The 57516-nt window shown below is 37.1% G+C and carries 57 protein-coding genes and 2 pseudogenes (2 of these 59 running past the window's edge); 28 read left to right on the plus strand and 31 right to left on the minus strand.

All coding sequences use genetic code 11. The features are described from left to right. The 5 genes from M9C82_00250 to M9C82_00270 form a co-directional block, all read left to right on the plus strand. On the plus strand, positions 1 to 734 hold the 3' portion of the coding sequence (locus M9C82_00250) for a CoA ester lyase (GenBank protein ID URQ73601.1). It extends 91 nt beyond the left edge of the window; only the last 734 of its 825 coding nucleotides appear in the window; the start codon falls outside the window, past its left edge; the stop codon is at positions 732 to 734. A gap of 2 nt (positions 735 to 736) precedes the next feature. Then, positions 737 to 1252: a MaoC family dehydratase gene (locus M9C82_00255; protein ID URQ73602.1), complete on the plus strand. Its 516-nt coding sequence runs from the start codon at positions 737 to 739 to the stop codon at positions 1250 to 1252. A 3-nt stretch (positions 1253 to 1255) separates the two neighbouring features. Then, on the plus strand, positions 1256 to 2446 hold the full coding sequence (locus M9C82_00260) for a CoA transferase (protein URQ73603.1): 1191 nt from the start codon (positions 1256 to 1258) through the stop codon (positions 2444 to 2446). Between the two features lie 91 nt (positions 2447 to 2537). Beyond that, positions 2538 to 3611: a class I SAM-dependent methyltransferase gene (locus tag M9C82_00265; GenBank protein ID URQ73604.1), complete on the plus strand. Its 1074-nt coding sequence runs from the start codon at positions 2538 to 2540 to the stop codon at positions 3609 to 3611. A gap of 97 nt (positions 3612 to 3708) precedes the next feature. Beyond that, a complete protein-coding gene (locus tag M9C82_00270; GenBank protein URQ73605.1) occupies positions 3709 to 4320 on the plus strand; it encodes a pseudoazurin in 612 nt (203 codons plus the stop codon). On the opposite strand, the gene M9C82_00275 is transcribed toward M9C82_00270, so the two are convergent. The 10 genes from M9C82_00275 to metK all read right to left on the minus strand — a co-directional run bounded on the left by M9C82_00275 (position 4315) and on the right by metK (position 13804). After that, complete coding sequence (locus tag M9C82_00275) at positions 4315 to 5013, minus strand: HAD family hydrolase (protein URQ73606.1); 699 nt, start codon at positions 5011 to 5013, stop codon at positions 4315 to 4317. The two genes, M9C82_00270 and M9C82_00275, sit on opposite strands and share 6 nt — an antisense overlap. A gap of 3 nt (positions 5014 to 5016) precedes the next feature. After that, positions 5017 to 5901: a tyrosine recombinase XerC gene (gene xerC, locus M9C82_00280; protein ID URQ73607.1), complete on the minus strand. Its 885-nt coding sequence runs from the start codon at positions 5899 to 5901 to the stop codon at positions 5017 to 5019. Next, positions 5894 to 6580 (minus strand): DUF484 family protein, encoded by a 687-nt coding sequence (locus M9C82_00285; GenBank protein ID URQ73608.1) that lies wholly within the window; start codon positions 6578 to 6580, stop codon positions 5894 to 5896. Before M9C82_00285 ends, xerC begins: the two co-directional genes overlap by 8 nt. Beyond that, complete coding sequence (gene dapF / locus M9C82_00290) at positions 6577 to 7392, minus strand: diaminopimelate epimerase (GenBank protein ID URQ73609.1); 816 nt, start codon at positions 7390 to 7392, stop codon at positions 6577 to 6579. The genes M9C82_00285 and dapF overlap by 4 nt, the downstream gene beginning before the upstream one ends. Next, entirely contained in the window at positions 7393 to 8613 is a 1221-nt protein-coding gene (gene lysA / locus M9C82_00295) for a diaminopimelate decarboxylase (GenBank protein URQ73610.1), read from the minus strand. Further along, the gene (locus M9C82_00300) at positions 8600 to 8716 is read right to left on the minus strand and encodes a lipoprotein (GenBank protein ID URQ73611.1); all 117 of its coding nucleotides are present in this window, start codon (positions 8714 to 8716) and stop codon (positions 8600 to 8602) included. The genes lysA and M9C82_00300 overlap by 14 nt, the downstream gene beginning before the upstream one ends. Positions 8717 to 8782: 66 nt before the next feature. After that, positions 8783 to 9877, minus strand: a complete 1095-nt coding sequence (locus tag M9C82_00305) for an NADH:flavin oxidoreductase (GenBank protein URQ73612.1) — start codon at positions 9875 to 9877, stop codon at positions 8783 to 8785. 2 nt (positions 9878 to 9879) lie between these two features. Further along, positions 9880 to 11265 carry an argininosuccinate lyase gene (gene argH / locus M9C82_00310; GenBank protein ID URQ73613.1) on the minus strand — a complete coding sequence of 462 codons (1386 nt, stop codon included), beginning with the start codon at positions 11263 to 11265 and terminating at the stop codon, positions 9880 to 9882. Continuing rightward, the gene (gene ahcY / locus M9C82_00315) at positions 11265 to 12644 is read right to left on the minus strand and encodes an adenosylhomocysteinase (GenBank protein URQ73614.1); all 1380 of its coding nucleotides are present in this window, start codon (positions 12642 to 12644) and stop codon (positions 11265 to 11267) included. Before ahcY ends, argH begins: the two co-directional genes overlap by 1 nt. A gap of 5 nt (positions 12645 to 12649) precedes the next feature. After that, the gene (metK, locus tag M9C82_00320; GenBank protein ID URQ73615.1) at positions 12650 to 13804 is read right to left on the minus strand and encodes a methionine adenosyltransferase; all 1155 of its coding nucleotides are present in this window, start codon (positions 13802 to 13804) and stop codon (positions 12650 to 12652) included. Positions 13805 to 13874: 70 nt separating this feature from the next. On the opposite strand from metK, the gene tkt reads away from it, so the two are divergent. Genes tkt through M9C82_00335 form a run of 3 tightly spaced genes read left to right on the plus strand, consistent with a single transcriptional unit; the run spans position 13875 to position 18020 of the window. Beyond that, complete coding sequence (tkt, locus tag M9C82_00325) at positions 13875 to 15854, plus strand: transketolase (protein URQ73616.1); 1980 nt, start codon at positions 13875 to 13877, stop codon at positions 15852 to 15854. Beyond that, complete coding sequence (locus M9C82_00330) at positions 15851 to 17008, plus strand: phosphoglycerate kinase (protein ID URQ73617.1); 1158 nt, start codon at positions 15851 to 15853, stop codon at positions 17006 to 17008. The genes tkt and M9C82_00330 overlap by 4 nt, the downstream gene beginning before the upstream one ends. Position 17009: 1 nt before the next feature. Then, the gene (locus M9C82_00335; protein URQ73618.1) at positions 17010 to 18020 is read left to right on the plus strand and encodes a fructose-bisphosphate aldolase class I; all 1011 of its coding nucleotides are present in this window, start codon (positions 17010 to 17012) and stop codon (positions 18018 to 18020) included. A gap of 233 nt (positions 18021 to 18253) precedes the next feature. Here the strand turns inward: M9C82_00335 and M9C82_00340 are convergent, their stop codons facing one another. The 7 genes and pseudogenes from M9C82_00340 to ubiE all read right to left on the minus strand — a co-directional run bounded on the left by M9C82_00340 (position 18254) and on the right by ubiE (position 22363). Next, complete coding sequence (locus tag M9C82_00340) at positions 18254 to 18673, minus strand: DUF3429 domain-containing protein (protein ID URQ73619.1); 420 nt, start codon at positions 18671 to 18673, stop codon at positions 18254 to 18256. Further along, positions 18670 to 19311, minus strand: a complete 642-nt coding sequence (gene tatC, locus M9C82_00345) for a twin-arginine translocase subunit TatC (GenBank protein URQ73620.1) — start codon at positions 19309 to 19311, stop codon at positions 18670 to 18672. Before tatC ends, M9C82_00340 begins: the two co-directional genes overlap by 4 nt. Before the next feature lie 55 nt (positions 19312 to 19366). After that, positions 19367 to 19567 carry a twin-arginine translocase TatA/TatE family subunit gene (locus M9C82_00350; protein ID URQ73621.1) on the minus strand — a complete coding sequence of 67 codons (201 nt, stop codon included), beginning with the start codon at positions 19565 to 19567 and terminating at the stop codon, positions 19367 to 19369. A gap of 6 nt (positions 19568 to 19573) precedes the next feature. Next, a pseudogene (tatA, locus tag M9C82_00355) lies at positions 19574 to 19747 on the minus strand (twin-arginine translocase TatA/TatE family subunit). Between the two features lie 2 nt (positions 19748 to 19749). Continuing rightward, on the minus strand, positions 19750 to 20067 hold the full coding sequence (locus M9C82_00360; protein URQ73622.1) for a phosphoribosyl-ATP diphosphatase: 318 nt from the start codon (positions 20065 to 20067) through the stop codon (positions 19750 to 19752). Further along, positions 20064 to 21608 (minus strand): AarF/UbiB family protein, encoded by a 1545-nt coding sequence (locus M9C82_00365; protein ID URQ73623.1) that lies wholly within the window; start codon positions 21606 to 21608, stop codon positions 20064 to 20066. The genes M9C82_00360 and M9C82_00365 overlap by 4 nt, the downstream gene beginning before the upstream one ends. A gap of 2 nt (positions 21609 to 21610) precedes the next feature. After that, positions 21611 to 22363: a bifunctional demethylmenaquinone methyltransferase/2-methoxy-6-polyprenyl-1,4-benzoquinol methylase UbiE gene (gene ubiE / locus M9C82_00370; GenBank protein ID URQ73624.1), complete on the minus strand. Its 753-nt coding sequence runs from the start codon at positions 22361 to 22363 to the stop codon at positions 21611 to 21613. Positions 22364 to 22400: 37 nt separating this feature from the next. Here ubiE and orn point away from each other — a divergent pair, with 37 nt between their 5' ends. The 5 genes from orn to M9C82_00395 are packed head-to-tail and all read left to right on the plus strand — an operon-like array spanning position 22401 to position 26600. Then, entirely contained in the window at positions 22401 to 22946 is a 546-nt protein-coding gene (gene orn, locus M9C82_00375) for an oligoribonuclease (GenBank protein URQ73625.1), read from the plus strand. 6 nt (positions 22947 to 22952) lie between these two features. After that, positions 22953 to 24275: a tRNA (N6-isopentenyl adenosine(37)-C2)-methylthiotransferase MiaB gene (miaB, locus tag M9C82_00380; GenBank protein ID URQ73626.1), complete on the plus strand. Its 1323-nt coding sequence runs from the start codon at positions 22953 to 22955 to the stop codon at positions 24273 to 24275. Positions 24276 to 24278: 3 nt separating this feature from the next. Further along, on the plus strand, positions 24279 to 25250 hold the full coding sequence (locus M9C82_00385; GenBank protein URQ73627.1) for a PhoH family protein: 972 nt from the start codon (positions 24279 to 24281) through the stop codon (positions 25248 to 25250). After that, positions 25250 to 25711, plus strand: coding sequence for an rRNA maturation RNase YbeY (ybeY, locus tag M9C82_00390; GenBank protein URQ73628.1), 462 nt, complete (start codon positions 25250 to 25252; stop codon positions 25709 to 25711). Before M9C82_00385 ends, ybeY begins: the two co-directional genes overlap by 1 nt. Before the next feature lies 1 nt (position 25712). Continuing rightward, positions 25713 to 26600, plus strand: coding sequence for a CBS domain-containing protein (locus M9C82_00395; GenBank protein URQ73629.1), 888 nt, complete (start codon positions 25713 to 25715; stop codon positions 26598 to 26600). Here the strand turns inward: M9C82_00395 and M9C82_00400 are convergent. Further along, entirely contained in the window at positions 26597 to 27508 is a 912-nt protein-coding gene (locus M9C82_00400; GenBank protein URQ73630.1) for a hydrogen peroxide-inducible genes activator, read from the minus strand. The genes M9C82_00395 and M9C82_00400 overlap by 4 nt on opposite strands. A 105-nt stretch (positions 27509 to 27613) precedes the next feature. Between M9C82_00400 and katG the strand changes: the two genes are divergently transcribed. Then, the gene (gene katG, locus M9C82_00405; protein ID URQ73631.1) at positions 27614 to 29752 is read left to right on the plus strand and encodes a catalase/peroxidase HPI; all 2139 of its coding nucleotides are present in this window, start codon (positions 27614 to 27616) and stop codon (positions 29750 to 29752) included. A gap of 65 nt (positions 29753 to 29817) precedes the next feature. Beyond that, entirely contained in the window at positions 29818 to 30297 is a 480-nt protein-coding gene (gene coaD / locus M9C82_00410) for a pantetheine-phosphate adenylyltransferase (protein URQ73632.1), read from the plus strand. A gap of 3 nt (positions 30298 to 30300) precedes the next feature. Here the strand turns inward: coaD and mutM are convergent, their stop codons facing one another. Next, positions 30301 to 31116, minus strand: a complete 816-nt coding sequence (gene mutM, locus M9C82_00415) for a bifunctional DNA-formamidopyrimidine glycosylase/DNA-(apurinic or apyrimidinic site) lyase (GenBank protein ID URQ73633.1) — start codon at positions 31114 to 31116, stop codon at positions 30301 to 30303. 1 nt (position 31117) lies between these two features. Beyond that, entirely contained in the window at positions 31118 to 32461 is a 1344-nt protein-coding gene (locus M9C82_00420) for a TolC family outer membrane protein (protein URQ73634.1), read from the minus strand. Positions 32462 to 32612: 151 nt separating this feature from the next. Between M9C82_00420 and thiC the strand changes: the two genes are divergently transcribed. From thiC to parC, 4 genes are read left to right on the plus strand one after another with little or no spacing between them, the layout of a single operon-like run. Next, the gene (gene thiC / locus M9C82_00425) at positions 32613 to 34355 is read left to right on the plus strand and encodes a phosphomethylpyrimidine synthase ThiC (protein ID URQ74137.1); all 1743 of its coding nucleotides are present in this window, start codon (positions 32613 to 32615) and stop codon (positions 34353 to 34355) included. Positions 34356 to 34363: 8 nt separating this feature from the next. Next, the gene (locus M9C82_00430; protein ID URQ73635.1) at positions 34364 to 34840 is read left to right on the plus strand and encodes a peroxiredoxin; all 477 of its coding nucleotides are present in this window, start codon (positions 34364 to 34366) and stop codon (positions 34838 to 34840) included. Positions 34841 to 34842: 2 nt separating this feature from the next. Then, complete coding sequence (gene parE / locus M9C82_00435) at positions 34843 to 36738, plus strand: DNA topoisomerase IV subunit B (GenBank protein ID URQ73636.1); 1896 nt, start codon at positions 34843 to 34845, stop codon at positions 36736 to 36738. Further along, the gene (gene parC, locus M9C82_00440; GenBank protein ID URQ73637.1) at positions 36731 to 38962 is read left to right on the plus strand and encodes a DNA topoisomerase IV subunit A; all 2232 of its coding nucleotides are present in this window, start codon (positions 36731 to 36733) and stop codon (positions 38960 to 38962) included. Before parE ends, parC begins: the two co-directional genes overlap by 8 nt. A gap of 1 nt (position 38963) precedes the next feature. Here the strand turns inward: parC and M9C82_00445 are convergent, their stop codons facing one another. Continuing rightward, a complete protein-coding gene (locus M9C82_00445; GenBank protein ID URQ73638.1) occupies positions 38964 to 40010 on the minus strand; it encodes a M48 family metallopeptidase in 1047 nt (348 codons plus the stop codon). A gap of 58 nt (positions 40011 to 40068) precedes the next feature. Then, positions 40069 to 41268, minus strand: a complete 1200-nt coding sequence (locus tag M9C82_00450; protein URQ73639.1) for an acetylornithine transaminase — start codon at positions 41266 to 41268, stop codon at positions 40069 to 40071. Positions 41269 to 41313: 45 nt separating this feature from the next. Between M9C82_00450 and M9C82_00455 the strand changes: the two genes are divergently transcribed. Beyond that, positions 41314 to 41802, plus strand: a complete 489-nt coding sequence (locus M9C82_00455) for a DUF2244 domain-containing protein (protein ID URQ73640.1) — start codon at positions 41314 to 41316, stop codon at positions 41800 to 41802. Here M9C82_00455 and M9C82_00460 read toward each other — a convergent pair. Next, complete coding sequence (locus tag M9C82_00460; GenBank protein URQ73641.1) at positions 41795 to 42961, minus strand: acyl-CoA dehydrogenase family protein; 1167 nt, start codon at positions 42959 to 42961, stop codon at positions 41795 to 41797. The two genes, M9C82_00455 and M9C82_00460, sit on opposite strands and share 8 nt — an antisense overlap. A 43-nt stretch (positions 42962 to 43004) precedes the next feature. Between M9C82_00460 and M9C82_00465 the strand changes: the two genes are divergently transcribed. Continuing rightward, entirely contained in the window at positions 43005 to 43427 is a 423-nt protein-coding gene (locus tag M9C82_00465; protein URQ73642.1) for a PaaI family thioesterase, read from the plus strand. Here M9C82_00465 and M9C82_00470 read toward each other — a convergent pair. Then, positions 43413 to 44663 carry a 6-phosphofructokinase gene (locus tag M9C82_00470; GenBank protein ID URQ73643.1) on the minus strand — a complete coding sequence of 417 codons (1251 nt, stop codon included), beginning with the start codon at positions 44661 to 44663 and terminating at the stop codon, positions 43413 to 43415. The two genes, M9C82_00465 and M9C82_00470, sit on opposite strands and share 15 nt — an antisense overlap. A 52-nt stretch (positions 44664 to 44715) precedes the next feature. Here M9C82_00470 and mpl point away from each other — a divergent pair, with 52 nt between their 5' ends. Next, positions 44716 to 46062: a UDP-N-acetylmuramate:L-alanyl-gamma-D-glutamyl-meso-diaminopimelate ligase gene (gene mpl / locus M9C82_00475; protein ID URQ73644.1), complete on the plus strand. Its 1347-nt coding sequence runs from the start codon at positions 44716 to 44718 to the stop codon at positions 46060 to 46062. Here mpl and typA read toward each other — a convergent pair. The 3 genes and pseudogenes from typA to M9C82_00490 all read right to left on the minus strand — a co-directional run bounded on the left by typA (position 46059) and on the right by M9C82_00490 (position 48912). After that, positions 46059 to 47846: a translational GTPase TypA gene (gene typA, locus M9C82_00480; protein URQ73645.1), complete on the minus strand. Its 1788-nt coding sequence runs from the start codon at positions 47844 to 47846 to the stop codon at positions 46059 to 46061. The genes mpl and typA overlap by 4 nt on opposite strands. A 302-nt stretch (positions 47847 to 48148) precedes the next feature. Then, positions 48149 to 48388, minus strand: a pseudogene (locus M9C82_00485) (type B 50S ribosomal protein L31). A 56-nt stretch (positions 48389 to 48444) separates the two neighbouring features. Continuing rightward, on the minus strand, positions 48445 to 48912 hold the full coding sequence (locus M9C82_00490) for a hypothetical protein (protein ID URQ73646.1): 468 nt from the start codon (positions 48910 to 48912) through the stop codon (positions 48445 to 48447). A gap of 34 nt (positions 48913 to 48946) precedes the next feature. On the opposite strand from M9C82_00490, the gene M9C82_00495 reads away from it, so the two are divergent. The 3 genes from M9C82_00495 to M9C82_00505 are packed head-to-tail and all read left to right on the plus strand — an operon-like array spanning position 48947 to position 50953. Next, positions 48947 to 49324, plus strand: coding sequence for a nucleoside triphosphate pyrophosphohydrolase family protein (locus M9C82_00495; protein URQ73647.1), 378 nt, complete (start codon positions 48947 to 48949; stop codon positions 49322 to 49324). 53 nt (positions 49325 to 49377) lie between these two features. Continuing rightward, entirely contained in the window at positions 49378 to 50559 is a 1182-nt protein-coding gene (locus tag M9C82_00500) for an acetyl-CoA C-acetyltransferase (GenBank protein ID URQ74138.1), read from the plus strand. A 4-nt stretch (positions 50560 to 50563) separates the two neighbouring features. Further along, on the plus strand, positions 50564 to 50953 hold the full coding sequence (locus tag M9C82_00505) for an SRPBCC family protein (GenBank protein ID URQ73648.1): 390 nt from the start codon (positions 50564 to 50566) through the stop codon (positions 50951 to 50953). 8 nt (positions 50954 to 50961) lie between these two features. Here M9C82_00505 and tsaE read toward each other — a convergent pair whose 3' ends face one another. Further along, on the minus strand, positions 50962 to 51408 hold the full coding sequence (tsaE, locus tag M9C82_00510; GenBank protein URQ73649.1) for a tRNA (adenosine(37)-N6)-threonylcarbamoyltransferase complex ATPase subunit type 1 TsaE: 447 nt from the start codon (positions 51406 to 51408) through the stop codon (positions 50962 to 50964). After that, positions 51398 to 52240, minus strand: coding sequence for an NAD(P)H-hydrate dehydratase (locus tag M9C82_00515; GenBank protein URQ73650.1), 843 nt, complete (start codon positions 52238 to 52240; stop codon positions 51398 to 51400). The genes tsaE and M9C82_00515 overlap by 11 nt, the downstream gene beginning before the upstream one ends. A gap of 110 nt (positions 52241 to 52350) precedes the next feature. Here M9C82_00515 and M9C82_00520 point away from each other — a divergent pair, with 110 nt between their 5' ends. The 3 genes from M9C82_00520 to M9C82_00530 are packed head-to-tail and all read left to right on the plus strand — an operon-like array spanning position 52351 to position 55002. Continuing rightward, positions 52351 to 53325: a nitronate monooxygenase gene (locus tag M9C82_00520; GenBank protein URQ74139.1), complete on the plus strand. Its 975-nt coding sequence runs from the start codon at positions 52351 to 52353 to the stop codon at positions 53323 to 53325. A gap of 2 nt (positions 53326 to 53327) precedes the next feature. Continuing rightward, positions 53328 to 54200, plus strand: a complete 873-nt coding sequence (locus M9C82_00525) for an NUDIX domain-containing protein (GenBank protein URQ73651.1) — start codon at positions 53328 to 53330, stop codon at positions 54198 to 54200. Beyond that, positions 54187 to 55002, plus strand: coding sequence for an MBL fold metallo-hydrolase (locus M9C82_00530; GenBank protein URQ73652.1), 816 nt, complete (start codon positions 54187 to 54189; stop codon positions 55000 to 55002). The genes M9C82_00525 and M9C82_00530 overlap by 14 nt, the downstream gene beginning before the upstream one ends. On the opposite strand, the gene msrA is transcribed toward M9C82_00530, so the two are convergent. Together msrA and acs are read right to left on the minus strand one after the other, a co-directional pair. After that, positions 54999 to 55640: a peptide-methionine (S)-S-oxide reductase MsrA gene (gene msrA, locus M9C82_00535; protein URQ73653.1), complete on the minus strand. Its 642-nt coding sequence runs from the start codon at positions 55638 to 55640 to the stop codon at positions 54999 to 55001. The genes M9C82_00530 and msrA overlap by 4 nt on opposite strands. Next, on the minus strand, positions 55640 to 57516 hold the 3' portion of the coding sequence (acs, locus tag M9C82_00540) for an acetate--CoA ligase (GenBank protein URQ73654.1). 52 nt of this gene lie beyond the right edge of the window; only the last 1877 of its 1929 coding nucleotides appear in the window; its start codon lies off the right edge, out of view — the gene reads right to left on this strand; it ends in the stop codon at positions 55640 to 55642. The genes msrA and acs overlap by 1 nt, the downstream gene beginning before the upstream one ends.

A 57516-nucleotide genomic window follows, 5' to 3' on the forward strand; every position in this document is an offset into this window, starting at 1 on the left:
TGGATTTGGAGGATGGTTGTCCAGAAGCAGAAAAACTTGTTGCTAGAGAAACTTTAATCGAGTTGCTCAAAGAAAATACTTTTACCAAGCCTTTATTCGTTCGCGTAAATGATGCGATGGAATCAATCGGGAGAGAGGATATAGATTCTATTTCTCCATATCAAGAACAAATCGAGGCAATTATTTTGCCTAAAACTCAAAGTTTCGATTTTCTAGCCACACTTGCTCCAATGATAGATTTCAAAAATAAATTAGTGCCTTTGATAGAGACTTCTAGAGCTATAGAAACCGTTACTCAAATTGCCGCCTTTAAAGACGTAGTGGGATTATTTTTTGGAGCTGCGGACGCCTCTGCTAGTTTGGGTTGCAAATTAGCATGGGAACCACTGTTGTATGCAAGACAAAGAGTTGTGCTTGCGGCATCGATGTTTAATCTTTTCACGATAGACGCACCATATTTCTACATTGATAAAATGGCCGGCTTGAAAGAAGAGGCAGAGAAAGTAAAAAATTTAGGTTTCACTGGTAAAGCCGCTATTCATCCAGATCAAATCGATCACATTAATGAAGCTTTTTCTCCTTCTGCAGAAGAAAAAGAAGAAGCAAAAAAAGTTTTAGAGGAATATCAAAAATCAGGTGGTGGCGCCATTAAAGTGGATGGCCAGATGATCGACGAGCCAATCGCTGAAGCAATGCGTTTGAAAATTACTCTTGGAGAAGAAGAGAAGGACTAAAAATGGCTGGGACAAAAGATCTAGGTGACGGAAGATTCAGAGAATCTCACGGCCGATATTTTGAAGATTTTGAGGTTGGGCACGTTTATGAACATCGGCCTGGTAGAACCATCACACAGTCAGATAATACTTGGTTCACTTTACTTACCATGAATACCCATCCGCTTCATTTCGACGAGGAATATGGGAAGGCAACTGAATTTGGTCAGACTTTAGTCAATAGTACTTTTACGGTTGCTACGATGGTTGGCATGAGTGTTAGCGACGTTAGTCAAAAGGCCATTGCGAATTTGGGTTGGACTGACATCGTTTTACCCAAACCCTTATTTGTGGGCGATACGCTTTATGCTGAATCCGAAGTGGTAGAAAAGAGACTTTCAGAATCAAGGGAAAACTGTGGGATAGTAACCGTGAAAACTACCGGCAAGAATCAGAATGGCGAGATCGTTGCTACTTTTCTAAGATCCGCGTTAATTCCTACTCGAGGAAATGCGGTAGACGATAAAATTAATTACTAATTTATGTCAGCGCCTCTAAAGGACATTAAAGTTTTAGACTTGACCCACATGCTTGCAGGGCCTTATGCGAGTATGATCATGGCTGATTTGGGAGCTGAAGTTGTAAAAGTTGAGCCACCTGGGAAGGGAGAAATAACCAGAGGACTCTACAAAGACGATCCAGATTATTCATTGGATGGAGTCAGTCCATATCACATCACTCTGGCAAGAAATAAAAAGAGTCTTACATTGGATTTAAAACAGCAAAAAGGAAAAGATATTTTTTATGAATTAGTAAAAAAATTTGATGTCGTTTTGGATAATTTCAGTTCCGGGGTAACCGAACGACTGGGGATAGATTTTGATCAGCTAAAAATTCACAATTCAAAAATAATCACTTGTTCGATCAGCGGTTTTGGAAAAGGCGAAGCGGATCGACCCGCTTACGACCAAATCCTACAAGCTTATGGAGGGGGCATGTCCATCACAGGTGAAAATGAAGATCATCCGGTCAGAGCCGGTGTTCCAATTGCAGATCTGTCATCCGGTATGTTCAGTATCATTGGAATTTTAAGCGCTTTGCAAAAAAGAGATCGAGAAGGTGTTGGAGATCATATCGACATCTCCATGTTGGATTGCCAGGTAAGCTTACTTACTTACATGGCTACTATGAACAAAATCTCTGGAATTGAACCTAAGCCAATTGGCAATCAACATTTTTTACACGTCCCTTACAATTCTTATAAAACTTCAGATGGGTTTATTATTATCACCGTAGTGCATGAAGATTTTTGGCCTAATTTAGTTGAGGCCCTTGATTTAGAAGAATTTTCAGGAGAGCAATACAAAACAGTCCAAGGCAGACTTGCAGCAAGAGCTGAGATTGATCAAGCAATTGCAGTGAGGCTTTTAGAAAAACCAAGCAAGTTCTGGTTAGAACTTTTGGCAAAGCATAGAGTTCCATCTGGACCCATCAATTCGATGAGTGACGCTCTGGAAGATCCTTTGATTAAAAAAAGAAACATGGTCGTCGACTTAAAACAGCCTTCTGGATCAATCGCTAAGGTTCCTGGAAATCCAATTAAATTAGATAGTTTTGAGGAAGATTACAAACCGGCTCCCGAGTTAGGAAATAATACCGACGAAGTTTTATTAAATTATTTAGAGTTGGATGCAAAACAACTGGAACAGCTAAAAAAAGAAAAAATTATTTAATTTTTTTCCAAAAATTCCCTTTTTCGACTTTAAATCATTCTTATTATGATTTACTGTATTTTCATAAGAAAAAAATACTAAGGAGAGTCTTATGGAAGAACAAACTACTGTAAATCATGACAAATTAATGGCACTTTTTGGCAGCGTTTTTAACGACGTTGCAGGATCGGTCGCAATTATGATGTCGTATATCGGCGATCAAACCGGTGTCTATCGTGCCATGGACAAACTAGGACCATCGTCTGTAGCTTCAATTGCTGAAGAGGCAAAAGTCGATGAACGCTATCTTAAAGAATGGTTGGCTTCAAATGCGGCGAGAGGATATGTACATTTTAATGCCGAATCAGAGGAATTCAGCTTAACTCCTGAGCAAGCAGCAGTCTTCGCACGAGAGAGCGAACCAACTTGTATCCAAGGATTGATTCAAGGGGTAGTGGGTCAATTTGTTAAAGAAGATATTGCCATCGACGTTTTCAAAACTGGTAGAGGCAGACCATGGGGCGAGCATCACGAGTGTTGTTTTTGTGGAACAGAGAGATTTTTCCGACCTGCTTATGCAAGTCATTTACTCGAAGAATGGATTCCTGCGTTAGAAGGAGTTGAAGATAAATTAAAAATGGGAGCAAAGGTTGCAGACATTGGCTGTGGACTTGGAACCTCCTCAATTCTAATGGCTGAAAAATATCCTAATTCAACCATTCATGCGTTTGACTTCCACGGTCCATCAATTGAAGAAGCCAAAAAAAGAGCAGCAGAAAAAGGTTTAGCTAATTTAGAATTCTTTGTTTCAGATGCTGCAGAAATTCCAAAAAATGATTATGACTTGGCATGTATCTTTGATGCTTGGCATGACATGGGTGATCCAGTTGGAATTGCTTCTGGAATAAAGGATGTTTTGTCCAGTGACGGAACCTTTATGGTAGTCGAGCCCATGGCCCTAGATGGAATGGCCAACAATATTGCCAACAATCCGGCTTCTGGAATGATGTATGGGTTTGGTACTTTAGTCTGTGTACCTGCTTCCAGAGCTCAAGACGTTGGCTTGGGTTTAGGTCCACAAGCAGGACCAAATAAATTGATGGAGCTTTTGTCGGAGGCTGGCTTTGGAACAGTAAACTTGGCTGCTAAAACTACCAATAATTTAGTTTTGCAAGCAAGAGCTTAATTTCCAACTAGCCTTTTGCATATCTAAATATCCTTTGTATCTAAGCCATTTGAAAAGTTTTTATTTCAGATGGTTTTAGATATACTCCAGTCGAAATATGTTGAAATTTAATGCATTAATCTTAACTTTAATCCTTAGCACAGGACTTCTTTCTCAGGGAATAGACATGAGAGACGAAGCAATTGAAGCGAGAATTAAGCCGTTAGCCAACGTTTGCATGCAAGACGATGACTGTGGCATAGCTTCCTCAGGCCCTGGGTATAAAGTTTCATTGATTAAAACTAGCACATCTGCCGAACCCGCTGCTAGTGGAAGCGACAATGAACACATTGTTCAAATGCTTAATGCAGGTTCAGACGGTGTAATGGTTTTTGAACCAGCCGCATTAAAGATCAAAAAAGGCGATACCGTAGTTTTCAAATCAGTCGATCCAGGTCACAACACTGCGTCTGCGCCAAATTTAATTCCAGCAGGTGCCTCTTCATGGGAAAGTACCCAAGGGCAAGATTTCTCAATTACTTTTGATACCGAAGGAGTTTACGTCTACCAATGCACGCCTCATTTAGTGATGGCAATGGTAGGTTTAATTCAGGTCGGCGAAGCAACCAACATGGCTGAAATCAAGGCTAATTTGGGTGGCTTTGAAGCGTTGATTGCTTTAAATCAAGATAGATTGGGCAAGTATTTTTCTCAATTAGAAAGCTTATAAACTGAGAAATCTTTCTTCTAATTCCTTCCAATTTTTAACTTCTGGGACCTTTAAAGTCTCTTTATGCTCCCAATCTTTTTCGAGAGCATTCATCCAGATGGCTTGCATGCCAGCTTCTACAGCACCTTCGACGTCATTTACTGGATGATCTCCAATGTGACAGATTTCCTCTGGCAGTACCCCAGCTAATTTAACCGCTTCATCAAAAATTTTTCTTCCCGGTTTACTCTCATTCACCATTTCTGCATTGACATAAAAATCAAAAAGGTGATCAATTTTTAAAGTTTTAATATCTGCATTGCCATTAGTTATCACACCAAGAATGTAACGATCCTTTAATTTTTCAAGAGCACTGAGGACACCATCGAAGTAGACGACCTTGTGCCTCTCATCCAAGAAGATTTCAAAAGACTTTTCCGCAAGTTTTTTTGCTTCATTTGAATCAACGTTGTTTTCCACCAATAGTTCGTAGATTACTTTTTTTCTTAATTCGGATAGACGATTAGCTAAATTAGGCTCTGCTTGAACTAATTTTTTCCACATTTTTCTCTCTTCGCTTGAAAACAATACGCTCTGCATTTGCGGATGCTTAGCAATCAAATAATCGTTAGAAGTTTTATGCGCATGCATAATGACGTCAAACAACGGCCAAAGTGTGTCGTCCAAATCAAAGGTAATGGCTTTTATTTTCATCGGTTAATCTCCTTTGGCGTGTGGATGACTTTGATCATAGACTTTGGCTAGGTGTTGAAAGTCTAATTTGGTATATATTTGAGTCGTTGAAAGATTTTCGTGTCCGAGTAGCTCTTGCACTGCTCTGAGGTCTCCGCTCGACTCGAGAATATGTGATGCAAATGAGTGTCTAAGCATGTGTGGATTCACGTATGGAACTCCCATTTTTTCGCTCATCTTTTTTAAGATGTTTTGCACCGATCTTGCGCTGATTCTACTTCCGGATTTATTGATAAAAACCGCTTGCTCTGAAGTTTTAAGCTTTTCTATTCTTTGCGTGTACCAATCTTTCAAAGCATTAATGGCTAAACTTCCAACCGGAACCTCTCTTTCTTTTTGACCCTTACCTAAAACACGGCAGATTCTATTTTCTAAAGAGATGTCGGCCATATCCAATTGGCACAGTTCAGATAGTCTCAAACCTGACGAGTATAATAATTCAGCAATGGCTTTGTCTCGAAAGTCACCCCACGAGTTAGGTTTGAAATCTAGTAATCTATTGACCATGTCTGCATCCATCGCTTTGGGTAAAAGCGAGCTTAGCTTGGGTGCGTTTATTCCGGCGGTGGGATCATTTGTGGTGAGCCCTTCGTTTCTTAGAAATTTGTAAAAACTTCTCAGAGAGGATAACAATCTAGCCAAACTCCTTGGACTTGTACCATTTCGCCTCACTTGACTGATGAAATCCCTAACGTCGTGTTGGGTCAGATCAGACCAACTTTTAAAATTCTTTTGCTGACAAAAGATTTTAAATTTTCTCAAATCAGCCGAATAATTTTTGACTGTGTGCTCAGAATAATTCCTCACTTGTCCTAAGAAATTTACAAACAATTTTAATTCTTTATCCATCGGTGGCAGGGAGAATTTTATCGATTTGATTACTGAATACAGATATCACAAATTCCAAAAATAGAGTTTCACTATCTTTTGGGAATTTACCTAGTTCACTACTTCCCAAAGCTAAAGTTCCTGCAATTTTTGAGGACTTTAATTTTCCGATAGCCGCTTCTTTGATATTTGCCTTGGCTCCAAAAACTATTCCAGACACCTCGTTCGTTACTCCGCCAAGCGCTATGTCATTTTCTTTGAAAAGGTCTGAAAAAATTGAAGTCGCTATTTCCGGCGTAACTATTTTCTCTGAATCAAGTCCGTAAGAACCGTCAGGTGTAAAAAAATAAATCTTGCAGATTTCCGTTTTCAATTCTTCGTGAAAGAAGACTTCTACTGCAGTAGCTAAACTATTGAGAGAGGTTTCGGAAATCATTTGCAACACAAGGTTTTGAATTTTAATGAAGAGATTTTGGTTGTGTTCAGCATTTTCTAAAAATTGACTCAACTTACTGCTCACGTCAAGATTTTTAGTTTTGATGATTTCTACTTGCTTTTCTATCAATGAGGTTGCTTCGCCACTGGCATGTTTTATTTCTAAAATTTCCAGGATCTCAGGATGAGAAATAAAAAAATTTGGGTTCTTCTCTAAGAAATCAAGTACATCAGAATCGGTAATTTTTTTCTTGAAGATGCTCACAAACTTATTTTAATACTTTTTTCTTTGTAAGTTGCTCCGCCCGTGAGCTTGAAACTATTTTCTTCCAGATAGACATCCACGAGCAAGTGACCTTTATTAAAATTCACTTTGGTTGGGGAATTAAGAAGACCATTTTTTACCCCGCACAATGCCGCAGCACAGGCGCCACTGCCGCAAGCTAGAGTTTCACCAACTCCTCTTTCAACCACTCTCAAATCAATTTCGTTAGACTCAACCACAGAGACGAAACCAACGTTTACTCCTTTTTGATAGATGTCTGATTCTTGGAGAGCAGCACCAATTTCTGGAATTTTTTCAGAATCAACTTCTTGAAAAATTACCGCATGAGGATTACCAACGGCTACTGGTTCAAAACAAATAGTCTTTCCCTCAAAATCAAATTCTAACTTAGATGTGTCAGCAATATCGCAACTAGCTTTTGCAAAGCTGAAATCTTTCATTTCCACAGAAAAAAGTGCATCGTCAGTTTTAGTAATTTTTGCAAGACTTTTTTCTAATTGCAGAAGCAAATGATTTTCTGAAACTAAATTTTCATCGAATGCGTAAAGAGCGACGGCACGAACTCCGTTGATACAATTCTCAGCCAAGCTTCCATCAACGTTATAAATTTTTAATTTTAAGTCGGCGCTTTTATCTGTCGGTGGCTCAATCAATAAGAGTTGATCAAAATTAAATTGTTCCAAGCACTTTTTAATAATATTAGGCTCTTCATCTGGATTAACACTTTGTGAGACGGCATCGACAACGATGAAGTCATTGCCTAGAGCTTCCATTGTCTGGATTTCCAGCATTTAAATTTCCTCGAGTCTGATTAAGTCCTCGAAGGATTCAGCTTTTCTGATGACTTTAAAAGAATCTTTCGAAACTAAGATCTCGGCAGGTTTGGGTCGAGAATTATAATTCGACCCCATGCTTGAGCCATAGGCTCCAGTAGAATAAATAATTAATTGCTCACCAGTTTTCGCATTCAAATTGTGATTTTGACCAAAACTGTCAGCGGTTTCACAAACCGGACCGACCACTTCATAATTTTTAGACTCTGCATTACTGTCTTGAACTTCTTCAATTGTGTGTCTGGCGCTGTAGAGAGCAGGGCGCATTAAATCATTCATTCCAACATCAACGACGAGGAAATCTCTTTGTCCGTTAGTCTTTTCGGTGATTACGGAAGTGACAACTGCTCCAGATTGAGCAACAATGGAGCGACCAGGTTCCATTAGTAAATCGTAGCCTGTGATTTTTTCCTTAAGTTCTTTTACTAACTGAGCAGGATCGTATTGATTCTCTAATTGATAATCAATGGCAAGTCCGCCACCGACGTCAATGTGGTCGACGCTATGACCCAATTTTTTTATTTGTTCAGCAAGTATTTGTAGTTTTTCTGCCAATTCAAAAAATAATTGCGTATCTGTTATTTGCGAACCGATGTGAGCTGAAATTCCTACCAAATTTATTTCTGAAGAAGAATAAGTCTCGGCAATTTCTAACGCTTCAGTTTCTGAAATCCCAAATTTGCAATCAGATTTTCCTGTTTCAATGTAAGGATGAGTATTGGCGGCCATGTTAGGATTAATTCGCAAAGAAATCCTTGGCGATTCTTTTAAGTTTTTAATCAGTTCAACTTCATGCGCCGATTCAATATTGATCGAATAAATGCCTTGTTCAGCAGCAAATTTTAAGTCGCTTTCAGATTTACCAACTCCAGAGAATACAATTTTTTTTGCTTCGGCTCCTGCTTTTAAAGCTCGTTTCAATTCGCCAACAGACACGACATCAAAACCCATGCCTAAATTAGCTAGAACTTTGAGTAAATTTATATTCCCATTGGCTTTGACCGAATAGCAAATCAAATCGTTAGCGTTAGAATTTTGCAAATAAGCGCTAGCAGTCTCGACTAGACTGGCTTTGGAGTATACGTAAAAGGGTGTCGGTATTTTTTCGCAGACTTCTTGTAAAGCCAACTCCTCAATTTTTAGACCCATCGAGTCTTTGGAGAAATTATTCGGACGCATTCTCGGTTCCGTTTTCGTCGGGCAAGGTCAAAGGGCCCTTGATTCCGCAAGCAGAAAAAGTTGAAAGACAAAGAATTACTAAAATCAAACCTATCGATTTCATCGAGTCATTATACTGTACTAAAGTGAAAGAATTTTAGACTAGAAAAAATAGAAATGGTTTAAGCGTTTAAAAATAAACTTCTCGAGCGTATTTTTTTTCGAAAGGAATAATCTCTTCAAAATCTCCAGCTTTAACTTTTTTCACCCACTCTGGATCAGATAACAAAGCTCTCCCGATTGCTACCATGTCGAATTCATCGGCTTCCATTCGCTTCACTAAATCGTCAATTGACTGTGACTCCACAGCATCTTCTCCAGCATAAAGTCCGATAAAATCAGATTTTAAACCGACACTGCCAACAGTAATCGTAGGCAGACCAGTTAATTTTTTCGTCCAACCAGCTAAATTAAGATTTGAGCCTTCGAATTCAGGTTCCCAGTACCTTCTATTACTAGCGTGGAACATATCAATACCTGCTTCCACCAAAGGCATTAAAAAAGTCTTAAGATCTTCTTCGGTATAAGCCAATTTTGCATCAAAGTCTTGTTGTTTCCATTGAGAAAATCTAATTGCCATTGGGAAATCGGAGCCAACTTTCGCTCTTGCTCTTTTAACTATTTCACAAGCAAAAGCTGTTCGCTTGTCGATGGAGCCACCAAAGTTGTCGGCTCTTTGATTCGTGCCTTCCCAGAAAAAATTATCAATTAAATAACCATGTGCTCCATGGAGTTCAACGCCATCAAATCCTAATTCTTGAATTTTTACAATATCGCCGACAAAACATTCGATTAGCATTTCGACATCTTCTGCAGTCATCTCGTGTGCAGCTTTTTTGTCAGCATTGACCAAACCCGAAGGGGTGTAACCGGGCACATCTGGATCTGGAGCCATGCCTATTTTACGAAAGGCACCGACGTGCCACAACTGTGGAAAAATTTTAGATCCTTCTTGATGCACGGCTTCGACAATTTTTTTCCAACCCTCGTCTGCCTTGTCTCTAAAACCGGGAACGTCTGGATAGCCACTAGAAGATGGGTGACTGACTTCCACTCCTTCAGTAATGATTAGACCAACTTCACCAGCGGCTCGACGTTGATAATAATCTCTTACGTTATCGCCTGGTATGCCATTAGGAGATTTGCTTCGTGTCATTGGAGCCATGGCAAAACGATTCGGAATTGTGAGTTTGTTTACGGAAATTGGTTTAAAAAATGCGTCCATGATTAAATTTTTAAAGTTATTTTAGCCTTATCGATTTGTTTTTTCACCTGTGAAGGTGCAGTTCCGCCAATACTTGATTTAGCTGCAATCGAAGACATAGGATCTAAATACTTATAAACGTCTTTTTCAATTTTCGGGGACAATTTTTTAAACTCCTCTAAAGATAATTCTTCAAGCAGTGCGTCTTTTTTCTCTGCCAACTGAACCGCTTTGCCAGTAATGGCATGAGCCGATCGAAACGGAATTCCCTTAAGAACTAAATATTCTGCCAGATCGGTAGAACAAATATGTCCGTCGTAAACATCGTTTAACATTTCATCGGAGTTGAATTTAGCTCCCGCTACCATGGCAGAAGTAATATCAATGGCTTGCAGAATATAGTCGATGGATTGAAAAAGCGGCTTTTTATCCTCTTGGTTGTCACGGTTGTAAGCTAGCGGTTGATTTTTCACCAAACTTAAAAGCGCCATAAGATTTCCAATGGTTTGCGCCGCGCCGCCACGAACTAATTCAGCCATGTCTGGATTTCTTTTTTGTGGCATGATTGAAGAGCCCGTGCAAAGCTCTTCTGGTAATTTCAAATAATTGAATTGAGTCGAAGACCAGATAATAAATTCTTCAGAAATTCTCGATAGATGCACCGCTGTAAGACTAATGTTGAATAACATTTCTGCGATAAAATCTCTGTCACTCACCGCATCGATTGAATTTTGTGTAATTTCTTTAAATCCTAAATCGCGAGCCATTTTTTTTCGGTCCAATTTGAATCGGTTTCCTGCTAGCGCACCTGAGCCAAGCGGTGAGGTACTCAGGCTAGTTTCAGAATTTTGAAAACGGCTCAAGTCTCTTTGAAACATTTCGTAGTAAGCCATTAAGTGATGAGCCAAAGTGATTGGTTGGGCAACTTGTAAATGCGTAAAACCAGGCATCAACGTTTCAACTTCAGGCTCTGCTTTCTGAACCAAAGACTTTAGCAGTTCTATTAAAGCAGCTTTGATGGCTGCCGATTTTTTTAACATGTAAAGCTTAATGTCGGTGACTACTTGGTCGTTTCTTGATCTACCGGTGTGAATTTTTTTAGCCGTCTCTCCAATACTTTTCTCCAGAGCTGCTTCAATATTCATGTGAACGTCTTCAAGGACTTCACTCCATTTGAACTGATTAGTTTCAATCTTTTTTTTGATTTGATTGAGACCAGATTTAATTTTACTGAATTCAGTTTTCGTTAAAATTTTAGCTTTTAATAAAGCTTCGGCATAAGCTAAAGAACCTTCAATATCCTCAAGATAAAAAGTTTTGTCTACTGCTATGGAGTTGGAAAAATTGAGTGCGTTTTTTGCTGTTTCTTGTTTGAATCTTCCGCCCCAAGTGCGATTTTTTTTGACCATTAATATTTGTAACTTTCTGGCTTGTAGGGGCCTTTAACGTCAACGTTGATATAGTCGGCTTGGTCTTTGGTGAGTTTGGTTACAACTCCACCAAATCCTTCGACCATGTATTGGGCCACTTCTTCGTCGAGCTCCATTGGCAGTACCTCTACTTTTAGAAGCTCTTTTTTCTTCTCTTCGTCGTTGATGGTGGCAAAGGCTTGCTTGTAAAGAAACATTTGCGCCAAGACTTGGTTGGCAAAGGAGCCGTCCATAATTCTAGAAGGGTGTCCAGTTGCGTTACCGAGATTAACTAAGCGGCCTTCGGCTAAAAGAACAATGTAATTTTTATCATTGGCTTCTTTGGTTTTTGAGATCTTGTGCACTTGAGGTTTAATTTCTTCCCAATGCCAATGATCGCGCATGTATTGGGTATCAATTTCGTTGTCAAAATGGCCAATGTTGCAAACCATGGTCCCGGATTTGAGATTATCGAGGATGAAGCGATCGCATACATTCACGTTTCCAGTTGCTGTAACTATGACGTCGGTATCTGCTAATAACGCTTTATTGATGCAGTCGTCGCTATTATTGTTTACTCCATCGATGTAGGGTGAAACAACTTCGTAACCGTCCATGCAAGCTTGCATCGCGCAGATTGGATCAATTTCTGAAATTCTAACCACCATGCCTTCTTGTCTTAAACTCATGGCAGAGCCTTTTCCAACATCTCCATAACCAAAAACCAAAGCTTTCCTTCCAGCCAAGAGCATGTCCGTGCCTCTTTTAATGGCGTCATTCAAACTGTGGCGGCAGCCGTATTTATTGTCGTTTTTTGATTTAGTGACCGAATCGTTCACATTAATGGCAGGGACTTTTAATTCTCCTTTTTCAAGCATCTCCCAAAGTCGATGAACTCCTGTAGTTGTTTCCTCAGAAATTCCATGAATGTTGTTCAACATGTCCGGATATTTTTCATGAACCATTGCAGTTAAATCTCCTCCATCGTCAAGGATCATGTTCGCGTCCCAAGGTTTACCGTCTTCCAAAATAGTTTGCTCGATGCACCAATCAAACTCTTCTTCATTCATGCCCTTCCAGGCAAAAACTGGAATTTCAGAAGCTGCGATTGCTGCTGCTGCATGGTCTTGTGTCGAGAATATATTGCATGACGACCATCTTACTGAGGCACCCAAAGCCACAAGAGTTTCTATTAAAACGGCAGTTTGTATGGTCATATGGATACAGCCCATAATCTTGGCACCAGCTAAAGGTTTTGAATCTCCGTATTTTTCACGAAGTTTCATCAAAGCTGGCATTTCTGCCTCGGCTAAAGCAATTTCTTTACGGCCAAAATCAGCAAGATTTAGGTCAGCTACTTTGTAATCTTTAAAACTCATAATTATTATTTAATTTTGTCAGCTTTAGCGGTCGATTCCCATGAAAAATCTTCGTCTTCACGACCAAAATGACCATAAGCTGCGGTTTTTTGATAAATCGGTTTCTTTAGATCCAACATTTGGATCAATTCTTTGGGTTTAAGTTCGAAGTTGTTGGCAACAAGTTGAGCAATTTCTGCTTCTGGAATGGTATTGGAACCAAAAGTATTAATACTTATTGAAGTGGGTTCTGCAATGCCAATGGCATAGGAAACTTGAATCTCACATTTCTCTGCCAGTCCTGCAGAGACAATGTTTTTTGCTACGTATCTGCCAGCATAAGCAGCTGATCGGTCAACTTTTGATGGGTCTTTGCCAGAAAATGCTCCACCACCATGTCTTGCCATACCACCGTAAGTGTCAACAATAATTTTTCTGCCAGTTAAGCCACAGTCTCCAACAGGTCCACCAATAACGAATCTCCCCGTGGGATTAATATAAATTTTAGTTTCAGATGAGATCCAATTTGAAGGGATAACTTGCTTGATAATTTCTTCTCTAACGCCTTCTTCTAAATCTTCAGGAGTTACATCTTCGTCATGTTGAGTTGATAAAACTACGGCAGATAGATGAGAAGGTTTTCCAGAATCGTCGTAAACAAAACTTAATTGACTTTTTGCATCCGGTCGGAGCCATGGAAGAATCTTTGCTTTCCTTACCTCGGCTTGTTTTTTAACTAACAGGTGCGAAAAAGTAATCGGTGCCGGCATTAATACCTCAGTTTCATTAGTTGCATAACCGAACATCAGGCCTTGATCGCCTGCGCCTTGATCGGTATCGGTGCCAGTACCTTCATTCACACCTTGAGCGATGTCATTGGATTGCATGCCAATGGCGTTGATGATTTCAACGGTCGAACCATTAAAACCTAGATCGTCATTGTCGTATCCAACTTCATTGATAACCTTTCTGACAACTTTTTCAAGATCGGGTTTTGCGTTGGATGTAATTTCTCCAGCAATAACTACCAAGTCGGTTTTCACTAAAGTTTCGCAGGCAACTCTCGATTCCGAATCATCTGAGAGAAAAGCATCCAAGATGGCGTCAGATATTTGATCGGCTAATTTGTCTGGGTGACCTTCAGAGACAGATTCAGAAGTGAATGTTTTGTATTCGGACATTTAATTTAAAAGTGAATCAGGATTCTACTATGATATTCTCTTTTTTTAATAGAAAATACGACTTTGATTCATGTCCGATAAAGTAAATTTAGCCAATGCCGTTAGGGCACTTTCAATGGACGCTGTCCAAGCTGCGAAATGTGGACATCCCGGGATGCCAATGGGTATGGCTGAAATCGCATTGGTCTTATGGACCAAACATTTAAAGCACAATCCAAAAAATCCCGATTGGTTTAACAGAGACCGATTTGTTCTTTCAAACGGCCACGGTTCAATGTTGCTTTATTCTTTGTTGCATTTAACTGGATACGATTTACCTATAGAAGAATTAAAAAACTTTAGAAAATTAGGCTCAAAAACTCCAGGGCACCCTGAGTGCGATGTAACTCCCGGAGTCGAAACTACTACTGGACCGCTTGGTCAAGGGCTTGCGAACGCAGTAGGCATGGCATTAGCGGAAAAAATTCTTGCTCACAAGTTTAATAAACCAGACCTTCAGTTGGTCAATCATCACACTTACGTCTTTTGTGGCGATGGCGATCTGATGGAAGGAATTTCACACGAAGCCTGTTCTTATGCTGGCACTCATAAATTAGAAAAGTTGATTGTTTTATACGACGACAACGACATCAGTATTGACGGAGAGGTTTCAGGGTGGTTCACGGACGACACTGCTAAGAGATTTGAAAGTTACGGTTGGCATGTCATCTCTAAAGTAGATGGACACAATGAAGGAGAAATTGATGCTGCAATTGAAGAGGCTAAGCAAATAGATAAACCCAGCCTAATCTGTTGCAAGACAATCATTGGCAAAGGTTCGCCAAACAAAGCCGGTACCTCTGGTGTTCATGGCGCAGCTTTGGGCGAAGAAGAAGTTCTTCTCACCAGAAAAAATATTAATTGGAATCATGAACCTTTTGAAATTCCTGAGGAAGCCTATAAAGGTTGGAATCAAGAAGACGCAGGAAAAAAATATGAAAGCGATTGGGATCTTTTAGTTGAAGCTTATAGAGAAAAATTCACTGAAGAATTTGAGACTTTTAATCGTTTGGTCAAAGGAGACCTTCCCAAGGAGTTAGATTCCGTTTTAGAAAATCTTATAAAAGAATTCGAAGCTGATGGGACCAGTCACGCAAGCCGAAAATGCTCTGGCATGTGTCTCGACGCTCTTGGTCCGATTTTGCCAGAATTGGTTGGAGGTTCAGCCGATTTGTCACCGTCAAATAACACGGAATGGAAAGGCTCTAAAGTTCTAACTCCAGATTCAGGAGGTAACTACTTGAATTATGGGGTTCGAGAATTTGGAATGTCAGCCATAATGAATGGCATGATATTGCATGGGGCAATAAGGCCATACGGCGGTACTTTTTTAACTTTTCTTGATTACGCAAGAAACGCAGTCAGGATGTCTGCTTTGATGAAGCTGCCTGTGATTTATGTTTATACACATGATTCAATTGGAGTTGGTGAAGACGGTCCAACTCACCAACCGATAGAACACATTACTATGTTGAGAGCTACCCCTGGAGTTTTTACTTGGAGGCCTTGTGATGGAGTGGAAACTACCTACGCATGGCAACATGCACTGAAATCTAAAACCAATCCGCATGCGCTAATTTTGTCTCGTCAAAATTTGCCACCTCAAACTAGAAACGATGTTGGGGCTATTGCAAAAGGAGGGTATGTTTTGAAAGAGGCAGATCAAGAAGATTTAACCATTATCGCAAGTGGCTCAGAAGTAGGGTTAGCAGTCGATGCAGCGGAAATCTTAGCGGAAGATAGTTTATCGATAAAAGTTGTTTCTATTCCTTGCACGGAATTATTTGATTTACAGAGCGACGAATACAAATTTGAAGTCTTAGGAGATGGTCCTAAATTGGCAATTGAAGCCGGGCAGGCTGATTTCTGGCATAAATACCTTAATCAGGGAGACTTAGTTTTAGGCATGGAGACTTATGGCGAATCTGCTCCATTGGAAGATCTTTTAGAGCATTTTGGATTCACAATTTCAAATGTTGTCAGCAAAGCAAAAGAACTTTTAAAAAAATGAACTTTGAGAAAAGTCTTCTTTCTTCAAAAAATTTAGAAAATAAAGCCGTTGTATTACGAGTTGATTACAACGTGCCACTAGAAGGAGAAACTTTACTAGACGACGAACGGCTAGTCAGAACTATTCCGACAATCGAGCATATTTTATCTAAAACCAATAATTTAAAGATTATTTCTCATCTAGGCAGGCCAGAGGAAGGAGAAGCTATTGCAAGTGAGTTTTCTCTAGCGCCAATTGCAAAGAGACTTAGCAAACTTCTGGATAAAGAAGTGACACTTGTAAAATCGCTAGAAGAATTGAAAGAATCTAAAAATTTATGCATGCTTGAAAATATTAGATCTTTTGAGGGCGAAAAAAATAACGAGGATGAATTATCAGTCGCATTAAGTCAATTAGGAGACATTTTTATCATGGATGCATTTGGAACGGCGCATCGAAAACAGGCTTCAACATTTGGAATAGTCAATTACATTGATGAAGCATGTTTTGGATTGTTGATTGAGAAAGAGATAGATGCTTTAAAAAAAATTGTTATTTCTCCAGAAAAGCCTCTTTTGGGAATAATTGGCGGATCTAAAATTTCTACTAAAATCAATGTGATTGAGTCACTTACTAATCATTGCGATTGGTTGATTATAGGAGGGGCTCTAGCAAATACTTGTTACGCAGCACAAGGAAAAAATATTGGCAAATCTCTCTTCGAACCAAGTTACTTGGAAGTAGCAAAAAAAATTATCGAACACCCTCAAATTGTTATTCCTACTTTTGTTGTTACTAGTAATGGTTCTGAAGCTAGAGAAAAAAGTGTGAATGAGTTATCCGATGAAGATGTGATTTTAGACGTGGGACAACAATCTGTTGAAGCTTTTAGTCAGTACATTGACGAAGCCAATACGATTGTTTGGAATGGTCCGTTGGGTAAATTTGAGGACGATCGTTTTTCAAAAGGAACTGAAGGCATAGCAAAAAAAGTTGCTGAATCTAATGCGATGACAATAATCGGGGGCGGAGAAACATTGGCAGCATTTTCAAAAATTAAAATGATGGACTCAGTGGATTATGCCTCTACAGGAGGCGGTGCTTTTTTGGAATACATTGAGCTTGGCTCACTTCCCAGTTTAGAAATAATTAATCAAAAAAATTTAGGGGCATGATATGAATTTTACAAACATAGAAGAAATTGCAAATTATTTAGTAGCTGATGGCAAAGGATTTTTAGCGGCCGACGAAAGCACTCCTACCATCGGTAAACGTTTTGATGCCATCAATACGGAATCTACTGAAAATTCCAGACGCGATTACCGAGAATTATTGTTTCGTGCTTCTGGCATGAATGAAAATATTAGCGGAGTAATATTATTTGATGAAACTCTAAGGCAGTCTGCTGCAGATGGGACTTTTTTGAAAGAAATAATTTTAAAAACGGGAGCCCTGCCTGGAATAAAAGTAGATAAAGGAGTTTCTCCAATCAACGATTCAGAAGAAGTTTTGACCAGTGGATTAGATGGTTTAGAAGAGCGATGTTCTGAATACGAAGATCTTGGCGCGAAGTTTACAAAGTGGCGAGCGGTAATAAAAATCGGTAACGACATGCCTAGTCAGGAATGCATTGATGCCAATATGCAAGCCTTGGCTAGCTATGCAAAGATAGTTCAAGATCATAATATGGTTCCCATCGTCGAACCAGAGGTGTTAATGGACGGTGAACATTCAGCAGAATCCTGTTATGACGCAACTTCAAAATGCTTAAATTCTCTTTTTTCAAATCTAAGCACTAATGGGGTAAATATCAAAGGGACAATTTTAAAACCCAACATGATCCTCGCTGGTCAAGATTCACCCGTGCAACTGTCACACTCTGAGGTAGCTGAACTTACCATGAAGTGTCTTCTTGAAAATGTTCCACCAGAACTTCCAGGGATAGCTTTTTTATCTGGAGGTCAATCGGATATAGATGCTACAGCGAATTTAGACGCGCTTAATAAGAAAGGAGGAAATCCTTGGAAACTTACTTTTTCTTACGGGCGCGCTTTACAGCAAGCCGCTTTGAAAGCTTGGTTGGGTTCTAATGAAAATACCTTAGCAGCTCAAGAAGCTTTTTCTCATCGCGCAGAAATGAACAAATTAGCTGCACTTGGAGAGTGGACTAAAGATTTAGAAAGGTAAAAAACCTCGAATGGTATTTATCAAAGGCAAAAGCCTTTGCAGAAATCCTGATAGATTGATACCTAAGCGAGGCAGAAGCCAAATTGCAAATCCTGCAATCGCTACAACAACCAGTATCGCTAATAAATAACTTAAAATCTTTGATCCATTTTGGTTTCTGTTCGATAAAATGTTACCAATTATCAAAAACGTGATTAAGGCTAAGGCCGCAAAAAGTATAATTCTTATCATTCTTATAAAGTGGTTATAAAACTAAGCAAAAAACATCCTGAAACTGCAGAAGTTAAATTTCTTCTTAATTTTAAGTAAGATTCATCGCTCATAAATTCATTGGCCTGTTTTTCAAAAATATAGAATAACGGAAAAGTAATTGCAAAAATTATTAAAGCTATATTTAAAAAGAAGTAACCAATAATAATTGTAAAAAACCCAATCAACGAAAACAAAATTCCAATAAATAGATTTTTCTGACTAGAGATATTCCATCCCCAACTCATACCTGCTAAAAATGAAATAATGATCGCGCCATAGACAATTAGTAAGAAGTAAGCTTGATTGGTAAAGGATTCGCCGATAATCCAAGGAGAGATAGTAAGCAAGCCAAAAGGAAGAAATCCTAGATAGCCCAGAAACATTCTTGAATCATTATTCATTTCTTTATAAATCTAGAAATGAATAAACCTAATTCGAATAAAAGCCAGGTGGGAATTGCTAAAAGAGTTTGACTAATGACATCTGGTGGAGTGAGCAACATTCCAATAACAAAACATCCGATAATCACGTATGGGCGGGCTGAAGCCAAGCTTTCTCTGGAGGATACTCCTCCCCAAATTAAGGCGATAATAAGTATTGGCATCTCAAAAGCAAATCCGAAAGCCAATAACAAAGTGATGACAAAATCTAGATATTGAGAAATATCTGTCATGACTGCTACATCAGCAGGAGCCGATTGAATAAAAAAAGAAAAAATGAGTGGAAATACTAGATAAAAAGCAAATGCCATGCCGGTATAAAATAAAATTATGCTAAAGGCGCTCAAAGAAACTGATAAGACTCTTTCGTTTCGATAAAGACCAGGAGAAATAAAATTCCAAAGTTCTACAATCAGATAAGGCATTGCTAAAAATAAAGCAGCGTAAAAACTTAGTTTTAATGGTGTTATGAAAGGTGAGGCAACGCCAGTTGCAATCATTGAAGAATTCTCAGGTAAAAATTGCATCAAGGGGTCTGCGATAAATACATAAATTGAATCTTGATAGAAAGTGAGTGCGACAAAGAAAATCGCGAGCATACCAAAAGCTCTCAAGAAAAGGTTCCGCAGTAAACCTAATTGGAAGAGTATTGAATTACTTTCCTTGGTCATCGTCTTTGTTTTGGTCGTCAAAGCCTTCAGAGTACAGTTCTTGCTTTAGTTTTCTCAAGCCGCTTTTTGTTTTCAGGTAAAGCTCCTCAAGGGAGGTAAGAAAGCTTGGAAGTCTTTTGGGCCCTAGAATAATTAAGGAAATAAGACAGATAATTAATATCTCAAAGAAACCAATGTCGAACATTTACTGAGAATCGTCTTCTTTTTGTTCCTCTTTAGGCTCTTCTTTGACAGCTTTTCTAAAATTTTTAAAGGCCGAACCCAAATCTCCGCCCATATTTCTAAATCTTTTGGTTCCAAAGATAAGAATAATAATTGCTAAAATTATTAAAAGTTGCCAAATGCTTATTCCACCAAATCCCATTTCTACCTCTTAGATTTTTCTTCTATACCTGATACGCCTTCTCTTTTTTCTAATTCTCTTAAAATATCACTCGGGTCGATATCTTTAAAGGCTAATAATACCATGACGTGAAAGACGAGGTCTGCAGCTTCATGAATTATTGCTTCTTTATCAGAGGTGCTTGCTTCAATTAATTCTTCTGATTCTTCTTTAATTTTGGCAATTATCCTTTCAATACCTTCCTTATAGAGTTGACCAGTGTAAGAATTATCCTTAGATGTCTCTTTCCTCGATATTAAAATTTTACTCAATCGTTCGAAGATATTATCTTGGTCGCTCATAAACTTAAAGAAATTGATATTACCGAAATAATTATCACAGCTGAAGCTATAAGTATGTAATTCATAGAATTTTTCTGCGTATTGATTTCTTTTCTAAGACTCTTCATTTCGTCATTAAATTCATCTAAATTTGAAATATTTTCAAAAATAGTTTCTAGTTTTTCAGGAAATTCGTAAGCCTTTTCTAGCAAACCTGGGACATCTTCCTTAAATTTTTTAAATAAATTTGTCGGATTGTATTTTTTATTTATCCATTGTTGGATGAAAGGCTTGGCAGTGGTCCAAAGATCTAAGTCAGGATAAATTTGACGACCTAAGCCCTCAATATTTAAAAGAGTTTTGTGCAATAACAATAGTGAAGCAGGCAAGGACAAGTTATATATTCTCGTTTCTTCAAAAAGATACAACAACATTTCACCAAATTTTATCTCGCTAAAAGGTTTCTCAAATATCGGTTCAAGAGCCGTCCTGATTGTTGCTTCCAATTCAACTGGTTTCGTTTTTGAGTCTACCCAGCCAGCTGACATCATAGTTTTTGCCACTGCTGAATAATTTTTACTAAACATATCTGAAAGCATCTTTCCTATCAGTAACTGTTCCTTTTCAGAGAGACTGCCACATATTGCATAATCAACAGCTACGTAAGAAGGAGATTCTGAGTCTGAAGCATCAACAAAAATATTTCCCGGATGCATGTCTGCATGAAAAAAGTTATCTTCAAAAAGTTGTTTAAAAAAAATACTTACTCCCCTTTCCGATAATTTTTTTAAATTTACTTTTTTATTTTTTAATTTGTCTAAATCGGTTACGGGTATACCTTCCACTCTTTCTAAAGTTAACACCTTCGATCCAGAAAATTCTGGATAAGTTTTTGGAACGTATAGAAGTTCGTTGTCTTTAAAAAAATTAGCGGTCTGAATCGTGTTGCCTGCTTCTTTTTTAAGATCAACTTCAGCATTTATGACGAAATCGTATTCATTGATCATTTCTTTCAATTTTAAGCGTCGCGCATCTGCTTTAAATTTTGAAGCTAAAAATCCAAGTGCTTTCAAAAGCGCTAAATCCTTTTTGATTTGAGTTTTTAAGCCAGGTCTTACAACTTTGACGACCACTTTTTCGCCAGTTTTTAATTCGGCTTCATGAACTTGAGCAATGGAGGCAGCTGCAAGAGGCTCGTCCTTAAATTTTTTAAACATTTTTGGAATAGATTGGTTCAAATCCTTCTCTATGATCTGTTTAGCTACCTTAGAGTCGAAGGGCTTGAGATTGTTCTGGAATTTTTTTAACTCTGAAATGATTTCATCATTTATCAGATCAGGACGAGTGGATAGAATTTGACCAAATTTTACAAAAACTGGTCCAGCTTTTTCCAGTGCTTCAGAAAGTCGCTCTCCTGAATTTTTACTATTTTTGTTTAGTCGAAAAGGATTCAGTTTGAAGAATAAGAATAACCAAGCTGGAATAAAGTTCTTCGGAATTAGTTCATCTAGACGATATTTAAAAAAAAGATATACGATCCAAAAAAAACGCACAAAAGCCATGATTATTTTTTTTCACCAATGTGAAGTGCGACTATACCGCCAGTCATGTTTTGATATTCTGTATTTACAAATCCTGCAGTGTTCATCATTTCTAAAAAAACTTCTTGATTGGGATGCATTCTTATCGATTCTGCTAAATATTCATAGCTTTTACTATCGCCAACAATCCACTCACCTAATTTGGGTAATAGATTGAAGGAGTAAAGATCGTATAGTTCAGAAAGCCAGTTGTGTTCTGGATTAGAAAACTCTAAGACTAACAATCTACCTTCTGGTTTCAGGCATCTATAAAATTCTTTTAAAGCTTTTTCTTTATTAGTTACATTTCTGATTCCAAAAGCAATGGAAATACAATCAAACTCTTCATCTTGAAAGGGTAAATCTTCTGCATCTGCAACTAGGTTTTTAATATTGTTGCAACCCGAATCAATTACCCTGTCTCTTCCCACTTCTAGCATCTTTTCGTTGATATCAGATAAATACACCTTTCCCGAATCGCCAACTAACTCTGAAAATAAAATGGCTAGATCACCTGTTCCACCCGCTACGTCTAGAACCTTATCGCCTTTTTTTAAATTACTCATTTGGATGGTCGCTTTTTTCCACAACCTATGAATACCCAATGACATTAAGTCATTCATTAGGTCGTATTTATTTGATACAGAATCAAAAACTTCTTTAACCAAATCAGGTTTTTCTTTAGAGTTAACGTTTTTGTAACCAAAATGAGTTTTGTTGTTCTTTTCGTCGGTCATGAATTCACTTATTTTGTTACTATTGTAGAGTAATCGTATGGAAAAAAAATTAATCTGGTTAGATTTAGAGATGACGGGGCTAGACCCAAATGCTGAGAGAATTATTGAAATTTTTTCTGCAGTAACTAATGAAGATCTTACTGAAATAATTGATGGTCCAAATATAGTTGTCTCGCAACCTAAAGAATATATAGACGCAATGGATGATTGGAATCAAAGTCATCACGGTGAGTCTGGATTAATTGAGGATGTTCTCAATAGCAAGATCAATCAAGAAGAGGCAGAGCAGGAGACTTTAAGGTTTCTGAGAGAGCATGTGGAAAAAAATGCCTCTCCTTTATGCGGAAATACAGTTTGGCATGACCGAAAATTTTTAAGTTTATACATGCCAGAACTAGAAGATCATTTTCACTATCGCTGTATTGATGTCAGTTCTGTTAAAGAGCTAACTAAGCGTTGGAGGCCAGAAATTTCAATGCAACATTCCACAAAAAAAGCTGCGCATCGAGCCCAAGCAGACGTTTACGAATCGATCAATGAATTGAGATTTTATCGGGATACAATTTTTGCCAAATCTAATTAACTTGTCATGAAAAAGGTTTTTATTAAAACTCATGGTTGCCAGATGAATGAATACGATTCGGCAAAAATGCTTGATCTTCTATCGGAAAAAGAGGAGTTCACAGCAACCGATACTCCCGAAGATGCCGATCTACTCGTCCTAAACACTTGCTCCATTAGAGAGAAAGCTCAAGAGAGAGTTTTTCACCAAATTGGAAGGTGGAAAAAATTAAAAGACAAGAATCCAAACCTCAAAATCGCAATTGGCGGATGTGTCGCTAGCCAAGAAGGAAAAAAATTATCACAACGAGCACCCGCGGTTGATATTGTTTTCGGACCGCAAACTTTGCATAGACTTCCCAACTTATATAAAGAGGCGTCAGATACTGAAAAAAAACAACTAGATATAAGTTTTCCAAAAATTGAAAAGTTTGATTACTTGCCCCAATCATCATCTGATTCGGTCACAGCATTTGTATCAATCACAGAAGGCTGTAACAAGTATTGTTCTTTTTGCGTTGTTCCACATACGCGCGGGCACGAGGTAAGTAGGCCAGTAGAAGATATTTTAGTCGAAATAGAAGGGTTAGCTTCTAGGGGCGTAAGAGAAGTAAATCTTCTTGGGCAAAACGTAAATAATTTCAAGGGATCATTTGAGGGAGAAAAAAAATCTCTTGCATTTCTTATCGAAAAAGTTTCTAAGGTAAACGGAATTGATAGGATTCGCTATACCACCAGTCATCCTTTCGAATTTAAAGATGACTTAGTCGATTTATATAAAGACACTCCAGAGCTTGTAAGTCATGTGCATCTTCCAGTGCAAAGCGGATCGGATAGAATTCTTAAGTTAATGCGAAGGAGATATTCATCTGCTAGTTACTTAGAGCTAATTTCTCGAATAAGAGAAAATAGACCAGGAATAAGTTTTTCTTCAGATTTTATAGTTGGCTTTCCCGGAGAGACTGATAAAGATTTTCAAGATACTTTAGATATTGTAGAAAAAGTAGGATTTGATGAATCTTTTAGTTTTATTTATAGCCCAAGACCAAATACACCTGCTGCGGGAATGGAAGATAATGTTTCTAAGGATATAAAGAAAGAAAGATTAACAATACTGCAACACAAACTTAATGAACTTTCGTCTAAAATATCCAGAAAGATGGTCGGTAGCTTAGAAAGATGTTTAGTCTTAGGAGTCTCAAAAAAGAATCCTGGAGAACTGCAAGCTAGAACTGAAAATAACAGAGTTGTAAATTTTGCAACTGATGCAAATGTTGTCGGAAAATTCGTCAACCTAAAAATAGTAGATCAATTGACAAACTCACTAAGAGGTAAATTAGAAAGATTCTAATCTATGCCGAAATTAAAATTTAAACTTCCCGAAATAGAGACACAGAATCTCTCTCTTATTTGCGGGCCTGTAAATTCAAACATAGAACAAATTGAAAATTCTCTTGCGATAAAGATTAAGAGTAGAGGAAATAGTTTTTCTATTTCTGGTGAAAAAAATAACGTAGTTAAAGCAAGGATGATTCTTGAAGATTTAGCCTCTCTCGCAGAGACGAGTGATTCTGTTTCTCCCGATGAGGTTCACTTTTCAATTTGTAGAGCGTTAAATGGTACAGCTTCAGATTCGAACGGGACGATTTTTGAGTTAGAGACTGAACAAGATTTCACTATTCAAACGCCAAAACTTTACGTAACTCCAAGAAATAAAGCTCAAGAAAAATTTGTCCAGTCAATTTTAGATCACGACATAGCATTTGGAGTGGGGCCAGCTGGAACAGGTAAAACTTATATTGCTGTTGCCGCTGCGGTCAACATGTTTGTTGAAGAAAAAGTTAATAAAATTATTCTGACTAGACCAGCCGTTGAAGCTGGCGAGCATCTTGGATTTTTGCCAGGCGATCTTTCACAAAAAGTAGATCCATATCTAAGACCTCTTTATGACGCTTTATTCGATATGATGGGTCCAGAAAAAGTTGGCAGACTTATTGAAAATGGAAAAATTGAAGTTGCGCCCTTGGCATACATGCGAGGCAGGACTTTAAACGATTCATTTTTAATTTTGGATGAAGCGCAAAATTGTACTCCTGCTCAAATGAAAATGTTTTTAACGAGAATTGGTTTTGGCTCAACCGCGGTTGTTACCGGAGATATTACCCAGACAGATTTGCCTAAAGGAACTCCTTCAGGACTTGCTGATGCAATTAAAATATTAGACTCTCAAAAGGATATAGCTTTTCATTACTTTCATCCCGATGATGTTGTGAGACACAATTTAGTGCAAAAAATTATTGAAGCTTATGAGCGTAAGAATAATTAATGGATTTAACTTTAAATAATTTAAAATCAACAAAATTCACTAAATTATCAAAATCAGAAATTTTAGAAATCGTTCTTGAAGTGTTCAACACGGTCGGGTATCAATTCACTGACCAGCACCAATTAAATTTAAATTTTGTCAGTCAAGAAGAAATGAAAGTTCTAAATAAGACATATCGTAATCAAGACAAATCAACTAATGTTTTGTCTTTCGAATTACCAAAAAATTTTCCAACTGGAGATAAAAAGACTTTAATAGGAGAAATAGCTCTTTGCGAAGAAATAATTGAACAAGAGGCAAAAAAATATAAAAAAATCTTTGAAAATAGATTAAAACATATGATAATCCACGGCCTTCTTCATCTGTTAGGGTTTGATCACATGAAAAAATTAGATCAAAATGAAATGGAGAAGATTGAAAAGAAAATAATGAAAAATATATCTGCAGGAGATCCTTATTAGGATGAAAGAAGAACCTCCAAGTACTGAGGCTCAGTTGGAAACCAATCTGGGCTTATTCAAAAGAACAAGAAATTACGTTAGAGAGATTTATAGAAAACTCTCATTCAAGCCCGTGAATCAAAACGAATTGGCTTCGGTTTTAAAGGAAGCTGAAGAAAATAACATCATTGATAAAGACGTCTTGGAAATGATGGAAGAAACCATTGAATTTGCCTCTATTCCCGTAAGAGACGTAATGGTTCCAAGATCGCAAATGATTTCAATAAATGAACAAGACAATATTGATCAACTTATTAAGAAAGTTGTGCAATCTTCGCATTCAAGGTTCCCCGTTTTTAATGAAGATGAATCTAAAATAATCGGAATTTTATTGGCCAAGGACCTTTTAAAATTTGCACCAGGATTAATAGAGGAAAGGCTAGACATAAATAGTTTTGACTTCCAAGAAATAGTAAGACCTGTAAATCATATTCCAGAAAGTAAGAAGATAAATGTTCTCTTGGATGAATTTAAATCCAATAGAAGTCATATGGCTCTGGTTGTAGACGAATTCGGGGAAGTCAGTGGATTGGTTACCATTGAAGATGTTCTAGAGGAAATAGTTGGCGAGATAGAAGATGAAACAGATATCGATGAAGAGACAAGAATTATTCAAAAATCCAATAAAGAATTTAATGTTCAAGCAATTACTGAAATTGAGCAATTCAACTCAAAATTCAATACGGATTTCTCCGATGAGGATTTCGATACGATTGGCGGGTTTGTTACGAATAAATTTGGTAGATTTCCAAAAACAGGGGAATCGATAAAGTTAGAAAATTTAAAATTTTCTATATTGTCATCAAATAAAAGACAAATTAAAAAGATTAAAGTCGAAATTCAAGATTAACTTACTTTGATATTTTTATGATCTTTTAGCTCTTTGGTGAATAAGTGGATTAATTTATCTATGTCTCTTTCTCCTGAATAATTCATTCTTGAAACAAGGGCAATTTCTCTGTGAGGTCCTTTTTCGTCTAATTCCGTTTTTGCCAATTCTGGATTAGCAGAAAGTAATTTATTTACTGCCATCTCTGGAACAAGAGTTGTTCCTATACCTCCTTTCACAAGCTCTATCGAAGTACTAAGAGTAGAAGCATTGAAAGTAATTTTTGAGGTATTCTTTATTTTGCAAGCGTTTAAGATATGATCTTTTAGACAATTTCCTTCTTCAAGCATAATCAGTTCGTCTAGATCAAGCTCTTTAGCTTTGATAGATTTTTTTTTAGATCTTGGATCTTCTTTCTTGCTGATCCAAAAAAAATTTTCAATCCAAAATTTATGTACATTAAATCCTGAAGTTTCAAAAGGCAGAGCTAAAATAGCTAATTCGATTTCACCAGAAGAAATTTTTCTCAGCAGGACATCTGTTTGGGCCTCTACGATATTTAAAGTTAAGTTAGGAAAATCTTCTTTAATTTTCGGCAGAAGTACGGGCAATAAAAAAGGACCAATGGTTGGAATTATTCCTAGTGAAATTTTGCTTGAAAGGGGCTCTGAATTTAATTCACAAATTTTATTGATATCATCGATATCAGTCTTAATTCCCTGAGCTTTTTCAATTACCAAAGATCCTAATTTTGTAATTATTACGTTCTTGTTGTTTCTTTCAAATATCTGTACTCCAAGTCGTGCCTCCATTTCAGTAATGGCATTGCTGAGGGTAGATGGTGAAACAAAACATTTCTCAGCGGCTTTTTTGAAGTGCAGTGTTTCTGCAACAGCAAGAGCATAGTTTATTTGTTTAATGGTGATCATTACATGTTCGATTTTATCGAATTATTTATTGGAAAAATATATATTTATCAATACTATTTTTAATAGTACATTAATATAAGTTTTTCTTATAAATTAGAGGGTAATATGGATAATACAGAATCAAACATTGAAAAATGTCCAGTCATGCATGGCTCGATGACTAGAAATACAACAAGCGGAACTTCTAACAAAGATTGGTGGCCAGACCAATTAAATTTAAGCATTCTTCATCAACACGATAGAAAATCAAATCCAATGGGCGAAGACTTTGATTATAAATCTGAGTTTGAAAAGCTTGACTATTTTGCTCTAAAGCAAGATTTGTTGGATTTGATGACAGATTCACAAGATTGGTGGCCTGCAGATTATGGCCATTATGGTCCGTTTTTTATCAGATTGACTTGGCACGCGGCTGGTACCTACCGTTCGACAGATGGTAGAGGTGGCGGAGGAACTGGAGCACAACGTTTTGCTCCTTTAAATAGCTGGCCTGATAATGGAAATCTAGACAAAGCTAGACGGCTTCTCTGGCCAATAAAAGAAAAATACGGAAATAAAATCAGCTGGGCAGATTTGTTAATTCTTTCCGGTAATGTCGCAATAGAGTCAATGGGCGGTAAAACTTATGGATTCAGCGGTGGTAGACCTGACATTTGGGCGCCAGAGGAAGACATTCTTTGGGGAGTTGAAGAGCAGTGGCTAGAAAACACTCGTTATCAAGGAGAAAGAGAGCTGAATAATCCTCTCGCGGCTGTGCAAATGGGATTGATTTATGTAAATCCTCAAGGCCCAGATGCAAATCCAGATCCCATGGCTAGCGCACACGATATTCGAACCACTTTTGGAAGAATGGCCATGAATGATTATGAGACTGTTGCTTTAGTAGCTGGCGGACACACTTTTGGTAAATGTCATGGAGCTGGAGACGCAGACTTAGTCCAAGCTGAACCAGAGGGTGCCCCAATAGAGCAAATGGGCCTTGGTTGGACCAATACTCACGGTACTGGACTTGGTCAAGACGCTATCACAAGCGGACTCGAAGGCGCTTGGACAACCAATCCAATTCAGTGGGACAATGGCTATTTCGAACTACTCTTTAAATACGATTGGGAGCTTGGTAAAAGTCCTGCTGGCGCTCATCAATGGTATGCGAAAGATCAAAAAGAAGAAGACATGGCTCCTAGTGCTCATGATCCTAGTAAAAAAGAGCCTACCATTATGGCCACCACTGACATCGCTATGAAAACTGATCCGAGTTATAAGAAAATCTCTGAACATTTTCTTAATAACCCAGATGAATTTGCAGATGCTTTTGCTAAAGCTTGGTTCAAGCTTCTGCACAGAGATATGGGGCCAAAGTCAAATTATATGGGCCCAGAGGTTCCAGAAGAAGATCTTATTTGGCAAGACCCTATAAACGATGGATCCACAGATTATGATATCGCTTCAGTCAAAAGCAAAATAGAAGCTAGCGGTTTGAGCATCCAAGAAATGGTTGAGACTGCTTGGGCTAGTGCTTCAACTTATCGAGGCTCGGACATGCGTGGAGGTGCAAACGGAGCAAGAATTCGTTTAGCTCCACAAAAAGATTGGGAAGCAAATAAACCAGAGCAACTTTCAAAAGTTTTAGAAATATACGAAAGCATAGCTCAGGAATCTGGCGCATCTATTGCGGATGTAATTATCCTTGCTGGAAATATAGGGATAGAAAAAGCAACTGGAGTAGAAGTACCTTTTACTCCTGGTCGAGGCGATGCTACTCAAGAGCAAACTGATGCTGATTCCTTCGAATACCTAGAACCATTGTCTTGTGCATTTAGAAATTATCACAGATCAGGTCTTAGCGTCAGCGCTGAAGAGATTATGCTTGATAAATCACAATTACTTGGACTTACGGCTCCAGAAATGACTGTTCTTATTGGAGGCATGAGATCTTTAGGAATCACAGCCAGTGACTATGGATTAGTATCTGAAAACACTGATGAGTTATCAAATGACTATTTTAAAACGCTTCTAGACATGAGAGTCCAGTGGAAACCCAACGGTACTGGAAACTCTTATGAAGCGTTTGATCGAGTCACAGGTGAAAAGACTAGAACCGCTTCAAGAGCAGACTTAGTTTTTGGGTCTAATTCTCAATTGAGAGCCTTGGTAGAGGTATACGCGACTGAAGACAATAAGGAAAAATTTGTTAAAGACTTTGTCAGTGCTTGGAATAAAGTCATGAACGCAGATTTGTTCTAACTCTCTCATAACTACTCTGGGGCATTTATTCTAAATTACTTAAGTAAATAGAATATAATACCCTTGTGAGTCAAAAAGCTATTTATCCTGGAACTTTTGATCCTATCACGAAAGGACATGTCGACTTAATCGAGCGCGCTTGTGAACTTTTTGATTCAGTTGTCATAGCTATTGCTGCTAGTGAAGCCAAAAGTCCATTGTTTTCTCTGGATGAAAGAAAAGAAATAGCCAATAAGATCTTCTCAGATAACCCTAAAGTTACAGTTATTGGGTTTTCCGGTCTTTTGGTTGATCTCGCAAAAGACAATAACGCTAAAATATTGATTCGTGGATTGAGAGTGGTTGCTGATTTTGAGTATGAATTTCAATTGGCTAATATGAATCGTGCAATGATGCCTGAATTAGAAAGCGTATTTTTAACTCCAAAAGAAAAGTATTCTTATATCTCTTCAACCTTAGTTAAAGAGATTTGCAAAATGGGTGGCGATGTTTCCGAATTTGTTCATCCAGTATCACTTGAAGCCCTTAATTCTAAATATTCTTAAAAATCATTTTTGACAACTTGGACAATAAACAGTTTGTCTATTTGCTTGTCTTATAATTTTTAATTGAGTTCCACAGGTTAGGCATGGTTTGTTGCCCCGATCGTAAACTCTTAATTTCTTTTTAAAGTAACCAGGAGCTTCGTCGGCATTCGTATAATCTTTTAGAGTAGTCCCTCCAGCTTCTATTGCTTCTTGAAGAGTTTGGCGAATTGCTGAAACCAAATCCTCGCAATTTAATTTGGTTAGTCTTCTAGATTGTTTTCTTGGCCTTATGCCGGCAAGAAATAAAGCTTCATTGGCATAAATATTTCCAACTCCAGTGACTACGTTTGCGTCCATAATTAGGTTTTTGATCGGACGCGTCCTCTTTCTAGTGCACTGAAATAGATACTCACTATTGAATTCATTACCAAGGGGTTCAGGACCTAGGTTTTTAAGCAAGTTATGTTCTTCAGGTTTTTCTTTTATTTTTACAAGAGCCCCAAATTTTCTTATATCTGTATATCTAAGTGTCCAGCCATCAGTGAAAGATAAGTCCCAATGCTCATGTTTTTTTGGCGTTACCTGACCATCAAAGACTCTTAATTTTCCAGACATCCCAAGATGAATTAGAAGATGACCTTCTGAAAGATTGAAAATAATATATTTTCCTCTTCGCCAAGCAGAGATAATGATTTTGTTTTTTAAGTAGCGACTAAGATCCCTATCTATAGGCCATCTAAGTTTCTGTGTTCTTGATTTAAAAGATTCAATCTTTTTATTTATTATTCTTTTTGAAATGCCGCGCAGAGTAGTTTCAACTTCAGGAAGCTCGGGCATTTTATTTAGTCATAAAATTACTTATGTCGTAAATATCCATTGGCGTTAACGCACCTGCAGATAATTTAAGACCTAATTCAGCGATAATAAAATCATATTTTGAAGAATTGAAGTCTCTTTGCGCAGAGAAAAAATTTCTTTCGGCATTTAAAAGATCAACAATATTTCTCGTATCAGATTCATACCCAAACCTAGTTGCTTTGAGTGCTAATTCGGAAGATTTTAGTGCTTGTTCTCTAGCCTTCACGTTTGCCAAATTTGTTAAAACCGAGGAGTACATAGATTTTATTTGTTGCTTAGTTTTTCTCTCCATCAAAATTTCTTCCTGCTCAGCTTTTTCAAAATATGCGTAAGCCTCCCTCCTTTCAGAGCTTATCAAGCCTCCCGCCATCAAAGGCCATGAAAACTGAAGGCTAAATTTTCTGTCCTCAATATAATTTTTTTCAAAACTAAAATTTCCACCTTCGAAAGATGGCTGTCTACTATTATTTCTAGTAATGTTAGCAACAAGGTCTACATCAGGAAAATGATCCGAAAGTTTACTTTGAGCATTTCGTTTAGAAGCTCTAGTTGCAAGTTTTGCTGCCTTAAGAGAGAAATTATTCGTTAATCCTATACCAACCCATTCTTCTTGTGATTTTGGATTTGGAGAACTGATTGGAAAATCCGAATTTAGATCAGTTAAATTAGGAGCCTCTCCAATTATTGCTACCAACGCTTCTTTCGCGAATTCCAATTGACCTTCACTGGCTATTCTAGAAACTTTAGATAAATCATAAAAAGCTTGCGCTTCTTGAAAGTCAGTAACAGACGAAACGCCTTCTTCAAATAATCTTTTTGAAATGTCTCTTTGACGCTTTATTGCATTCTCTTCGGCCACTGCTACTTCAAGATTCTTATTTGCTTTTAACAAGTTGAAGTAGGCTTGAGCCACCCTTGTAATAGTTTCTTGCTGAGCAAAAGCGAATTTTGCTTTTGCAACTTCACTCATTGCTTTGCCTTGACTAAATTGAAACCATCTATCTACACGAAAAATTGGCTGAATTAAATCAGCAGAATAACCATAGGTATTATTTCCAGTGCCATCAAAAAACGTAGATTGCGGACCACGTAGCACTTCAGACTCATTCCAACTTGTAATTCCTCTAGTAGTGATGCTTGGCAATAGACCTGCAATTCCTTTAGCTTTAGCTTCTTTTTCAGCTTTAAAGGTAGCTTCGGCTATCTTAAGCTCTGGATCCTTTTTTAACGCTATTTCATAAACTTCAGCTAGGTTTAGAGATTCAGCTTTAACAAACAATGAAAAAAAGATTAAAAAAAACGAAATTACAGCTCTTTTGTGCATTTCTAAATTATAACTCAATTAAAGTTGACACTGTAAACATTATAAAATTGATTATTTTCATATAAGAAAAAAAATTTTTTTTAATAAAACAATTTTGTTAATGGCTAAATAGTTTTAAAATATACATGTGAAGAAGATTTCCTCAAGATCAATTGATAACTCACCAGAATCTAAAAAAATTCTTCAAACTGCTACAAAACTTTTCAACGGTTCCAAAAAAGTTTACATCCAAGGTTCAACTAACAATATTAATGTTCCAGTAAGAAAAGTTTTGCAAACAAGCTCGATTACCTCAGAGGGAAAACAGACTAACCCGCCTATTTACCTATATGACACTTCAGGTCCTTATTCAGATCCTGATATTTCTATAGATATTGAGAAAGGATTGCCTAAAAATCGAGATAAATGGCTAAAAAATAGGAAAAAAGACAAGCCAAATTCTACACAAATGTCTCTAGCTAGAGAGGGAATCATTACTGAAGAAATGGAGTACATCGCAATTCGAGAAAATCAATGTCACGATGAGAACGAAAAACTAAAGCAGGGCAATTATCATCTCGGAGAAAATTTTGGGGCTAATCTACCAAAAAAAATAACTCCAGAATTTGTTAGGGATGAAATCGCTTCTGGACGTGCAGTCATCCCGGCAAATATAAATCATCCTGAAATAGAGCCTATGATTATCGGAAGAAACTTTAAGATTAAAGTAAATGCAAACATAGGAAATTCAGCTTTGTCCTCTTCAATTCATGACGAAGTGGAAAAATTAACTTGGTCCACAAGGTGGGGGGCAGATACCGTCATGGACCTTTCTACCGGGAAAAATATTCATGACACCAGAGAATGGATAGTAAGAAATTCTCCAGTTCCAATTGGAACAGTTCCAATTTATCAAGCATTAGAAAAAGTAAATGGAGTAGCAGAAGATTTAAATTGGGACGTTTTCAAAGAAACTTTAATAGAGCAAGCCGAGCAAGGTGTAGATTATTTCACTATTCACGCTGGAGTGCTTCTGAGGTATGTGCCTATGACCGCTGAAAGAGTTACTGGAATAGTATCAAGAGGCGGTTCCATTATGGCGAAATGGTGCTTGGCGCATCATAAAGAAAATTTTCTTTACACTAATTTTGAAGAAATCTGCAAGATCATGAGAGATTACGATGTAACTTTTTCTCTTGGAGATGGACTTAGACCAGGATCAATCGCTGACGCAAATGATGAAGCACAGTTTTCAGAATTAAAAACTCTAGGAGAGCTGACCAAGATTGCATGGGATTACGACGTTCAAACGATGATTGAAGGCCCCGGACATGTCCCGATGCAATTGATTAAAGAGAATATGGATTTACAACTGCAAGAATGTTACGAAGCTCCTTTTTATACTCTCGGACCATTAACAACTGATATAGCTCCTGGTTACGATCACATTACTTCTGCAATTGGAGCTGCAATGATAGGTTGGTATGGATGTGCGATGTTGTGTTATGTAACACCAAAAGAACACCTAGGATTGCCAAACAAGGAAGACGTAAAAGAAGGTTTGATGGCTTATAAGATTGCTGCACATGCAGGAGATCTGGCGAAAGGTCTTCCCTCAGCACAAATACGAGATAATGCTCTCTCAGCAGCGAGATTCGATTTTAGATGGGAAGATCAATTCAATTTAGGCTTAGATCCTGAAAGAGCTAAATCCTATCATGATGAAACTTTGCCAAAAGATTCAGCAAAAGTGGCTCATTTTTGTTCAATGTGTGGACCAAAATTTTGTTCGATGAAAATTTCTCAAGATGTAAGAGATTTTGCAAGGGAAGAAGTTAAGAAACAAGAAGAGGAAATGCAAAAGAAAGCTCAAGAATTTAGAGACTCAGGTAGTAAAATTTATAATGAGATTTAGGAGAAAAAATGATTAAAGTGGGAGAGCAATTACCTTCAGCTAAGCTTTTTAAACTGGGGGAAAAAGGAGTAGATACCATTGAAAGTACCGAATATTTGGCTGACAAAAAAGTAGCTATAGTTTCAGTGCCGAGTGCATTTTCGTCAACTTGTTCAATTCAACTTCCAGGATACATCGAAAAATCTGATGAAATTCTTTCCAAGGGTATTGATGAAATTGTTTGTTTAGCAGTAAACAATGCTTTTGTAATGAAAGCGTGGGAAAAGCACTTGGAAGCTGCTGATAAAGTAACTTTTCTTTCTGATGGAAATGGGGACTTCTCCAAGGCCATGGGCCTTTTGGCAGATGCTTCAATGATAGGTTTTGGAGAGATTTCAGCGAGATATGCTGCCGTTGCAAACGATAATGTTTTGGAATCAGTTTTCGTAGAAACGGGAACCGCCCTTGAAGTAAGTACAGCAGAAAATTTATTAAATAACCTTTAATTTTGGCCAACTCAAAATATACCGCTGAGTCAATTGAGGTCTTATCGGGTCTTGAGCCCGTTAGAAAAAGACCTGGTATGTATACCGACACCACCAGTCCTAATCACCTTGTCATGGAAGTTGTAGATAACAGCGTTGATGAAGCAATAGCTGGTCATGCAAAAGAGATATCAGTTTGTCTAAATAAAGATAATTCCATTACGGTAGAAGACGATGGAAGAGGTATGCCAGTTGACATGCATCCTGAAGAAAAAGTACCAGGCGTTGAACTAATCTTTTCAAGACTACATGCTGGAGCTAAATTTTCTAATAAAGAATACACTTTTTCGGGAGGCCTCCATGGAGTTGGAGTCTCAGTTGTAAACGCTTTATCTACTCACTTAAAAGCAGAAATAAAAAGAGATGGTTCAAAATTTGCAATTGAATTTGCAGATAGTTTAAAGAAAAAAGACTTAAAAAAAATTGATGCAGTGGGACAACGCAATACTGGTACAAAGATCTTTTTCAAGCCCGATCCTGTTTTTTTTGATACTGAAAAAATTTCTTCTAAACAACTTTCCAATGCTTTGAGAGCGAAAGCAGTTTTATGTTCAGGTCTTACAATAAAATACAAAGATGAAATTTCTAAAACCAAAGAAGAATGGTGTTACGTAGATGGTCTAGGAGACTATTTAATAAATGAATTAGGAGACGGTTTATTTGTTCCAGAAAAACCCATTATTGGCGAACATCAAGACGAAGAATCAGGCTTATCTTGGGCATTAATGTGGGAGAGAGGCGATAAAGAAAAAATTTCAGAAAGCTATGTGAACCTAATTCCAACTTCGCAAGGAGGAACTCATGTCTCTGGAATGAAAAGTGGAATGACAGAAGCTTTAAAAGAATTTTGTGACTATAGAAAATTAATTCCTAGAGGAGTAAAAATCACATCAGACGATGTCTGGAAAAATTGTAACTTTGTATTGTCTGCCAAGCTCAAAGATCCTCAATTTAGTGGCCAAACCAAAGAGAAATTGTCTTCGAAAGAATTTCAAAACATTGCTTCTTCGATTTCAAAAGATAGTTTAGCCATTTGGTTGAATCAACACACTGAAGCCGCAGAGGAAATAGCCTTTATTTCAATTGAAAATGCTCAGGCACGAGTTAAAGCTAATCAAAAAGTCGAAAGAAAAAAGATCACCAAAGGTATTACATTGCCAGGAAAATTGTCTGATTGTGTTTCTGGAGAAATATCTGAAACAGAACTATTTTTAGTGGAGGGAGAGTCGGCGGGAGGCTCAGCTAAACAGGCAAGAAATAGACAGTTTCAAGCTGTTATGTCTCTGAAGGGAAAAATATTAAACACTTGGGAAGTGGACACCGATGCCGTAACTCAATCTCAAGAAGTTAAAGATATAGCCATGGCCTTAGGTTTAGATCCAGGATGTAAAACTTTAGATAATTTGAGATATGGAAAGATCTGCATTCTTGCCGACGCGGATACTGACGGAGCTCACATTGCCACTTTGATATGTGCGTTATTTTTAAAACATTTTAGACCTTTGGTAGAAGCAGGCCATGTCTTCATTGCTCAACCTCCATTATTTAGAATAGATCAAGGCAAAGAAGTTTTCTACGCTTTAGACGAAGATGAAAAAGACAAAATCGTTAAAGATCTGCAATCAAAAAATAAACAAAAAAAAATAGAAATACAAAGATTCAAAGGTTTGGGAGAAATGAATCCAAGTCAGCTTCGAGAGACGACTATGGAAATTGAAGGGAGAAGACTTCTGAAACTTACTTTAGAAAAAGGAAATACTTCTACCTCTTTAATGGATATGTTGTTGTCTAAAAAAAGAGCTGGAGATAGAAAACATTGGCTAGAAACCAAAGGAGACTTAGCTAACTTGAATGAGTAAAGAAGAAAGCCTACCGATTGGAGGTTACGCAGAAAAAGCATATTTGGAATACTCCATGTATGTAATTCTAGACCGAGCTTTACCTTTTGTAGGAGATGGATTAAAACCAGTTCAACGAAGGATTATATATGCCATGTCTGAATTGGGTCTTAAATCTTCGGCTAAATTCAAAAAAAGCGCTAGGACTGTAGGTGATGTTATCGGAAAATTTCATCCTCATGGCGACAGTGCAGCTTACGAAGCAATGGTTTTGATGGCTCAAAATTTTTCTACTAGATACCCATTAATAGAAGGACAAGGTAATTTTGGATCTTTGGATGACCCAAAAAGTTTTGCAGCAATGAGATACACAGAATGCAGACTATCAGCTTATTCACAGAATCTTTTAACTGAAATATCACAAGGTACAGTTGACTGGATGCCTAATTTTGATGGAACTTTGATTGAACCAAAATTTTTGCCTGCGAGATTACCGAATGTACTTTTGAATGGAGCATCTGGCATTGCAGTTGGGATGGCCACGGATATACCGCCTCATAATCTCACCGATGTTGTAAAAGCTACAATTGCACTTTTAGAAAGTCCAAAAATGTCAATTAAAGAATTGATGAGATATATCCCTAGTCCGGATTTTCCCACCCAGGCAAAAATAATTTCAACTCCTGAAGACATTGAGGAAATTTATACGACTGGAAGGGGTTCTATAAAACTAAGAGCTACTTATGATATCGAAAATGGAGAAATCGTCATTAGCTCTTTGCCTTATCAAGTCTCATCTTCAAAAATCCTTGAACAAGTTGCGTCTCAAATTGAATCTAAAAAAATTAGTATGATTGAAGATCTAAGAGACGAAAGTGATGAAAATAATCCAGTGAGATTAATTGTTGTTCCAAGATCTAACAGAATAGATAAAGATGCATTAATGAGTCATCTATTTGCTACTACAGAATTACAAAAAAATGTTCGGGTAAATTTTAATGCCATCGGTTTAAACGGTAAGCCTAGAGTATTTGATTTAAAAGATATGCTCAAAGAATGGATAAAGTTTAGAACCGAGACAGTAAAAAGAAGACTGCAACATCGTTTGGATTGGGTAAACGATCGATTGCACATTCTAGAAGGGTTGCTTAAAGCTTATTTAAATCTAGATGAAGTAATAAAAATTATAAGAACCCATGACGATCCCAAAAAATCTTTAATGAAAAAATTTAAGTTATCCGAATTACAAGCAAACGCAATTTTGGACATACGTTTAAGGCAATTAGCTAAATTAGAAGAGGAGGCCATTCTGGAAGAAAAAAAATTGCTTGCTTCTGAAGCCAAAGATATTGAAAAAATTCTCAATTCATCTAGTAGATTAAAAACACTAATTAAAAAAGAGATGAATGAGGATCTTGAGGAATATGGAGATGAAAGAAACAGCAATATTGTCGAAGTTGAAGAAGCAAAAGCATTTGATGAAAAAGACCTTATCTCTAATGATCCAATGACTGTAGTACTCTCAAAGAGAGGTTGGATTAGAGCTGCTAAAGGACACGATATTGATCCTCAAAGCCTGCAGTATAGAGAGGGAGACGAATATCTTTCCTCTTCAACGGCTAGAAATAGTCAAAACGCAGTAATCATTGATAGTTTTGGAAAGGCTTTTACTTTACCTATTCATAAGTTACCTTCTGCTAGAGGTCAAGGCGATCCGGTGTCGGGCAGTATAAATTCTCAATCGGGCTCAACCTTTGCGGGCGTTGTTGCAGGGACCGATGACGACTATTGTTTGTTGGCGTCGACCAGTGGATATGGTTTTATTGCAAAAATAGCTGAATTACAAACAAAAAATAAGTCAGGCAAAACTGCACTCAACACCAAAGGAGCTATTCCATTAGGACCTGAAAAGGTGATTAAAATAAATGACTCTTACTTGGCTGCAATTACAGAGGAAGGAAAAATGCTATTAATTGAATCTTCGGATTTGCCGATTCTCTCAAAAGGGAAAGGAAATAAAATTATCAACATTGATAAAAAACAATTCGAAGCAAAAGAAAACAAATTAATTTTTCTGAAGTCACTAGCTAAAGGAAGTAGTCTTAAAATTTGCAGTGGAAAACAAAATTACACAATAAAATCCAAAGATTTAGAAAATTTTGTCGGCACCAGGGGTAGAAAGGGAAATTTTCTCCCCAAAGGGTACAGAAGAGTAGATGCAGTAGAAGTAATTGTTGAAGAATAAACTAATCAGCAACTGTGTTCGGAATTAATTGCTGATTAGACTTTTTCTTTTCTTCAATTTCTTTAATAGCAGCATTAATTTCTAAAAATCTTTCAGGAGTAGCAGGATGAGTGGAAGTGTGGCTTTGATTGATACTCCCTGGATGTTCCACTGCCATATCTCGCCAAAAGTTTGCGACATTTTCCGTTGAGTATCCAGCTCTTTCCAAATAATAAATTCCAACATAGTCCGCTTCTGCTTCAAATTCTTGAGAATACATTCTTGCTCCAGTCTGACCAAAAACGCCTTGGGTATTTACTCCATAGTAAGCGGCAGCTAAATCAACAATCGTTCCAAGAAGAGAATTAGTTCTTAATTTAGAGATGTGGCCCATCATGTTATGACCCAGTTCATGTGCTATAACCAATCCAAGGTCTTCATCTCTTTGAGCAAACCTTATCATTCCTGTCGTTATGCCAATTTGGCTTCCGTTAGCGAAAGCGTTAACAGAGTCGTTTTGAACCAACAAAATAGGGTAGTTACAAATCAAATCAGGATCAAAGGATACTGATTTTGATACTCCATCTCTCAAAAACTCTACCTTTAGGGTCTCTGATTTATTTCTAAATTTTTCTAAGCCTTTGTGAAATTTCTCTCTATCTGATGAAACCTCTAAGTTGTTAATTTTTAAGATTTCATCGTTTTTTCTTAGTCCACTTTTAAAAGCAGCTGAACTTGGAATAACGTATGTGACTTTTATTCCTTTTTCATCAATTCCATATACTTCTTTTTCAATTTCAGAATATTTATCTGTAGCAACGTAAGCATTGAACATTACCCCGATGGAGTTCACAGTATTATCGCAAAGGTCACTCGAGTTCTTAAGAATTGGATAGCCTACTCGTTGCAAACGTTCGTATCTTTCCTTAATTTTTTGAAGCGCTAATGTTTGTTGAAGTTTTGTTTCAGCATCTAAAGCATCATTGTCAATGTTTAGTCTCTGAGTAGCAGGACCAGCACACGAAAAGATTAACGTAGATAAAATTAAAATTTTTAAAAATTTAACCATCGTTACTCTTATGATAAGTAAAAATTTTGTCAAGACAAGAATGCAAAGTAGGTTTTTCTTAAATGATATTTTTATATGCTTTTTCGAATCTCTTGAAGCCTTCATTGATTTCTTTGTCAGATATTATTAAAGAAGGAGCGAGGCGAATAGTTTTTTCTCTAGCAGCTTGGACAACAATTAGTCCTTCATTATATGCAGCTTGAATAAAATCAGATGACTTTACTTTTTTAAAATCACAACCAATCCAAAGTCCCGCAGATCTAATATCAGAAAAAATGTCATATTTTTCAGAAAGAAGATTTAATTTTTTAGTAAAAGATATTGTTTTTTTCATCACTCCAGATAAAACTTTCCGTGAAGAAATTATTTCAATTACCTTTTTAGCGACAATGCATGCCAATGGATTTCCTCCGAAGGTACTACCATGAGTTCCAGGTTGAAAGGCCTTTGCAATATGATTTTTTGCTAGAGTTGCACCAATCGGAATTCCTCCACCAAGACCTTTAGCTAAGGTTGATATGTCTGGGACAACTCCGTAACCCATATAAGCCATCAAAGTTCCAGTTCTACCGATACCACTTTGCACTTCATCAAAAATAAGCAAAATGTTATTTTTGTCCGCCAATTTTCTTAATCCCATTAGAAACGGATTTGAGGCTCTAATAATGCCCGACTCTCCCAAAATGGGTTCCACAAAAATAGCTGCAGTGTTCTTGGTGATAACTTTTTCTACTGATTTAAGATCATTAAACTTAGCTCTTTTGAATCCTTTGAGAAGCGGACCAAATCCAGTTTTTTGAGGTTTAGAATCACCCGCACTTATGTTCAACATAGACCGTCCGTGGAAAGCATCTGTAAAGACGACAACTTCATATTTTTCAGGTTTACCCTTGTCATAAAAATATCTTCTTGCAAGTTTTATAGCTGCTTCGTTCGCCTCGTTTCCAGAATTTGAAAAAAATACTTTGTCGGCAAAGGTTTTTTTAGCCAATAGACTACTTAGCTCTAGGGCTGGTTCGTTATACAAATAATTACTTACATGCCAAAGTTTGGTGGACTGATCCTTTAAAACTTTTATAAGCTCTGGATGAGAATGGCCCAGGCAAGTCACAGCAATTCCGCCACCGAAATCTACATAGTCATTCCCTTCTTCATCCCATAAAATTGACTTTTTCCCCTTGACTGGAGTGAACCATGCGGGTGCATAATTTGGAGTAAGGGCAGTTCTATCAATAGAATTAATTTTTTTCTTTGTCATCTAGAAATTTAAATAAAAAATTTTGGTTTAATATAACAATTAATTATGGTTACTGCAGATCGTCTCGAAGCCAATAATACATTTAGATTAACTTTAAAGCCAAATCGTTCGATTTCTTGGAGGGGAAATTTAATTTTTCTATTGTTGATTTCGACTCCCATACTAATTATTGCTTTTGGTTTTTTATACGTTGGAGCACCAATTATTCTGCCTTTTGCTGGCCTCGAAATTTTGATAGTTTTGCTAGCGTCTTATTACGTTTACCAAAAAACAAACAAGCAGGAGATAATTACTATTTCTCCAGAAAAATTAATTATAGAAAAAGGAAAATTTAGACCTGAAACTTCAATAGAATTTATTAGAGAATGGGCTTATGTTTTTGTAGAAAGGGCTAAACATCCTTGGTATCCAGTACACATAGTGATTTCATCCAAGGGACAAAGAGTTCCAGTCGGAGAATTTTTAACAGATGACGATAAAAAAATTTTTATTGAGAAAATGGATGAAATTATCAGAGAAATAAGAGTTATTTAGCTCTTTGATTAAATCGTCTGCCTATCATCGCAGAAGCAATATTTACCTTTTGAACATCGATTGTTCCCCCCGCAATACCCCAACCAAATGCATCACGAACTTTTCTCTCCATTCCATATTCCTTATTGAAACCATACCCGCCCATAAGTTGCATAGCGGTTGTAGTGACTTCTCTGGCAATTTCGTTTGCAAAACATTTTGCACTACTAGATTCTAATATGTCTGGAAGACCATTGGCTGCATTGAAGACTGCTCTGTGAATTAAGAGCCTAGAAGCTTCAACTTTCATTAGCATGTCTGCCAACTTAATTTGAACCGCTTGAAAATCTACAATAGGTTTACCAAACTGTTCACGTTCTTGGACGTATTGTTTCACATAATCTAATGCCGAGGATGCTTGAGCAAGCGCCATAGTTGCGTTACCACACCTTTCCAAATCAAAGGTCTCCATAAGTTTTTTAAAACCATCTTCAGGCTCAACCAATAAGTTTTCTAAGGGAACCTCTACGTTATCGAAATAAATATCAGCGGATGGAATTCCTCGCCAACCCATTAATCGCTCACTATTTCCAAAAGTTAATCCAGGGGTATCTAGGTCAACAAATACAGCACCTATTCCTTTAGCGGCGGGAGCATCTGACATTTTTGCATAAACAACATATCCGTCTGAGTGACCAGCTCCTGAACACCACCTTTTATTGCCATTGATGATAATTTTATCGCCTTTAATTTCCGCTTTAGTTTTAAGATCTGTTAAGCCTGTCCCTGCTCCTGGTTCCGACATGCTCACGGCAACAACTTTTTCTCCACTACATACCTTTGGAATTATTCTTTTCTTTAAAGCTTCGGTGCCAAAGTGCTCTATAACTTTAACTGGACCCGCATTAGCTTCAAACACTGGCCAGCCGACTGCGGACGAAATCTTTCCAAATTCTTCTAAAATAATGATGGCGTCAAGATTGGATAGACCTTGACCTCCATATTCTGTTGGCGCATTAATTCCAAGAAAACCTAATTCTCCAATTTTCATTAATACTTCTTTGGGAACAGGATTACAGGATTCTTCCATCTCATCTGCTAAAGATACTAGTTCTTTATTTGCAAAATCTCGTGCAACTTTTTGTAACTCTTGCTGATCTGAAGTTAGTTTAAAATCCATAATTTAGGAAGTTAATTATACACATTAGGGTAAAATCATCATTATGATTAAGGACAATTTTTCAGTTCCTGAAGGCTTTAAAATTATAGATCAAACAGAGAACCATATTGCTCACATTGGGCAAGGTTTCTATAAAAGAAATGATAATGGAAGCTTAGTAATGGCTTTTTGGATTCGCTCAGAAAATAGTAATTCGGCAGGTGTTGCGCACGGTGGAATGCTTATGAGTGTTGCGGATTATTGTTTGTGTTCTTTGGCAATGGACTCTAAAGAAAATTACGCTGCAACAGTAAGCTTTAGAGGTGAATTTATTGCTCCGGCCAAAACAGGATCTCTTCTAGAAATTCATCCAAAAATAGATAAAGAAACTAAAAGTTTAGTTTTTGGCCAGGGTCAAATTCTCTGTGAAGACAAAGTAGTTTTTAATTTTTCAGGTGCCGTAAAAAAAATTTTAAAAACTTCTTAATTTTTTTTGTACAGGAATATTTTTTAAACGGGCTATGTCAGGTATCCCTTGGTGATATTTAATTGTACTTTCTCCCTGTATCAAAGGCCTGAGATACCTTCTCCCAACATTGGTTATTTTAAAACCGTCTTTTGAAATGTATGCAGCTGGCATTTTCTTTTCAACATTAGCAACGTTTTTCAAAGATACTTCAGATAATGTCCATTTGTAAGGTTTTTCGCTTACTCTTCTGATGGTCGGCATCAATCCGGTTTTTCCTGCCAAAGCTAATTGGACAGCATATTTGCCTACAGCATAAGCTTGGTCAAGATCGGTTTTTGAAGCAATATGTCTCGCCGAGCGTTGCAAATAATCTGCAACTGCCCAATGATTTTTCAGACCAAGTTTAGTAACCATTTCAGCTAAAAAAGGCGCTACTCCCCCTAGTTGTTTATGTCCAAATGCGTCAACAGAACCGGCATCCGCTAAAAATTTTCCTTTTTTGTCTCTTACTCCTTCCGAAGCGACTATGACACAGTACCCATATCTCTTTACAGTATTTTTAACAGCCGCTTTAAATTTATTTTTCTCAAAAGCTACTTCTGGAAGAAGAATGATATGCGGTGGATCTTCTATTTCGTTGCTAGCTAAACAAGACGAGGCAGCAATCCACCCAGCGTGACGCCCCATAACTTCCAAAATAAACACTTTTGTGGAGGTTTCTGACATGCTTTTGACATCCAATCCAGCTTCAAGAGTAGAAGTAGCAACGTACTTCGCTACGGAACCAAAGCCTGGAGAGCAATCAGTAAAGGGTAAGTCATTATCTACTGTTTTTGGAATACCAATGCATTGAAGAGGAAAATTAAGTTTTTTTGCCATTTCAGATATCTTGAAAGTTGTGTCTTGGCTGTCACCACCTCCGTTGTAGAAAAAAAATCCAATGTTATGTGCTTCAAATACTTCAAAAAGCCTTTCATATTCTTTTTTTTGTTTGATTGGGTCTTGCAATTTAAAACGGCATGAACCAAAGGCTCCTCCAGGTGTTTGTTTTAATTTTGCAATGGTTGATTTTGACTCTCTTGAGGTGTCAATAAGTTCCTCATTCAAGGCTCCTAAAATTCCATTTTTACCAGCTAAAACTTTATTAATTTTATAAGATTTATTAGCGGCCTCTATAACACCACAGGCAGATGCATTAATTACCGAGGTGACACCTCCTGATTGGGCATAAAAGGCGTTTTTTTTTGCTGCCATCAATCAAATATAACTGAAAAAAGTATTTCTGTGAAAAGGATATAATTTATTTATGAATATTTATGTTTTGGGAATTTGTGGAACTTTTATGAGTGGTATAGCCCAACTTGCAATTCAAAAAGGCTTCAAAGTATCTGGATGTGACGAAAATATTTATCCCCCCATAAGCAATGTCCTTAAGGAATTAGAAATCAAGGTTGATCAGGGTTTTGAAACGAAAAATTATTCTAAAAATATTGACTTATTTATTGTTGGAAATGTCGTAAGCAGAGGAAATCCTTTAATGGAAAAAATATTAAATAATAAAAATGAATATCTTTCAGGTCCTGAATTTCTCTACCAATACATCCTGAAAGATAGGCATGTCATTTCAGTTTCAGGAACACATGGGAAGACTACTACATCTGCAATGATCTCTAAAATTTTAATGGATGCCAAAGTTGATACTGGATATCTCATTGCTGGGAAAGTCAATGGATTTGATACTTCCGCAAAGCTTGGCAACAATGATTTTTTTGTGGTTGAGTCTGACGAATATGACACTTCCTTTTTCGATAAAAGATCAAAGTTTGTTCACTATCGACCCTCAACCTTATTAATCAACAATTTAGAATTTGATCACGCTGATATTTTTGATAATTTGGATAGCATCAAAAAGCAATTTCATAATTTAATTAGGTCGATGCCTTCTAACGCAAAGGTAATCTTTCCTGAGGATGATGAAAATGTTGAATCTTTAATCAATCAAGGACTTTACTCCAAAAAAGAAACTTTCAATTATCAATTTTCACCAAAGGGTTGGTCTGTCAAACCGAATGAAAGTTGTGATGATAATTTTGAAATTTACTTTGATGGCAAACTCAGAGGCAAAATAAGCTGGCATTTATTTGGTGAGCACAACCTTAGGAACGCCTTAGCAGCTTTTGTCACTGCCTCGTCTTTAGGAATTGATGATGAAATTATCACAAAAGCTTTGTCGTCTTTTAAAGGAGTTTCAAGACGAATGGAATTAAAAGGCCAGAATGATTCTGTGAGTGTTTATGATGATTTTGCCCATCATCCAACGTCGATTAAATACTCATTAGAAGGTTTGAGGAAAAAAGTAGGAGATCAAAAAATAATTTGTCTGCTCGAAATGCGTTCCAATACTATGTCTGCTGGACATCATGACAAAGTCATACCCAAATCTTTAGAATGCGCTGACAAAGTCTTTTTATTTTCAAAAAATGAAAAACAAATCAAAAAAATTGCCTTGAAAAGTGAAAAATTTTCGATTTGTTCTGGAACCGAAGAGCTTCTAAAAATATTACCTAAAGAATTAGTATCCGATACTCATATAATCTGCTTATCAAACGGGTCTTTTGGCCAAATCTATCAAAAGATTCTAGAAAGTTTTTAAAAAGTAAAAGTTTTTTTTCTAAGTCTTATTGCACTAGGAGTAACTTCAACAAGTTCATCTTCCTCTATGAATTCAAGAGCTTGTTCCAAGGAGTGCTGAATATGAGGGGTTAAAATTAAATTCTCATCCGTTCCAGATGCTCTTACATTAGTAAGTTGTTTTGCTTTGGTTGGATTTACAGGAAGGTCGTTGTCTCTAGAGTGAAGGCCAACAATTTGTCCTTTGTAGATATCCAATCCATGACCAACAAATAATTTACCTCGATTTTGTAAATTAAATAAGGAGTAAGATAAAGTTTTACCATTTGTCATTGAAACTAAAACTCCATTTTGTCTATTAGTTACTTCACCTTTTTTTGCAGGACCATAATGATCAAAAACGCTTGTTAAAATTCCTGAGCCACTAGTGAGAGTTAAAAAGTGTGATCTGAATCCAATCATTCCTCTGGAAGGTGCAATAAATTCGAGCTTTATTCTTCCTTTTCCATCCGGCTCCATATTTTTAAGCTCAGCTTTTCTTAAACCCATTTCTTCCATTATTGAGCCTTGATGTTCTTCTTCTAGGTCAATAACAATTTGTTCAAAGGGCTCGTGAATCTCTCCATTAACTTCTTTTTGGATTACTTCAGGTTTTGATACGCCTAATTCAAAACCATCTCTCCTCATGCTTTCTATTAAGACAGATAAATGTAGTTCTCCTCTTCCAGAAACTTTAAATTTATCTGATGAATCTCCTGGTTCAACTCGAAGGGCAACATTACTTAGCAATTCTTGCTCGAGCCGTTCCTTTATATTTCTTGAAGTGACAAATTTTCCTTCTTGTCCTGCAAAGGGCGAATCATTTACTTGAAAGGTCATACTTACTGTTGGCTCGTCTACCGATAAAGGGGGCAGGGCTTCAATTTTTAATGGATCGCATAAGGTATCCGAAATGTACAAATTTTCTATTCCAGTGATACAAACAATATCTCCTGCTTCTGCTTCAGAAACTTCTATTCTTTCCAGTCCATCATGACTCATAACTTGTAAAATCTTTCCCTTTCTATGTTTTTCATGAGCGTCAATAACAACTACTTGATCGTTTGGTTTTAATTTTCCGCAGGTAATTCTCCCAATACCAATTACACCCACATAACTATTGCTATCCAAAGCACTTATCTGCATTTGAAAAGGCTTTTCAGTATCTACTTCAGGAGGGCTTACTTTTTCTAATACCAAATCTAAAAGAGGAGACATATCTTCTCTAATATCTTCAAGTTCGTTGCCTGCCACTCCATTTAACGCAGAAGAATAGATAACAGGAAAATCCATCTGAGTGTCGTTGCCACCAAGCCTATCAAAAAGATCAAATACCTGATCTAAAACCCAATCCGGTCTGGCTCCAGGTCTATCAATTTTATTTATAACTAAAATAGGATTTAAACCTTGCTCAAATGCCTTTTCAGTGACAAATCTCGTTTGAGGCATTGGACCGTCGACAGCATCTACTAGAAGAAGCACAGAATCTACCATAGATAATACTCTTTCGACTTCTCCGCCAAAGTCGGCGTGACCAGGAGTATCAACAATATTTATTTTATGATCCTTCCATTTTATTGCTGTATTTTTAGCAAGGATTGTAATGCCTCTTTCTTTTTCTTGATCATTGGAATCCATGATCCTCTCTGAACCAATATCTTTTCTATTTAGGGTTCCAGATTGTTGCAATAATTTATCAACCAATGTCGTCTTTCCATGATCGACATGGGCAATAATTGCAATATTTCTAATATCTTTTGGATTCATATAAGTTTTTAGTCCAAAGAATGTTCTAAGCACGAATAACTTTGCTAAGAATTAATTAAGATTTATTATTTGTCTTTTGGATTTTTTTCTTCAACAGTTTCTTCTGTTGGAATTTCAGTCGCGTCAGATTTAGCTTCTTTAGAAATATCTTCTTTTACGTCAAGGATTGCATCTTCTTTTTGAGTTTCGTTGACGTCCATTTTTTCTGATTTTGAAGAAGTCTCAGCTTCTGCTTTCTCAGAAACCTGATCTTGGGTTTCTTTGTTTGTTGGATTATTTGGCTCTATCTTTGACGCTCCCTTTTTAGCGAATCTTTTCTTAAATCTGTCTACTCTTCCTCCTGTATCAATAATTTTTTGCTGGCCAGTATAAAAAGGGTGAGAGGCAGAAGAGACATCTAAAGGGCAATACGGGTAAGTTTTTCCATCTTTCCATTCTTTAGTTTGATCTGTGCTTAAAGTAGACGGAATCAAAAAGTATTCGTCAACGCTAACGTCATGGAAAAGTACCTGTCTATATTCTGGATGAATTCCTTTTTTCATAATCTTAGTTTAGAGCGCGAATGATATCAGAACTTTTTTTTTGAAGAAATATAATTTTAGGATTTCTTAGATTGTTTTTTTAATCTTTTATCAGAAATGCTTACGACCTTTTTAGCTCCATAAACTTCAGTATATTTTTTTCCATTTAGATAATAAAAACCTTTAGATGATAAATACCATTTAGACGTCTCTTTTCTTTCATGTTCTGGAACCCAAGAAATGTCATTCAAAGATTCTTCTATATTAGAATGGCCTTCCTTTTGGTTAAAGCTTAGAGGACTACCTTTCAACTTATGTGCCTTTGAAAGCCAAGCATTGAGAAATCTTTTGACACCTCTCAGAGTTTTACGTCTTGATGGGTTTGCCTCACACCATTCTGCTGCAGCTTTTACCTCATGAAAAACATTACAATCTTTATAAGTTCTACTCCAAGCGATAAGGTCACTTTCTTTTACCTCATAAAAACTGCCATCTTTAAGTTTTATTTCCATCGAAGTAAGCCTATCGACTATTTCTGATAACATCAATTATTGATTCTAATTTGTAGGGAGGAATCTTATGTCTTATCAAAGCGATGTTGAAAAATTTATGAGAGCTGGTGATCAGCCAATTAGTAAAGAGTTGTCTATTGATTCCAAAGAAGCCGATCTTTATGTGAACTTAATCACCGAAGAATATAAGGAAACAATCGAAGCTTTTGAGAACAAAGATATTATTGAATTAGCAGACGGACTGATAGACATGGTTTGGGTAATCATGGGTATGTGCAATAGCTGCGGTATAAATTTTGAAAAAGTTTGGCAAGAAGTAAAGGCATCTAACATGAGTAAGTTCGTTGATGGAAAAGCAATAAAAAATGAAAAAGGGAAAATTATGAAGCCCGAGTCATATTTCAAACCTAATATAAAACAGGTTTTGGGGTTAATTAAAGATTAAAAAATGGATAGAATAACTCTCTAGAACAACTCAATTTAAAAGATAAGGAGAAAATTATGGGTAACGCTTATATTGTTGGTGCAGTAAGAACACCTGGCGGAAAAAAAGATGGAAAGTTAAAAAATTGGCATCCTTCAGATCTAGGAGCTTTAGTTTTAGATGAGTTAGTTGAAAGAACAGGCGCGAAAGGCGAAATGATAGATGACGTAATATTTGGTTGCGTTAGTCAATCTGGAGCTCAAGCAGGAAACGTTGCAAGAAATGCTGTTTTAAGTTCTAAACTACCAGAGTCAGTACCTGGTACTTCTGTCGACCGTCAGTGCGGCTCATCACAACAAGCAATTCACTTTGCAGCTCAAGCTGTTATGTCAGAAACTCAAGACATAGTTATTGCTGGAGGAGTAGAGGTAATGAGTCAAGTTCCAATAGGCTCGAATATTATTGACAGTTTCAAAGAAGGACATGGACAACCATTTAATGGAAAAGGTATGACGGAGAGATATCCCGGTGTTCAATTCAGCCAATTCGCTGGAGCTGAGATGATGGCAAAAAGATGGAAATTTTCTCGTGATGATTTGGATACTTTTGCTTATGCAAGTCACAAAAAAGCCATTGCGGCGACTGAGTCAGGCTTTTTTGACAAAGAAATCGTTCCTGTGGAAGGTGATTTGCCTTCAGGGGAAAAAGAAATGGTCACAGTAGATGAGGGTATAAGATTTGATGCTTCCTTAGAAAGTCTTTCGGGTTTAAAAACATTATCTGAGGACGGAGTTCTTACAGCTGGAAGTTCAAGTCAGATTTGTGACGGTGCAGCTGCAGTAATGATAGTTAACGATGCAGGATTAAAGAAGTTGGGAATTCAACCTAGGGCAAAAATCGTTTCCTTGGCACTTGCGGGAGATGACCCGGTGATAATGTTGACTGGACCAATTCCAGCTTCAAAGAGTGTTTTGGAAAAAGCAAACTTATCCATAAGTGATATAGACATTTATGAAGTTAATGAAGCTTTTGCTCCAGTTCCTTTAGCCTGGGCTCACGAGTTAAAAGCAGATAAAGAAAGGCTTAATGTCAATGGTGGAGCAATGGCTTTGGGACATCCGCTAGGAGGAACTGGGGCTAAATTGATGACTACATTACTTCATGAGCTTGAGAGAAGAGATGGCAAGTATGGTCTTCAAGCCATATGTGAGGGTGGTGGAACAGCCAACGCGATGGTGATAGAAAGATTAAGCTAAAGTATTGAAAGTTCTCTCGGAATCAAAAGTTTTTGCTTGCCCAGCTGAGGAGCTTTGGGAAATCCTTTCTGATGTTTCAAGATGTGATTGGGTTCCAAGTGTTGAAAAAATTTCCTTAGAAGGTGTCTCTAGAACATTTGAAATGGAAGGCATTGGGAAAGTAAGAGAAAATATATTGTCTCTAGACAATGTAAATATGGAATTACAATATTCTGCTGTCGAAACACCCAATCCTATAGAGCATCATCTTGCGACAATGCGAGTAATTAAGTTGGATAATAATAGTTGCGAATTACTGTGGACCACTGAGATTAAACCTGAGATTTTTTCTGAAGCAGTTCATCATGGAATGTTAATTTCAATCAAAGGAATAGAAGAAGTTTTAAAGACTTAAATAAAATTTTAAGATTTCTCAATAATCAATTCTCTGGAAAACTCGTTTATATGACTTAAACGGATCTTAAGATCGTATTCACTGAAAAATCCTTCAGCTTTTTCAGGCCATTCTATAAATATTAAACAATCGTTTTCCGCTGAATATTCCTCAATGCCAAGGACTTCCAACTCTTTTCTACTTTCAATTCTATATAGATCAATATGATAAATTTTTTTATCTTTTATTAAGTAAGGTTCAATAATTGTGAATGTTGGACTAGTTACGGGCTCAGATAATCCAAGAGATTTTAAAATTTCTTTTACAAGAGTTGTTTTACCTGTACCCAGATCACCCTCTAAAAAGATAATTGATGCCTTATTTTTTGGATACTTTTCAAGCTTACTAGCAATTTCTTTAGCAATATCTGCAGTATCATCCAATGAATTTAGGATTATTTTTTTATTAAAATTCATCAATAATGCTGGGTAGAAAGTCAATAATATCGGTTGGCATTAATGAAAGTTGATTAAATTTTTTGGCGTATGCTTCGCCGGCTAAAGAGTGTAATTCAACTCCTAAACACGAAGCATCAAATAAGTTTAATTTTTGAGCAACTAGGCTACTTACAATGCCGCTAAGCACATCTCCCATGCCTGCTGTTGCCATGCCGGGATTAGCTCTATCGCAGATACAGATATTTTCTCCTTTACAAATTAATGTCTGATGACTCTTAAGAACTACAACGGCATTAAATTTTTTGGATATTCGCTTTGCAGCTGAAACTTTATTCTTCTTTATTGCTTCAACAGAGGTATTTAACAAAGCTGCAGCCTCTCCCAAGTGAGGAGTTAAGATAATTTTCTTCGGTAATTTTAGTTTTTTAAAAAATTTAGGTAGTAAATTCAATCCGTCAGCGTCAATCAACATGGGAATATTTCTTTTATAAGCGTTTTCGATCGACTTAAAAATCATCTGTTCACTCCAATAGTCTTTTCCTAATCCTGGACCAAGACAAACAACAGAAGGTAAGTTCAAATAATTCTCTAAAGTCTGTCCTGTGTCTACTTTTTTAGTCATTACTTCCGGACAAAAACTCAACGCCGCCTGTAAATGATCTGACCTAGTTGCTAAAGAAACAAGACCAGCACCACTTTTCATGGCGGCTTTAGAAGAGAGAAGAGCTGCTCCTCCGAAGCCAAGATTACCCGCGATAACCAAAAGATGACCATAATCTCCTTTGTGTGAATCAGGATTTCTTGATAATTTTTTCATCAAGGTTTCTGTTTTTATGTTTCGCGGTTTCATCAGTTAAAGTCCTAAAAAAATTTTGTTTTTTTGTTATCTTCTCATTGCTAAAAGGGCTAGGAAAGAGATAGAGTACGTAGATTAAATTATTTTTAAAGGAGAGGAAAATGATCAAAACAAAAATTACCGAAATGTTTGAAATTGAACATCCAATTATTCAAGGAGGAATGCATTATGTTGGTTTTGCAGAGATGGCTTCTGCGGTCGCTAATGCTGGCGGGCTTGGAATTATTACAGGCTTAACACAAAAGACTCCGGATGATTTGGCTAAAGAAATCGCGAAATGTCATGAAATGACGGATAAACCTTTTGGAGTCAATTTGACCTTCTTGCCTGGGTTTGAAGAGCCTGACTATCCTGGTTACATCGAAGCTATTGTTAAAGGAGGAGTAAAAATTGTTGAGACTGCTGGTAGAAGTCCAGAAGCTTACATGCCTGATTTGAAAGGAGCTGGAATTAAAGTCATCCATAAATGTACATCAGTGAGACATTCTCTAAAAGCTGAAAAAATTGGTTGTGACGCTGTCAGTGTTGATGGTTTTGAATGTGGTGGTCATCCCGGAGAAGATGACATTCCAAATATGATCCTCTTGCCAAGAGCTGCAGAAGAATTATCTATTCCTTTTGTTGCGTCAGGAGGAATGGGAAACGGACAGCAACTTGCTGCAGCATTATCAATGGGAGCGGATGGAATTAACATGGGAACTAGATTCATTGCAACCAAAGAGGCTCCAGTGCATCAAAATGTAAAAGACGCTTTAGTTGCTGCTTCAGAATTGGATACCGAACTCATTATGAGACCTTTGCGAAATACTGAAAGAGTTTTAGCAAATGGCGCAGTGAATAAAATTTTAGAAAAAGAAAAAGCTCTTGGTGACGAAATTCAGATTACAGACATCATAGAAGAAGTTGCAGGGGTTTATCCAAAAATCATGCAGGAAGGAACCATGGATGCTGGGGCTTGGAGCTGCGGGATGGTTGCTGGATTAATTCACGATGTACCAACATGTAAGGATTTAGTTGAAAGAATAGTCTCTGATGCCGAAGAAATCATCAAAAGTAGACTTTCAAAATTTGTTGCTTAACTATGTCTGAAGAATCTAGTTCTAAGCCTCCTTTCCCGGAGAAATATGAATCTTCGATAAACATAAAAAAAGGCTCAGAAGAAGAACCTGCTGAGCCTAGACCAGCTGCTACAGTTCTACTTGTCAGGGCGCCAAAAGACGAAGTTGAAGTTTTCATGATTCAAAGAAACGCTAAGACTAATTTTGGCAATGCATGGGTTTTTCCGGGTGGAAAACTTGATGAGGAAGATGGCACTGATGAATCTAATAAATTTTGTTATGGTCTCACCGACGAAATGGCTTCCCAGATCTTAGGGATTGAAAAAGGCGGTTTGAACTATTGGGTTGCTTGTATCAGAGAATGTTTTGAAGAATGTGGAGTGCTTTTAGCCTATAGAGAAAATGGAGACCTTTTTGACGACCCCAATAGCGATGAGTTAAAGATTCTTAATGAATACAGAAATCTTCTAAACGAGGGCAAGCCCGTCTTGTACAAATTGTGTGGAATTTTAAAGCTAAGATTAGCAGTTGATAGACTGGCTTATATTTCTCATTGGGTCACTCCGAAATTTGAAATGAGACGCTACAGCACTAGATTCTTTATTGCTTTAGCTCCAGAAAAACAAATTGCTGAACACGACGGAGGAGAAGGCGTTGAAAGCATTTGGATTTCACCTGAAAGCGCTTTAGAAAAGGGAAAGAAAGGAGAATTTCCAATAATTCTCCCTACAATTAAAAATTTAGAATCGATAGAAGGTTTTTCTAACACTCAGGATCTTATGGAAGCTAAAATAAATTATCAAAACGAAGTTTCATGTATTGAGCCAAAGTTTTTTATGAAAGATGGAAAAATGGTGGGACTTCTTCCTGGAGATGAAGGATATGAAGATCACTGAGCTGTCTCCCTTAATTAGAAGAATTACAGCTGATAATTCAGGTGTCTTTACTGGCCCTGGGACGAATACCTACTTGATAGGACATGATGAAATTACAGTAATTGATCCTGGTCCAGCATCAAAAGAACATATAGAAAATATTGTTAAAGTTTGTGGAGAAGACATCAAGCAAATTTTAGTCACTCACACTCACAATGATCATTCACCTGGTGCGAAGTTGTTGCATCAGAGAACTGCTGCACCGGTAAAAGGCATGAAAGCATTACATAATGAGATGCAGGATCCTACTTTCAAGCCTCAAGCGATATTGAAGGATGGTGATGTCATCGAGCAAGTGGATTACACTTTGAGAGTGATTCATACGCCTGGACATGCTTCCAACCATTTGTGTTATTTTTTAGAGGAGGAGAAAACAATATTCACTGGAGATCACATTATGGATGGTTCGACAGTTGTTATAGCTCCCCCAGATGGAAGCATGAGTCAATATATAGATTCTCTTCAAATGCTAAAAGATGAAGATTTAAAGTACATTGCCCCTGGGCACGGAGACTTAATGGAAAATCCTCATGCTGTTGTCGATTGGATTATTGGGCATAGGATGTTTAGAGAGAAAAAAGTAATTGACGCGATTACCGAATTAAATAGAGCCTCCTTAGATGTCCTGTTAAATAAAGTTTACGATGATGTAGATCCGAGATTATTAAGCATTGCTAAATATTCCCTTCAAGCACACTTAATAAAGTTAGTTGAAGAAGAGAGAGTAACTCAGGATAAGTCAGAGTTTGTTTGGAATCATTAATCAAGATTTAATTTAATTCCACAACCGCCATGGCCACAATATCCACCAGGATTCTTGGCCAAATATTGCTGATGATATTCTTCTGCAAAGAAGAAATTATTGATTTCCTTGATATCAGTTGTTATGGATTTAAAACCGTTTTTGACGAGAATTGATCCATAGGCATCTTTAGTTTCCCTTGCCTGTTGCATTTGCACTTCATTAGTTATGTAAATTCCAGATCTATATTGAGTGCCAACATCATAACCTTGTCTCATACCTTGAGTTGGATCATGATTTTCCCAGAAAACTTTAAGTAATAACGAAAATTTTATTTTTTTAGGATCATATATAACTTCGACGATTTCATTGTGAGCTGTTTGGCCAGAGCAGACTTCTTCATAAGTCGGATTTCTGGTGAAACCGTCTCCATAACCCACAGAAGTAAATAAAACTCCTTCCAATTCCCACAAATATTTTTCAGCTCCCCAGAAACATCCCATTCCAAAATAAACTTTTTCAAAATTTGAAGTATTCACTGGGTATTCGTTTTTATTAACATAGTGAATTCTGGGCTCAAAGATTATTTCTTCTCTTCCAGCAAGAGCGTCTTGTTCTTTGGGTAATTCTGTTTTCGTGAGAAAAGATAAAAGTGACATTATTTATTCAGCCTATTATTTATTAACTCGTCGACAATACTTGGATCAGCTAAAGTGGAAGTATCTCCAAGATTATCAAGATCATTAGAAGCAATTTTTCTAAGAATTCTTCTCATAATCTTACCAGATCTAGTCTTGGGAAGGTCATTAGTAAAATGAATTAAATCCGGTTTCGCTATAGCTCCAATTTCTTTGTTTACCAGCTCTGTTAATTCTTCTTTTAGCTCAATGCTTGGAATTGAACTTTTCATCATGTTTACATAACAATAGATTCCTTGGCCCTTTATAGGATGTTCAAAACCTACTACCGCAGCTTCTGCAACTTCTTCGTGCAAGACCAAAGCGCTTTCAACTTCAGCTGTTCCTAATCTATGGCCTGAGACATTTAAGACGTCGTCAACCCTTCCAGTTATCCAGTAGTAGCCGTCTTCGTCTCTTCGCGCACCATCGCCAGTAAAATAATATCCTGGGTAAGTTGAATAATATGTATCAACACATCTTTGATGATCTCCAAAAACTGTTCTAATTTGCGAGGGCCAAGATTTCTTTATCGCCAAATTACCAGAGCCAGGTCCATTTATTTCTTTTCCATTCTCATCCAGAAGAACAGGAAGAACTCCAAAAAAGGGTTTGCAAGCGCTTCCAGGTTTTTGATCAGAAAATCCAGCTAAACCTGAAATCAAAATGCTTCCTGTTTCCGTCTGCCACCATGTATCAACAATAGGACATTTTTTATTACCCACATTTTCAAAGTACCATTCCCAAGCTTCAGGATTGATGGGCTCTCCAACGGTTCCCAAAACTTTTAAGGACTTTCTAGAAGAGGCCCTTAAAGGTTCATTACCAAAAGCCATAAGAGCCCTAATTGCAGTCGGAGCGGTGTAGAAGATATTAACTTGATGTTTATCAATTATTTCCCAAAATCTCGATGCGTCAGGATAAGTAGGCACTCCTTCAAACATTAGGGTTGTGGCCCCATTACAAAGTGGTCCATAAACTATATAAGAATGGCCTGTAACCCATCCTACATCCGCAGTACACCAATAAATATCGCCATCGGAATAATTAAAAATATGTTTATGTGTAATAGCTGATCCAAGTAAATAGCCTCCGGTCGTATGTAAAACCCCTTTTGGTTTTCCAGTAGAACCTGAGGTATACAAAATAAACAAAGGATCTTCTGACTTCATCGGTTCACAACCACAATGAGCTTCAAATTTTTCTTTTTCAATCAAGTAATCTACATCAACTTTATTAATTAAATTTAATTCTTCTCCGGTTCTTTTCACAACAATTACTGAATGCACATTAGGGCAAGACTTAATTGCTTTATCAACATTTTCTTTCAGAGGAATTCTTTTACCCCCTCTAATTCCCTCATTAGCGGTAATAACAGTTTCGCAGTTTGAATCTAGAATTCGATCCTTTAATGACTCAACAGAAAATCCTCCAAACACTACAGAGTGAATTGCTCCAATTCTCGCGCATGCCAACATTGCATAAGTTGCCTCAGGTATCATCGGCATATAGATGCAGACTCTGTCACCTTTTTTTATTCCTCTGCTTTTTAATAAATTAGCAAATTTACAAACTTCATCATGAAGATGCCCGTAGGAAATTTTTTTATCTTCAGAAGGATCATCGCTCTCCCAAATTATTGCTACAGCATCAGGATTGCTCAAATGCCTATCGATACAATTAAAAGATGCATTGAGTATTCCGTCATTGAACCACTCAATTTTACCTTTCTCCATTTCGATCGAGCTAATATGATTTGGTTCTTCAATCCAAGTAATGTGTTTTGACGCTTGAGTTGCCCAGAAAGATTCAGGATTATTTATAGAATCTAGATACATAGAATCAAAAGAAGCCTCAT

The organism is SAR86 cluster bacterium (assembly GCA_023703675.1).
Classification (GTDB): domain Bacteria; phylum Pseudomonadota; class Gammaproteobacteria; order Magnimaribacterales; family AG-339-G14; genus AG-339-G14.

What these genes read in the sequence shown, in the direction of transcription:
- M9C82_00255 (URQ73602.1), top strand. Translation starts at nt 737, where the DNA reads ATGGCTGGGACAAAAGATCTAGGTGACGGAAGATTCAGAGAATCTCAC.
- M9C82_00260 (URQ73603.1), top strand. Translation starts at nt 1,256, where the DNA reads ATGTCAGCGCCTCTAAAGGACATTAAAGTTTTAGACTTGACCCACATG.
- M9C82_00265 (URQ73604.1), top strand. Translation starts at nt 2,538, where the DNA reads ATGGAAGAACAAACTACTGTAAATCATGACAAATTAATGGCACTTTTT.
- M9C82_00270 (URQ73605.1), top strand. Translation starts at nt 3,709, where the DNA reads ATGTTGAAATTTAATGCATTAATCTTAACTTTAATCCTTAGCACAGGA.
- M9C82_00275 (URQ73606.1), bottom strand. Translation starts at nt 5,013, where the DNA reads ATGAAAATAAAAGCCATTACCTTTGATTTGGACGACACACTTTGGCCG.
- xerC (URQ73607.1), bottom strand. Translation starts at nt 5,901, where the DNA reads ATGGATAAAGAATTAAAATTGTTTGTAAATTTCTTAGGACAAGTGAGG.
- dapF (URQ73609.1), bottom strand. Translation starts at nt 7,392, where the DNA reads ATGCTGGAAATCCAGACAATGGAAGCTCTAGGCAATGACTTCATCGTT.
- lysA (URQ73610.1), bottom strand. Translation starts at nt 8,613, where the DNA reads ATGCGTCCGAATAATTTCTCCAAAGACTCGATGGGTCTAAAAATTGAG.
- M9C82_00300 (URQ73611.1), bottom strand. Translation starts at nt 8,716, where the DNA reads ATGAAATCGATAGGTTTGATTTTAGTAATTCTTTGTCTTTCAACTTTT.
- M9C82_00305 (URQ73612.1), bottom strand. Translation starts at nt 9,877, where the DNA reads ATGGACGCATTTTTTAAACCAATTTCCGTAAACAAACTCACAATTCCG.
- argH (URQ73613.1), bottom strand. Translation starts at nt 11,265, where the DNA reads ATGGTCAAAAAAAATCGCACTTGGGGCGGAAGATTCAAACAAGAAACA.
- ahcY (URQ73614.1), bottom strand. Translation starts at nt 12,644, where the DNA reads ATGAGTTTTAAAGATTACAAAGTAGCTGACCTAAATCTTGCTGATTTT.
- metK (URQ73615.1), bottom strand. Translation starts at nt 13,804, where the DNA reads ATGTCCGAATACAAAACATTCACTTCTGAATCTGTCTCTGAAGGTCAC.
- tkt (URQ73616.1), top strand. Translation starts at nt 13,875, where the DNA reads ATGTCCGATAAAGTAAATTTAGCCAATGCCGTTAGGGCACTTTCAATG.
- M9C82_00330 (URQ73617.1), top strand. Translation starts at nt 15,851, where the DNA reads ATGAACTTTGAGAAAAGTCTTCTTTCTTCAAAAAATTTAGAAAATAAA.
- M9C82_00335 (URQ73618.1), top strand. Translation starts at nt 17,010, where the DNA reads ATGAATTTTACAAACATAGAAGAAATTGCAAATTATTTAGTAGCTGAT.
- M9C82_00340 (URQ73619.1), bottom strand. Translation starts at nt 18,673, where the DNA reads ATGAATAATGATTCAAGAATGTTTCTGGGCTATCTAGGATTTCTTCCT.
- tatC (URQ73620.1), bottom strand. Translation starts at nt 19,311, where the DNA reads ATGCTCGCGATTTTCTTTGTCGCACTCACTTTCTATCAAGATTCAATT.
- M9C82_00350 (URQ73621.1), bottom strand. Translation starts at nt 19,567, where the DNA reads ATGTTCGACATTGGTTTCTTTGAGATATTAATTATCTGTCTTATTTCC.
- M9C82_00360 (URQ73622.1), bottom strand. Translation starts at nt 20,067, where the DNA reads ATGAGCGACCAAGATAATATCTTCGAACGATTGAGTAAAATTTTAATA.
- M9C82_00365 (URQ73623.1), bottom strand. Translation starts at nt 21,608, where the DNA reads ATGGCTTTTGTGCGTTTTTTTTGGATCGTATATCTTTTTTTTAAATAT.
- ubiE (URQ73624.1), bottom strand. Translation starts at nt 22,363, where the DNA reads ATGACCGACGAAAAGAACAACAAAACTCATTTTGGTTACAAAAACGTT.
- orn (URQ73625.1), top strand. Translation starts at nt 22,401, where the DNA reads ATGGAAAAAAAATTAATCTGGTTAGATTTAGAGATGACGGGGCTAGAC.
- miaB (URQ73626.1), top strand. Translation starts at nt 22,953, where the DNA reads ATGAAAAAGGTTTTTATTAAAACTCATGGTTGCCAGATGAATGAATAC.
- M9C82_00385 (URQ73627.1), top strand. Translation starts at nt 24,279, where the DNA reads ATGCCGAAATTAAAATTTAAACTTCCCGAAATAGAGACACAGAATCTC.
- ybeY (URQ73628.1), top strand. Translation starts at nt 25,250, where the DNA reads ATGGATTTAACTTTAAATAATTTAAAATCAACAAAATTCACTAAATTA.
- M9C82_00395 (URQ73629.1), top strand. Translation starts at nt 25,713, where the DNA reads ATGAAAGAAGAACCTCCAAGTACTGAGGCTCAGTTGGAAACCAATCTG.
- M9C82_00400 (URQ73630.1), bottom strand. Translation starts at nt 27,508, where the DNA reads ATGATCACCATTAAACAAATAAACTATGCTCTTGCTGTTGCAGAAACA.
- katG (URQ73631.1), top strand. Translation starts at nt 27,614, where the DNA reads ATGGATAATACAGAATCAAACATTGAAAAATGTCCAGTCATGCATGGC.
- mutM (URQ73633.1), bottom strand. Translation starts at nt 31,116, where the DNA reads ATGCCCGAGCTTCCTGAAGTTGAAACTACTCTGCGCGGCATTTCAAAA.
- M9C82_00420 (URQ73634.1), bottom strand. Translation starts at nt 32,461, where the DNA reads ATGCACAAAAGAGCTGTAATTTCGTTTTTTTTAATCTTTTTTTCATTG.
- M9C82_00430 (URQ73635.1), top strand. Translation starts at nt 34,364, where the DNA reads ATGATTAAAGTGGGAGAGCAATTACCTTCAGCTAAGCTTTTTAAACTG.
- parC (URQ73637.1), top strand. Translation starts at nt 36,731, where the DNA reads ATGAGTAAAGAAGAAAGCCTACCGATTGGAGGTTACGCAGAAAAAGCA.
- M9C82_00445 (URQ73638.1), bottom strand. Translation starts at nt 40,010, where the DNA reads ATGGTTAAATTTTTAAAAATTTTAATTTTATCTACGTTAATCTTTTCG.
- M9C82_00450 (URQ73639.1), bottom strand. Translation starts at nt 41,268, where the DNA reads ATGACAAAGAAAAAAATTAATTCTATTGATAGAACTGCCCTTACTCCA.
- M9C82_00455 (URQ73640.1), top strand. Translation starts at nt 41,314, where the DNA reads ATGGTTACTGCAGATCGTCTCGAAGCCAATAATACATTTAGATTAACT.
- M9C82_00460 (URQ73641.1), bottom strand. Translation starts at nt 42,961, where the DNA reads ATGGATTTTAAACTAACTTCAGATCAGCAAGAGTTACAAAAAGTTGCA.
- M9C82_00465 (URQ73642.1), top strand. Translation starts at nt 43,005, where the DNA reads ATGATTAAGGACAATTTTTCAGTTCCTGAAGGCTTTAAAATTATAGAT.
- M9C82_00470 (URQ73643.1), bottom strand. Translation starts at nt 44,663, where the DNA reads ATGGCAGCAAAAAAAAACGCCTTTTATGCCCAATCAGGAGGTGTCACC.
- mpl (URQ73644.1), top strand. Translation starts at nt 44,716, where the DNA reads ATGAATATTTATGTTTTGGGAATTTGTGGAACTTTTATGAGTGGTATA.
- typA (URQ73645.1), bottom strand. Translation starts at nt 47,846, where the DNA reads ATGAATCCAAAAGATATTAGAAATATTGCAATTATTGCCCATGTCGAT.
- M9C82_00490 (URQ73646.1), bottom strand. Translation starts at nt 48,912, where the DNA reads ATGTTATCAGAAATAGTCGATAGGCTTACTTCGATGGAAATAAAACTT.
- M9C82_00495 (URQ73647.1), top strand. Translation starts at nt 48,947, where the DNA reads ATGTCTTATCAAAGCGATGTTGAAAAATTTATGAGAGCTGGTGATCAG.
- tsaE (URQ73649.1), bottom strand. Translation starts at nt 51,408, where the DNA reads ATGAATTTTAATAAAAAAATAATCCTAAATTCATTGGATGATACTGCA.
- M9C82_00515 (URQ73650.1), bottom strand. Translation starts at nt 52,240, where the DNA reads ATGAAACCGCGAAACATAAAAACAGAAACCTTGATGAAAAAATTATCA.
- M9C82_00525 (URQ73651.1), top strand. Translation starts at nt 53,328, where the DNA reads ATGTCTGAAGAATCTAGTTCTAAGCCTCCTTTCCCGGAGAAATATGAA.
- M9C82_00530 (URQ73652.1), top strand. Translation starts at nt 54,187, where the DNA reads ATGAAGATCACTGAGCTGTCTCCCTTAATTAGAAGAATTACAGCTGAT.
- msrA (URQ73653.1), bottom strand. Translation starts at nt 55,640, where the DNA reads ATGTCACTTTTATCTTTTCTCACGAAAACAGAATTACCCAAAGAACAA.